The sequence below is a fragment of the Actinoallomurus sp. NPDC050550 genome (genome assembly GCF_040655075.1).
Lineage (GTDB): Bacteria > Actinomycetota > Actinomycetes > Streptosporangiales > Streptosporangiaceae > Actinoallomurus.
Genome location: NZ_JBFAJC010000042.1, coordinates 1 through 56963 on the forward strand (window position 1 = coordinate 1; position 56963 = coordinate 56963).

Consider the following 56963-nt stretch of genomic DNA (forward strand, 5'->3'; position numbering starts at 1 on the left):
TGCACTGGAGACGGTGTGGGAGAGTAGGACACCGCCGGACATTCACATAGATCAGGAAAGCCCGCCAGGCTAACGCCGGCGGGCTTTCCTGCGTTTAAGGGGCCAATTCAGCCGTAGTTTTGTGTCCGAGTGCACGCCGGCCCGAATCGAAACTGTGCAGCGCCGCGCCGGTCGCCGCCGCGACGGTGACCTCGAAGATCTGGTCCTCGGTGTGCCCGGCAGCGGTGAGCCGGTCGATATCGGTGCCGGTGATCTTGTATGAGGCGTCGCGGACGGTTGTGGCGTAGGACTGCCACGATTCGGGAAGCGGGCCGCCGCTCGCGGCGGCCGCGCGCAACGCCGGGTCGGTGGTGCCGGGCGCGTCCAGCACCGTATGACGGAGGTTCTCCACGGCATCTCCGTGGTCGATGGTCTCGCCGCCGGCGAGCAGGAAGCGCGGGAAGCGGTAACCGAACCGGTGCAGCGCGCGGGTGCCGCTCTGCACGGACGGCGTGCAGCAGGTGGTAGGGGCCGAGTCAGCCTCCCGAAATCAGGTCGGAACCTAACATCATTCGATATGCCAGGCTAGGTCCATGACGACCCTCACCGGAGGGCCCGCGACCCGAGCCCTCACCGGCGCAGGCATCACCACGCTCGCCCAGGTCGCCGCGCTGAGTGCCACCCTGCGGTATATCAGGGTGATCGTGTGTCGGTGAGCGTAATATTGGCTCAGCTTCCAGCTGATTTTTGGGCTGTCCAATATGTCGGAGTCCGGTATCCGGGATCACAAGCCGTGGCCGAGCATCCTGACATCGCCGATGGTGCCAACTGTCAGTTGTTTGCATATGAAGTACTTAGACACTTCGGGCTTGAGGTGCCTGCGTTTCGATCGAGCGAGTTGTGGGCTGACACGGAGGCGACGAAACGCGTCTCGGCCGCCCGGCCGCTGGATCTGATCCTCTTCAACGCCACAAGCGACGCCTGGGGCGCTCATGTCGGCATCTGGGCCGGTCGTGATCAGATTCTTCACCTCAGTTCTGAGATCGGGCATCCGGCCGTGTGGCGCATGAATGACTTTGCTGCACGGGACCGGTACCGAACCGTGATTGGCATCAAGCGCGTCATACGCCTGGTTCATCCGGCGTAGGTGCCCGGGTCGGCGAGTCCGGTGAGTCTGGCGTTCGGGGAGGATACTCGGGTGTTCTACGAAGAAAAGCCATCCAGGCCATCCAGTGGATGAACGCCTGCCTTGGAGTGCACGAGTGCGATCTGTGCCCGACGGGCGAGGGCCCGGAGGGCAACGGAGAGGTCCGTATCCCGGGCTCGTCCGGGATTGCTTACGCGGCCCCTCGCCTGATCGGCCATTACGTCGGCGCGCACGATTGTCAGCCACCCCCGGTCTTCATCGACGCAGTTCTGGCCGTGGATCTCGACGAGTGGGCCGCCGCCCGCTGGCCCGAGGTTCCCTTCCCATGGATCCCGGCCGACGCCGAGCACTTGGACGAGTAGTACTGGCCCCGAGGTCGGCGGGCCGGACCGGGCCGTGACGTCGTCTCGGCCCGGTCCGTCGCCACTCGTCGCGCCGCGATGCGCGGCCGCGTTCAGCTCTGTGTGCAGGGAGGTGGGTCGGCCGGCGGCTCGGCACCCTTGGGGATCGCGGGAAGCTCGGCGTGCTTCACCGTGTATCCCTTGCCGGAGTCGTACGTCGTGAACGGCGCGGGTGCCAGGCCCATGCGCAGGCAGCGGCCGTCGACGGCGCCCCAGGAGAAGCCGATCCGGTCGTACCGGTGGCCGCGCGGGTCGGCGTAGACGCTGAAGGCCATGCGCGTGCCGTCCGCCTCGCCGATGACGCCCTTGCTGGTCCCGGACACGACCGCGAAGGGGCCCGCGGTCATCAGGTAGTCGACCTTCACGGTGCCCCAGTAGTGCCGCACGACGCCGTTCGAGTCCGGAATGGGGTGATCGAACCGTACGGTGCCGTGAGCGGCTCCCATAATCATCTTCTTGCCGTCGAACCGGAACGCGTTGCCGTGCGCGTCGACGATGAACCGCCGGAGGGCGTTCTCCGGGTCGAGCGGGTATCTCACCCAGGCGTCACCGGTGACGTGACCTTCCTTGGGGGACGCAGGGGCGGCGTGCGCCGTGGCGCCCGTCAGCAGGACGATGCCGCCGATCCCGGCCGCCGCGACCCGGGCGTACAGATGTGCCATTTACGGCTCCTCGAGAGCGTACGGGCCGTGTTGCCCGTGTCTCGAAACTCGCAGAATGCGCGGTCTCCGGCCTCACCCGGACGATCGAGCTCGCTGGCCCGCCGGTGGAGGCCCGATTCCCCCGCCCGGGGGAGCCTGGACGACCAATGGGCGTGGCCGCACAATCGGGTCCGTGAACAGTAGGACGAAGTGGCACCTGTCCGATGTGGAGCTGGACGCGCTGGCCCGGCGGGCCCTCGGTGCGGGCGTGACGGCGTCGACCGAGCTGACGGACGGGTTCGCCAACGCGGTGTGGAGGCTCGCCCTCGACGATGGCCGCGAGGTGGTGCTCAAGCTGTCCCCGCCTCCGGAGCTGGAGCAGCTCAGCTACGAGCTCAACCTCCTGCGTATGGAGGCCGAGGCCTACGGGCTGGCCGTGGCGGCGGGCGTACCCGTGCCGACGCTGCTGAGCGCGGTGTTCGACGACCCGGTGCTCGGCGGGGACCATCTGCTGTTCGACACGCTCGACGGCGTCTCGTGGAACAACCGTCAAGCCGGTCGACCTCACCGCGACGCCGCGGATCCAGGCCATCATCGACCATGAACGCGCGTTCTGGGGGCGACCCGCTGGCGGAGTTCGTCACGCCGACCGTCTTCGGCGACCTACGGGAGGATGACTCGCTGCTGGTCGGCTATCGCGAGGTGACGCCGCTGGAGCTGACCCCGGCGGCCATCGTCCGGTTTGATCTCTACCGGGCGTACCTGTACCTGATCCTCCTGATCGAGAACGGACCCCGGCAGTATCCGGAGGAGGAGTACGCGCGCGTGCGCGACCTGGCCACCGTCTGGCTCACGCGGGTTCTCGACCGTCTCTCCGTCCGCCGCGGCTTCTAGGGCGCTTCGGGACCAGCGAAGTACTGCAATAATCTTGCTATTGCAAACTCTTTGCAAGAAGCTGAAGGCTCTGCCGCCGCCCAGACGTGGAGCCTCGCCATGCCCCATCTGCTGCCGGACAACGGACCGCAGCGCGCCATCGCCGCCACGAACTTCGTCAACACCATCGGCAGCGGCCTTTATCTGACCGCCGGGGTCCTGTACTTCACCCAGGCGGCCCACCTGCCGGCGGCCGAAGTGGGTCTCGGACTCGGCATCGCCGGTTTCGTCTCGCTCGCCACGGGGATCGCCGTCGGCCACCTCGCGGACACGCGCGGAGCGCGGGGCGTCTACGCGACCACCCTCGTCGTCCGAGGACTGGCAACGGCCTGCTTCCTGCTCGCGCACAGCTTCTGGCCGTTCGTCCTCGCGGTGTGCGCGGCCACCGGGGCGCACGCGGCCGAGGACGCCGCGCGCAGTCCGCTCATCCGGCGTCACGGAGGGGACCGGCCTCAGGAGTTCCGCGCCTATCTGCGGGCCGTGACCAACATCGGCGTTTCCGTCGGCGCCCTCCTGGCGGGCTGGGTCGTGCAGGTGGGCACGCACACGGCCTACGAGCTGCTGGTCATCGGCAACGCGGTGACCGTCGGCGCCTCCGCGGTGTTCCTGGTCTTCCTGCCGCCGGTCACGCCCGACCGCGCCGTCGATGGCCCTCGCCGGCTCGCCCTGCGGGACCGGCCGTACCTGCTGATCACAGCGCTGAACGGCATCATGGCGATCCAGTTCAAGGTGCTCACCGTCGCCCTTCCGCTCTGGATGATCCAGGCCACGAGCGCCCCACGCTGGCTCATCTCGGGCACCATGCTCACCAACACCGTCATCGTCATCGCGTTCCAGGTACGAGCCGGCCGCGGCGTCGACTCTCCGACGGCCGGAGGGGTCGCCTACCGGAGGTCGGGTGTCGCCTTCCTCATCGCCTGCTCGCTGTTCTCGCTGTCCGCGGGGGTACCGGCATGGGCTGCCGCGACCCTGCTCATGACCGCGGTGGTGATCCACACGGTGGGCGAGCTGTGGCACTCCGCCGCGGGATTCGAGGTCTCCTTCGCCCTCGCCCCGGAGCACGCGACCGGTCAGTACCTAGGTGTGTTCGGCTTGGGCACCGGCCTGGCCGAGGCCCTCGGGCCGACCCTGCTCATCTCCCTGTGCATCACCTGGGGGCGCCCGGGGTGGTACGTCGTGGGAGCACTGTTCGCCGTGACGGGCCTGGCGGCACCGCTCGCCGTCCGCTGGGCGGGGCGCCATGAGCACGCGCGGCACGGTGAAGCCGCGGCAGCGGTGCTAGCCGCCTGAGCCGGTCCCGTCGCGGTGGCCGATGACCCGGAACCAGATCTCGGTGCAGGTGGTGATGGCGCGGGCCAGGTCGGGAACCGGCTGAGACGCTGCCTGGTAGAGGGCACGTTCGGTCATCCAGCACAAGGTGTGCGCCAGGGCGGTGGCGTCGGCCGGGCCGTCGCCTTCGGGGACGCCGGCGCGGACGAGAACGCCGGTCATCACCTCCGTGAAGGTCGCCACCGTGGCGGTCCACAGATCGCCGATCTCCGGGATCACGGCGGCGTAGTCGACGGCCGTGCGCATCACCCGGCCGTGCCGGCGCCACATGTCCGCGGTCCGGTCGATGGCGTGCTCGATGGCCTGGTGCGGCGGAGTGGTCTCGTCGTCGGGGAAGACGGTGGCGTCCTGGGTGAGCGTGTCGAGCGTACGGGCGACCAGCGCCGTCAGCACCTCTTGCTTGGAACCGAAGTAGAAGTACAACGACCCCCGCGAGATCCCGGCGCCTTTGGCGATGGCCTCGACGGTCATCGGCTCGACGCCGTCCCGCTCCAGCAACTGCTCGGTCGTGCGCAGGATCGCCTGCTCGCGCAGGTCGCCCTTGCGCGGGGTGTCGCGCCGCCTCCGCGCCGTCCGCTCCGTCGCCATGAGGCCGAGGATACTGCGATCGGCAGATAATAGACGCTGTGTTGAGAAAAATCTGCGCTGTGTAGAATCGGAGCTGTGTCGGAAGGAGCCGATCTCATGACCAGGACTTTTCTCATCACCGGTGTCAGCAGCGGCCTGGGGCGGGCGTTCGCGCAAGGGGCGCTGGACGCCGGCCATACCGTCGTCGGCACGGTCCGCAGGCAGGACGACGCCGACGCCTTCGCCCGGTCGGCGCCGGGGCGTGCGCACGCGCGGCTGCTCGACGTCACCGACGACAAGGCGGTGTTCGCGCTGGTCGAGGAGGTGGAAGCCGGCATCGGGCCGATCGACGTCCTGATCGCCAACGCCGGCTACGGCCTCGAGGGGGTGTTCGAGGAGACGCCGCAGGCGGACCTGCGCGCCCAGTTCGAGGTCAACGTCTTCGGTGCGGCCGCGACCATCCAGGCCGTCCTGCCGTACATGCGGGCCCGCCGCGCCGGCCACATCTTCGCCGTCACCTCCATGGGCGGGCTGATGACCGTGCCGGGGCTGTCCGCCTACTGCGGCAGCAAGTACGCGCTCGAGGCGATCGTCGAGACGGTGGGCAAGGAGGTCGCAGGGCTCGGCATCCGGGTCACCGCAGTCGAGCCCGGGTCGTTCCGTACCGACTGGGCGGGACGGTCGATGGTGCGCGCCGAGCGGTCCATCGCCGACTACGACGAGGTGTTCACCCCGCTGCGCGAGGCGCGGCAGGCCGCCAGCGGCCGTCAGCTGGGCGACCCGGCCAAGGCCGCGGCCGCGATCCTGCGGGTTCTGGGCGCGCCTGACCCGCCCGCCCACCTGGTCCTCGGCTCCGACGCGCTGCGCCTGGTCGCCGCCGGCCGCGCGGCGGTCGACTCCGACATCCGCGCCTGGGAGGACCTCTCGCGCTCGACCGATTTTCCCGACGGCCACCAGATCCGCTGACGCCTGCCGGCCGAGGAGTTCGCGGAGTTCAACGCCCATCTGGCCGGCCCGATCGACGAGGTTCGGGAGTTCCACGCTCCCGGCTACGGGCCGCTGGCGGTCCGGATCGCCGAGGCCGCCGCGGGCCGGGAGTCCGCCGCCGAGGTGCTGGCGATGCTGTCGATCGCCGGCGCGGACACCTGGATCGGACTGGACCGGGCGTTTCGCACCTTCGCCGTGATGTACGGCGACGGTGGTCGTGCGTGCCGCCAACGCGGCACTGCATACCGAACCCGACGCCGTACCGGTCGCTCAGCTGTGGGAATGGCTGTCCGCCGACGCGCCTCGGCACGTACGGCTGGGAGCCTATGAGCGGCTGCGCGCATCGGGCACCTGGACCCGCGTGCACGTCGACCTGTACCTGATCGCCGCCCGTGACGCCGACCTCGGTGACCGGGCACACGCCGATCTGATCGCCTGGTCGCGAGGTGCCGCTGCGACCGCTTACCGCATGCCGCCGGAGAAGCTGCCGAAGCTCGAATCTCTGCTGGACACGGCCGAACCCGTGGTCGGAGCCGAGCAGGCCCACGACTGCGCCGGCATCTCGGCGGCGCGCAGCGGTTCCCGTTGGACGCGCCGGGATATGAGGCCTCAGGCACGCGGCGTTCGCCGATCGGGCCGCGACGGCGATCCTCGAGAACCGGTCCTCTGGATCACGGCGGCCCAGATCATCAGGGGCCGGAACAGCGCGAGCTAGATCATCCGGGGGCAGGCCATGACGGCGGGCAGACGCTCCGCCCCAAGCGTGCCGCCCGGCCGGGCGACGGCACGCCGGCCGGTGAGCGGTGCGTTAGGCCGACGACGGCACGCCGGCCGGTGAGCGGTGCGTCAGGCCGAGGTGGCCCGGACCGCCTCACGGATCAGGTCGGCCACGTCCGTCGGACGGGACACCGCGACCGCGTGCGAGGCGCCTTCGACCTCGACGATGGTCGCGCCTGCCCGCTTGGCGCCGAACCGCTCGACCTCGGGGTTGATCGCCTGGTCGGCGGCGGCGACGAGCGCCCAGGAGGGCTTGGTCTTCCAGGCCGCCATGGCCGCGGTCTCGGTGAACGCCCCGGCCGCGAGCGGTCGCTGCGCCACCGCGAGGACCTTGGTGACCTCGGCGGGGACGTCCGCGGCGAAGACCTCCGGGAAGGCCTCAGCGGCGATCGTGACCTCCACGGCAGGGTCGCCGCCCTCGACCGGGTAGGTCGCCTGCCGCAGGTTGTCGCCCAGCGGCGAGGCGGGGAAGCGTCCCTGCAGCTCGCCGAGGCTCTCTCCCTCGTCGAGCACGTACGCGGCGACGTAGACGAGGCCGATGACGTTGTCGGTCGCTCCGGCCACGGTGATGATCGCGCCGCCGTAGGAGTGGCCGACCAGCACGACGGGGCCGTCGATCTGGGCGGCCACGGAGGCGATGTACGCCGCGTCGGAGGCCAGGCCTCGCAGCGGGTTGGGCGGGGCCACGACGGGAACGCCGTGCTCCTGGAGCTCGGCGATGACGCCGGACCAGCTGGCGGCGTCGGCGAACGCGCCGTGCACGAGGACGACCGTGGGGGTGGTGTTCGCGGTCATGGGAAGGGCTCCTTGCAAGGGTTCTCGGCGCTGAATCGCGCGCCGTCCAGAGTTCGATGCCGCCTGGCCGGGCGGCAGGTGGTCAGGAGTGCAGCGCCTCGTGAAGGAACTCGCCGGCCTGCTGCGTGGCCGCGATCGCGGCGTGCGTCTCGCGCATCGCATTGACCATGACGAAGTCGTGGATGATCCCCTGGTAGCGGACGGCGGTGACGGGGACGTCGGCGGCGCGCAGCTTGGCGGCGTACGCCTCGCCCTCGTCGCGGAGCACGTCGGCCTCGGCCACGATGACCAGCGCCGGCGGCAGCCCGGCGAGCTCGTCCAGGCTCGCGCGCAGCGGCGACGCGGTGATCTCTGCGCGCTGGGCGGGGTCGGTCGTGTACTGGTCCCAGAACCACTTCATGCCGTCGCGGCTCAGGAAGTATCCGGTGGCGAACTGCTCGTAGGAGCCGGTGTCGAAGTTCGCGTCGGTGACGGGGTAGAACAGCAGCTGCGCGGCCAGCTTCGGGCCGCTGCGCCGCTTGGCCAGGATGGTGGTCGCCGCGGTCATGTTGCCGCCGACCGAGTCGCCGGCCACCGCGATGCGGGCCGGGTCGAGGCCGTGCTCGGTGCCCTGCTCGGAGATCCACTGCAGTGCGGTGTAGATCTCCTCGATCGCGGTGGGGTACTTCGCCTCGGGGGAGAGGCTGTAGTTCACGAAGACCGTCGCGGCCTGGGACCGTACGGTGAGCTCGCGGACGAGCCGGTCGTGGGTGTGGGCGTTGCCGAACACCCAGCCCGCGCCGTGGACGTACAGGACCACGGGCAGGGTGCCCTGGGCGCCGGCCGGGCGGAAGATCCGGATCGAGACCGTGCCCGACGGTCCGCCGGGGATGGTGAGGTCCTCGACGTCGGCGTCCGGCACGGGGACGTCGCCGTCCTGGACGGAGTCGACGGCCTTGCGCCCTTCGACCGGCCCGAGGTCGTACAGGAACGGCGGGTTCTTGGTCGCCTCGACGAACGCCTGTGCGGCCTCTTCAAGGACGGGCTTGATGGTGGACATGCTGACCTCTTCCATGCGCATGCGTGCCGCCGGTGGACGGCTCATGCCGCTCAGCGTCCCAACCCGCGCGTCCCGGACGCATCAGTAAGTTGACGGGCCTCTTCAGCGGACCGTCGGCGTCAGTGCCAGGCGGTAAGTCCGGCGTCAGCGCCGGGCGGCCAGGGCGTTCTCGAGGAAGAGGCCGCCCTGCCGGACGGCGGCCAGGGTCGGTGGGCTGTCCCGCAACGCGGTGAGCGAAGCGAAGTCGTGGACGGTGCCCAGGTACCGGACGGAGGTGACCGGCACGCCCGCCCGCAGCAGCCGGCGCGCGTACTGCTCGCCCTCGTCCCGTACGACGTCGGCCTCCGCCGAGACGATCAGGGCGGGCGGCAGCCCTCGGAGGTCCTCCGTCGTCGCCCGCAGCAGTGAGGCGGTGGGCTCGGCGAGTTCGTCCTCGTCGTCGGTGTACTGCTGCCAATACCACTCCAGCGCCGTACGTGTCAGCAGGTAACCGGACGCGAACTGCCGCTGCGACGCGGTGTCGCAGCGAGGATCGGTCATCGGGTAGTACAGCAGTTGCGCACGGATGCGCGGACCGCCGCGCTGCTTGATCATCATCGTGAGCGCCGCGGCCATGGTCGCGCCCGCGCAGTCCCCGGCGACCGCCAGTCTCCGGCCGTCGAGTCCCAGGTCGTCGGCGTGCTCGGCCACCCAGGTCAGCACCGCGTACGACTCCTCGATCGCGACCGGGTACCGGGCCTCGGGGGTCCGGGTGTACTCCGGGACCACGAACGCGGCACTGCTGCGGGCGGCGAGTTCACCGATGATCCGGGCATGGGTCCGCGCGTCGCCGAGCATCCACCGGCCTCCGTGGACGTAGACGACGGTCGGGAGCGGACCGGTCGGCCGGACCGGCCGGAACACCCAGAAGCCGGCAAGCCCGGACGGCCCCACGGGCGCCACGCGGAACTCGGCCTCGACCCCGAGGTCGTCGTGCGGGTGGCCCTGGGCCTCCAGGAGCGCCTGGCGTCCGTCGTCCGGGCCGAGCTGGTGCAGGTACGGCGGCGCCGCCGAGGCGTCGACGAGCCTCTGGACCAACGGATCGAGGACAACGGCGGGACCCTCGGGAGCGCCTCCGTCCCTGTGGGGCTCGGTTCTCACGCGCGCACCTCTCGTTCGTCCGGCGGTCACAGGTCGTCGAAGAAACCGCGGAGCTGGTGACGGCTGCTCACGCCCAGCTTCGGATACACGTTGTACAGGTGCGAGCTGACCGTGCGCGGAGACAGCATCAGCTGCTCGGCGATCTCCCGATTGCGCAGGCCCTGCGCTGCGAGCCGTACGATCTGCCGTTGCTGGGCGGTCAGTTCGGACAGCGGGTCGACCGTGGTGGGGGAGGCGGCGACGCCGCTTGCCCGCAGCTCACCCCGTGCCTCGTCGGCGAGACCGGCCGCGCCGAGCCGGGTGAACGACTCCAGCGCCGTCGCGAGGAGCGGGCGGGCGTCCAGGGGCCGTCGTCTCCTGCGCAGCCACTGCGCGTAGTGCAGCCGGGCCAGCGCGCGGGCCAGGGGCCACTCGTCGCCGGCCGGGTTCACGACGGCGAGCCGGAAGTGGTGTTCGGTCTCCTTCGGGTCGCCGACGAGGGCGGAGGCGTGGTGCAGCAGCAGCGTCATCCGGGTCGTCGGCCGGGGGCCGACGGCCTCCCGCACCGCGGCGACAACGGGCCCGACCTCCTCCTGCCGGCCCGTCCGCTGGGCCACCGCCGCCAGGTCGGCGATGGACCGAGGCGACAGGAAGTGGTGCAGGGGCGCGCCGTCCTCCTCGAACAGGAGGCGGAAGTGGCGGAACGCGTCGTCGAAGTCGCCCGCCGCCACGGCCGCGGTGCCCGCCGCCCGCAGCAGATACGCGTGGGTGGCACGGTTCTCCTCCAGACCGATGGCGGTCCACGCCGGATCCTCCGGCATCCCGCCGCCCGCCGGCTGCCCGCGCAGCGCGCGCAGGGTGACCCGCAGCGCCTCCACGTCGACCTCGACGTGCCGCCACTTGTGGACGGCTGCGAGGGTGCCCGCCTCGCCCAGCAGCTCGTCGGCCTCCGCCCAGCGCCCCGTGTCGATCAGCGCCGAGGTCATCGGCACGAGAGAGTGCGCGCTCACGCCCATCGAGCCGTACGCGCGGAGCACGTCGAACACCTGCCGGAAGGAGGTGACGCACAGGTCCGTCTCGTCGGCCAGCCAGGCGACCCCTGCCAGTCCGTGCAGGCGGGTGATCTCCGCCATGCCGGTCGACGGGTGCGGAGGGTTCCGCCGTTCGAGGTGCCGCAGCAGGGAGGGGGCGTGGGCGGCCGGGTCGGCCTGGGCCACGACCACGGCGCTTATCGACTCGGCGGCGTCGGCCCCGGTCAGTTCGGTGTAGGGCGTGGCGGCATCCCCGAACTCGACCCCGTCGAGAAGGTGGGCGAGCGGCCGCCTCATCTCCGGCAGCCCCGACTGATACGCGACCGCGCTGACCACGGCGGCGAGGGCGAGCGTCGTGCGGCCGTCCGTCGGCGGACGGTGCTCGAGCGGCCAGATCATCAGCTGGAACGCCTCGCGCTGGCGGGCGAACAGCGACAGGGCCGTCCCGGCCCCGCACGCCGCGACGCCGAGCAGGTCCGGGTCCCGCGTCAGCGTCGTCACCTTGTCGTACAGCTCGCGGGCCCATGACGGGTCGCCCGCGTTCTGGACGGCTCTGATCGCCTTGGCGTACCGCCGCGCCCGGTCCTCGGCCGCCGGGCTGCACTCGGCGGACCGTTCCAGCGCCCGTGCCGCCGCGAAGAAGCCGCCGCGTCGCTCGTCGAGATCCGCGGTCTCCTCCAAGGCCGCCGCGACGGACTCGTCCGGTCCGATGCGCGCGGCGGCCAGATGCCACGCCCGGCGTGCGGGATCGTGGTCGAGGGCGTTCGCGAGGTCGGCGTGCACCTGCTGCCGCAGGTGCACGGGGGCTCCGTGATAGGAACCCGCGCGAACGAGCGGATGCCGGAAGGCGACCCTGCCGCCCGCGATGGTGATGAGACCGGCGTTCTCCGCGGGCGCCCACATTCCCAGGTCGGACCCTGCCCCCGCCGCGGCCATGATGGTCCCCAGGTCCTCGTCGTCCGAGGACGCGGCCGCATAGACGATCAGCCGCTGGGTGGCGGCCGGCAGCGCCCGGAGCCGGGCCGCGAACATCTCCTGGATGCGCTGGGTCTGGGGCAGCCCGCCGCCGGGCAGCGCCTGGCCCTCACGTACGGCGCGGCACAGTTCGATGATGGCCAGGGGGTTCCCGGCGGCCTGTTCCAGGACGTCGACCCGCGCCCGGCCGGTCGGCGGCTCCGGCTGGGTGTCCAGCAGGCGTGCGGCCGCCGGGCGGGTCAGCGGCCCCAGGGTCAGTACGGGCAGGTCCGGGACGAGACCGTCCGGGGCCGTGCGCCCCCGTGCCGCGATCAGCACCGTCACGGCCTCGGTCGCCAAGCGGCGCATCACGAAGCCCAGGACGTCGAGGGAGTCGGCGTCGACGTGCTGGACGTCGTCGACGATCAGTAGGACGGGCAGGCGCCGGGAGACTCCGGTCAGGAGGTTCAGAACGCCGAGGCGGAGCAGCATCGGGTCGTGCGGCCGGGCGGCGGCGACCATCCCGAACGCCGTCTCGAGCGCCTCTCGCTGGTGCTCGGGGAGGTCGCCGATCTCGGACAGCAGGGGGACGAGCAACTGGTGTAGGGCGGCGAACGACTGCTCGGCCTCGGCCTCACACCCCCGCGAGGCCAGGACGAGGTCGCCGATCTCCCGCGCGTGGTCGACCGCGGCTGTGAGCAGCGCCGTTTTCCCGCTGCCCGCCTCCCCGAGCAGCAGCATCGTCCGCGGTCCGCTCCGCCCCGCGTCGATCGCGTCGAGGACCTGGCCGACCTCGGCCCGCCGTCCCACCAGAGACGTCGTCCTGCCGGGGCGGCGTTCGGCCCCCCGCCCCTCGTCCGCGCGGTCGACGGGCGCCCCTGGCCAGGAGGAATCCCGGCCAGGGGCGACGGTGCCGCCGATCGGTTCGTCCATGCTGTGCCCCCGGTCGTACCAGTGCCCCGCAACGTCGACCGTTGCGTTCGGCATGTCCCGGTATTGTGCCAGTTGCGGGGTTTTGGGGTATTTCTGCGGAACGCAGGTTGCATTCACCCGTTCCAGCACGCGGCTCTTGCGCCGGGCGGTCAGCGGGCCGGCGCGGCGGAGGCCCCGGGGGAGGCCTGCGGGCCGAACGCGGTCAGGAACCGGTTGCGGAAGGCGTCCATCCGCCAGACCGGGGAGTGCGGGCCGGGCCGGAGACCGTCCTGCCAGCCCCACCCGGAGATACGGTCCAGTACGGCCGGGTCGCGGGCGACGATCGTGATCGGCACGTCCCGGTCGGCGCCCGGCCCGGTGACGAGCGGAGTGGGCTGGTGGTCGCCGAGGAAGACGAGCACCAGGTTCTTGTCGCCGTAGGTCTCCACGTAGGAGATGAGGGTGTTCAGGGAGTACTCGATCGAGCCCCGGTACGCCGCGCGGATCCGGGACAGGCTGCGCCAGACGGCGTCCGGCCGGTCGCCGGCCGCGGCGATGGGGCCGAAGACCGACCCGTCGCCGACGCTCTTCCAGTCGACGAGCCGGGGCGTGGGAGCCCAGGGTGCGTGGCTCGAGACGAGCGGGAACTCCGCCATCACCGGGGCACGGTGCGGGGCCGCGAGCTCGGAGCGCTGGAGGACCGCGAGGGAGTACTGGTCCGGGGGAGTACCCCAGTTGAACGGCGGCCCGTGGTACCCCATGTTCCAGTGGTCGTAGATCCGCTCGTAGCCGTAGAACGACGAGCCCTCCGGCCAGGGGCGGGTGTTCCCCGGCTCCATGGCGACGGTCCGCCAGCCCGCGCGCCGGAAGGCCATGCTCAGGGTGAAACGGCTCCCTTTGACCAGGGTGTCGTGGCGCTGCTGGTTGTCGACCCACAGTCCGGACAGCAGCGTCGCGTGGGCCAGCCAGCTGCCGCCGCCCGCCGTCGGTGAGGTGAGGAAGGCGCTGCGCGCGCCGAACCCGGCCGCGGCCAGCCGGCGGGTCCCGGCGTCGAGGACCGCGTCGACCTGCGGTGCGTACGTCGGGTCCTCGACCGCGTCGCGGCCGTAACTTTCGACGAACGCCAGGATGACGTCCTTGCCGCGCAGCCCGGTCAGCAGGTTCCGGCCCGGGGTGCCGCGGAACGCGTCGGCGGCCTCCTCCCGGGCGAACGTCTTCCTGTCCCGCAGGCCGGCGAGCACCTGCTGCGAATGGTCGTACGCGTGCCCGGCGACCGGCACACCCGGCACGATCCGTACGCCGAGGACGGCGAAGGCCACCCAGGCGACCGTGAGCACCGCGACGGTGCGGGTCGCGGCGACCTTGTGGCGGACGAGCCCGCGGCTCAGGCGCAGTACCGACCTCGCCGCGAGCACGAGCAGGCCGGCGGCGAGCACCGCGATCGCCGCGACGGCGCCGATCGCGCCGGCCTGCCCGGCCGACGTCCGGACGAACTCCAGGCCGGCCGAGAACAGGGGCCAGTCGTACGCCGGGTTGAACGGCCGGGCGAGAACCACCGAGAAGCCCAGGTCGAGCAGCTTCACGATGGCGAGCAGGCCGACGGCGACTCCGAGGAGCGCCGCCACCACCCGCCGCGCCCGCGCCGGCAGGACGAGGACGAGGGCGGCGCCGACAAGCCCCTCGAGCGGGATACGGACGAACGCGGCCGGCGTCAGGTGACCGAAGTCATCCGGGATCAGGAGGGCCGACACCACGAACACGCAGGCCAGCGCGGTGGCCACCCGGCCGGCGACGGGATGCGCCGCCCGCCGGCGCGGGCGCCCGCCTTCTTCGCCGCCGCTCTCGTCGCGGTCGTTCCGGTCGCCGTCGTCCTCGGTCGCGTTCTGCGTCAGGGGCTCTTCCGGGTCATCGGCGTCCGGGCGGGCCGCGTCGTCACCGGCGTCCGCGCGGCCCGTGCCATCATCGGCGACGGCGCCGACAGGCTGGTTCTCCGAACCGTCCTCCGGTGTCGAGCCGTTATCCGGTGTCGGACGGTCGTCCGGCGGGTTCTCCGAACCGTCCTCCCGCGCCGAACTGTCCTCCCGCGCCGAACCGTCGGCCGGCGCCGAACCGTCGGCCGGCGCCGAACCGTCGGCCGGCGCCGAACCGTCGGCCGGTGTCGGACGGTCGTCCGGTGCGGGACGTCCGTCCGTGGCCACCCGTGCTTGAGCCGTCGGCCGGCGGAAACGCGTGAAGAACGACACTCCACAGCTCCTCAGTGGGGAGTCCGGTCAAATCGGGCATCGGCGCCGGCCCGTACCGGGCGTCGGACGGCGGCGCCGACTATATCCACGGACGGCTTCCGGCGGTGGTCCACGCGTCGATCCCCGCATCGCCCTTCCGACGCGGCAGCGGGCGTACGGTCCGCACCCGCGTGAGTCTCGGCCATGCCCTCACCAGGGCCGGCCACAGCAGCACGCCGGCACCGGGCAGGCTCGCGACGAAGGAGAGCACCCCGTACACCACCGCGATGGTGAGGCCCTGGGCGGCGCCCAGCCCCGCCGTGCCGAACGCCAGCGCCGCCATTCCTTCGCGCGGTCCCCATCCGGCGACGTTCACCGGCAGCCCCATCGCCAGCAGGGTCACGACCATCGGAGGGAGCAGCCGGGCGAACGACGCGGTCGATCCCGCCGTACGCGCGGCCACCAGGAAGAGAACCAGGTGCCCGGCGAACGCCAGCACCGACAGCAGGACGACGCCCGGCCAGGCGTCGCGGGCGAGCAGGCCGCGCCGCAGATCGCGAAGGGAGTCCGCGGACGCGCGTCGCCATCGCGAACCGCTCCGCGTCCGGCGACCCCCGGCGATGACCGCGACGACCGACACGACGAACACCGCCGCCGCGACCGCCGTCCCGGCGATGGTGAGGGCCTCGCGGAACCGCGGCGGAACGACCGTGGGCCGGGCGGCCAATACCACGCCGGCGACGGCGACGACCACCACCTGACCCGCGGCGCGCTCCAACACCACCGCACGGACCCCGCGGCCGACGTCGCCCTCCTGCCGGCCGTGCCGCACCGCGCGGTGCACGTCGCCGAGGACACCCGCAGGCAGCACCCCGTTCAGGAACAGCGCGCGATAGTAGTCCGCGACGCCGTTCCGCAGGGGCAGCCGGAGACCGAGCCGCCAGGCCACGAGGCACCAGCGCCAGGCGGTGAGCACCGTCGTGATCAGGCCGATCGCCAGTGCCGCGCACACCGCGCGGAGATCGATCACACTGAGCCCGTCCAGGATCGCCCGGGTTCCGAGACGCCACAGCAGCAGGCCGATGACACCGGCGGCGGCGAGCGTACGGAGCCAGGCCCAGGCGGCGCGCTTCACGATCGGCCCGCCGGAGGAAGCGCGAGAAGGTCGTCGTGGTCGATGACGACCTGGAGCGCACCGGCCGCGCACGCGGCGAGACGCCGGCGCAGGTACGCATCGGCCGGGCCGGCCAGCTCCGGCCGCTGCTCGACGGCGGCCGCGACCCAGCCTCGGAGCCACTGCGCGGTCAGCTCCGCCTGCGCCGGCCCGAGTCGCCAGGGGCTGGGCCGACGGTGGACCACCATGCCCGACCGTTCGAACGCGGCGGTGGCGGCGTCGGCCGCGTCCGGACCGAGCAGGCGCCGGGCGGCGGGCCGGGACGGCGTGCCGGAACGGGCCGGCAGGGACGGGCCGGATACCGCGTCGGCAGACGGCTCCCGTGGCGGATCGGCGGCCGTGTCGGAATGGGCCTGCTGGGGCGAATCGGGTGCCGCCCCGGGTAGGGCTCGCTGAAACGGATCGGGTCCCGCCCCGGGGAGCGCCTGCTGGGACGGATCGGGCGCTGAAAAGGTCTGCGGGGAACGGACGACGGGGTCGGTGCCGCCGCCGACCGTACGGCGCTGGTGGTCGTCGAAGGCGGCGGCGAGTTCCGCGTCGAGGGGGTCGGCGGGGAGGAATTCGACCCTCCCGGCGACGGTCAGCGTCAGCAGCGTGGGGCATCCGGCGCGTGCGCACGCCGCGGCGAGCCCGGCCACCTCCTCGGCGGTGAGCAGGTCCAGCAGCGCGGACGCCGTCACCAGCGACGTACCGGCGAGATCCGTCGCGCGGAGGCCGGTGGCGTCGCCCTTTTCGAGCGTGACCGTGACGGGCGCGCCGTTGGCGGTCGTCTTCGGCGGGCGCGTGGCGGCCTCGGCGAGGAGCGCCGGATCGCGGTCGTGCAGGATCCAGTGCTGGGGACCGGGTAGCCGCCCGGCCAGCCAGCGCCCCATGGAACCCGTGCCGCACCCGAGATCCCTGATGACCAGGGATGCGTCGGCCAGAGACGGGACGAGCAGGTCGACGAGTTCGGCGTTGCGGGCGGCCGCGTCCGCGTCCTCGCGCAGGTCCAGCCATTCGACGGCGTACCCGGTGACCGCGGCCTCGCTTACGCGCCGCGCCGAAAGACCGCCGCGGCCGGAGGGCGGCCTCGGCCGCCACTTCGCGTGGACCGGGGGCGGGCTCGGCCACCGGTCGCCGTACCTCCTCGATTCGAGCGCCATGCCCTCTTACACGATCATTCGCGGCGATCGGTTCAACGCCGTTCCGATTCTCCTGCGGTGTCGGCCCGGTGGCCGGACGCCGGGCCATCGCCGACTCCGCCCCGCGCTGACGGGCGGATCGCGTCGGAGTAGATTCCGCCGAACCGTTTCGGCCTCCGATGCGTGTTCCCCTTGGGGGTGTGCGGAATGCTCACAAAAGACATGATTGTCGACCGGATCGAAACCGAACGACCCGGTCCAGTCCGCGTCGCGCATCGAGCGACCGGCCGGCGGCGTCTCCCACCGGGCCCGCTGGTCGGGGCGATGGCGCAGCCGGTGCTGTTCGCCGTGTTGGCCGCGACGACGGGGCTCGGCCTGGTGGGCTGGCTGGCCGGCGTGGCGTATGCGGCGACGCTGGGGGTCGTCCTCGGCCGCGCCCTGCGCCGCCGCGGCCGGTGGTCGCTCGCCCCGGCCGACCACGTCACCCTGGTGCGGGCGCTGCTCGTCGGGTGCGTCACCGCGCTCGTCGTGGACACCGTGCGCACGCCGGCACCGATCGTCCCGCTGGTCGCCATCAGCGCGGTGGCGCTGGCCCTGGACGCCGTTGACGGGCAGGTGGCCCGGCGCACCGGGACGGCGTCCCCGCTGGGCGCTCGCTTCGACATGGAGATCGACGCCTTCCTGATCCTCGTGCTCAGCATCTTCGTCGCCACCTCGCTCGGCGCGTGGGTGCTGGCGATCGGCACCATGCGGTACGCCTTCGTGGCGGCCGGGCTGCCGCTGCGGTGGCTGCTCGCGCCGCTGTCGCCGCGCCGTTCCCGTAAGGTCGTCGCCGCCCTGCAGGGGATCGTGCTGACGGTCGTCGCCGCAGGCGTGCTCTCTCGCCCGGTCGAGATGGCCGCGACGGGGCTGGCCCTGGCGGCGCTGGTGTGGTCGTTCACCGCCGACATCCTCCGGCTCCACCGGATCCGCCGAGCGGCCTGAGCCGCGCCGCCTCCAGGCCATGCCGAGGAATTCGAATTATTTCACCCAGGTTACATCGGCCTAATGGTGTGGCGGACAACAAACCCCCTGGCCAGGGCATATGCCCTGTCGGTTCGACGGCCAGGCGTCGCTGTCGTTATCGAAACGTTATCTGTCAACTCTCTTGACTGTGGCGGGAAAGAGGTCCACCTTCTCTCTCTGAGAGCGCTCTCAGCAGGCAGCTCCGCCGGTGCCCGACGGTATCCGGCGGAGGTTCCGACCGTCCCCGCCACATCGCGGCGCCGTCCGCGCACCCGGTCGTGCGCCGCGTCTCCCTCGGCCAGAAAGGGAGCCCTCATGCAGTCCATCCCCCGCTCGGCGACACGCCGCCGTACGCCCGCGCACGTCCTCCTCATCGCCATGGCCGCGATCACGCTTCTCGCCGGTCAGCTCGCCTTCACCTCGTCATCGGCCAGGGCCGCCGCCTGCGGCGGATCCAACGTGGCGCTGAACCGGCCCGCGACCGCGTCCTCCACCGAGAACTCCGGCCTGCCCGCCGCGGCCGCCGTGGACGGCAACGCCGGTACGCGCTGGTCCAGCGCCTTCAGCGACCCGCAGTGGCTGCAGGTCGACCTCGGGTCGTCGCAGCAGATCTGCCAGGTGGTGCTCACCTGGGAGGCGGCGTACGCGACGTCCTTCCAGATCCAGGTGTCGGACAGCGGCACCGGCGGCTGGACGACCATCTACAGCACCACGACCGGCACCGGCGGCACGCAGACCCTCAACGTCAGCGGCACCGGGCGGTACATCCGGATGTACGGCACGGCCCGCGGCACCCAGTACGGCTACTCGCTCTGGGAGTTCGCGGTCTACAGCGGGACGACCACGACGCCACCGCCGGATTCGTTCTGGGGTGACACGAGCACCATCCCCGCCGCCAAGAACGTCCTGATGTTCAAGGTCCTCAACCGGACGAACGGCAAGTACCCCGACAGCCAGGTCTACTGGAGCTGGGGCGGCCAGACGCACTCCATCGCCGAGCAGCCGTACGTCGACATGCCCGCGAACTCCGCCGGCCGGATGTACTTCTACCTCGGCTCGCCGACCAGCCAGTACCGGGATTTCATCGAGTTCACCGTCGGGGCGTCCGTGTTCAACGGCAACACGACTCGCGTCGACGGGTTCGGCCTGAAGCTGGCGATGCGACTACACGCCAAGGACGGGTACGACGCGCAGGTCGGAGAGGACCAGGCCACCTTCGCCGAGGACCGTGCGGCGACGTTCCAGCGGTTCCAGAACGAGGTGCCGGCCGAGTTCAAGCACCTGGCCACGGTCCAGGCCCCGTACTACATCCCGGCACCGGGCAGTGACAGTGCCTTCCGAGCCGGCGGACAGTACGCGGACTACTTCACGAGCTACGCCCAGTCGGTCGGCGTGAACGAGAGCACCTCGAACATCACCGGCTGCGCGGGCTCCCTGGCGAACAATCCCGGCATGTGCGCGGCGCTGAACCGGCACGTCGCGCAGCTGCCCCAGTCGCAGTGGTCCGACCCGAGCCAGTACTACAAGGCGGCTCCGGCCAACTACTACGCCAAGTTCTGGCACGACCACGCGATCGACCACCTGGCCTACGGCTTCCCCTACGACGACTACGCCGGCCAGTCCTCGTTCATCTCCCACGGCGACCCGCAGTACCTGCTCGTCGCCGTCGGCTGGTGACCGGAACGCCCTCCGCTTGACCGACCGCGGGGTCGCACGGCCCGCCCCGTACGACCCCGGCAAGGAGCGCATCTCGAACGCCGCCGCCCCATGGCCGACGGTCGTCTGGAACCGCGCCTCGCCCGGGGAGCCCTCGGCCAACGGGGCGCAGGCGGGACGACGGCTACGCCGACTCGCGGACGACCAGTTCGGTGGGGAGCGTGACGACCGGCTCGATCTCCTCACCGGCCACCAGCCTCAGCACCTGACGGGCCATCCGGCGGCCGATCCCGTCGATCGGCTGCCGGACGGTCGTGAGCGGTGGTTCGGTGTCCCGGGCGAGGTCGATGTCGTCGAAACCGACGACCGCGACGTCGTCCGGGACACGCCGCCCCGCGCGGCGCAACGTCTGGAGCGCGCCGCTCGCCATCAGGTCCGACGCGGCGAACACCGCGTCGAGGTCCGGCTCGTCCGCGAGCAGTCGCCGCATCGCCTCGGCACCGGAACCGGTCGTGAAGTCGCCGACCTCGACGATGGGCCGCCGCCGCTCCTCCCGCAGAGCCGCTCGGTAGCCGGCCAGCCGGTCGATGCCGGCGACCATGTCCGGCGGGCCGGCGATCGTGGCGATCCGGCGGCGCCCCGTACGGAGGAGGTGGCGGACCGCGGCGACCGCGCCGCCGTGGTTGTCGACCCCGACGTACGGGACGGAGACGGGCCCCAGCGGCCGCTCGTTGCACACCACGGGGATCCCGATCCGGGTCAGCGCCGCAGGCAGCGGATCGGCGTCGTGCAGGGAGGCGAGCAGCACGCCGTCGACGTGGCGCGCGGCCGCCGACCGTTCGATGCGGGCGCGGCTCGCGGCCGATCCGGCCAGCATGAGCACGAGTTGCTTGTCGGCTGCCTCCAGCTCCTGACCGACCCCGTGGACGAGGCCGGCGAAGAAGCGGTCGGCGGAGAACACCCGGGTCGTCGGCTCGGGAACCACCAACGCGATCAGGTCGGTGCGCCGGGTCACCAGGGTCCGCGCCGCGAGATTCGGCACGTAGCCCAGCTCCTCGATGGCCCGCCGCACCGACTCCTCACTCGCCGTCCGTACGGGCAGGCCGTTGACCACCCGGGACACCGTCGCCCGCGACACGCCGGCCCGTGCCGCGACGCTCTCCAGCGTCGGCCGTTCGCCCTCTGGCCGCCCCATCCGGGATCCCTTCTCTCCGCCGCCGGGCGCACACCGGCGCGCGAGCCCTCGGTCATCGTCGTGACCGCCACCGACGACCGTCAACCCGCGTTCACAGAGCAGGGCCTGCCGGGAGCCACGGCAACGTCAGTCGTTGTTTTTCATGGATTTGTTTGCTTATTGCGCTGTGGTGTCAAGGGAGTTACCGTCCCTGTAACACGCCTCACCCCGCCATCCGACCCCGCCCCTCACGGCCCTCCATCCGGACCACCTCGCGTGCCGGGCGACCGCACCGGCCCGTGCGGCGAGGTCCGATGCCGGGCCCGCTCCGGCGTGCCGTCTCGCCGCCTCCGCCCCGTCACGTCGGTGAGACGAGCGGACCCCTTCAGGTCCGTGACCTCATGGGGCCTCACGAGAGTGAGCAGCCATGTCCCACAAGCCCGCCAGACGCAGGGCCCGTCTCCGCGTCCTCCTCAGCGCCGCGCTCGCCGCCGTCGGCATCGTCACGGTGTCGGCGAGTCCGGCCGGCGCGGCCGCGAAGGGCGGTGTCGGCGCGACACTGCCGTACGTCGAGGTCCAGGCCGAGAACTCCGCCACCAACGGCACGGTCATCGGCCCGAGCGCCGCCTACAACACGCTTCCCGCCGAGGCCTCCTACCGCAAGGCCGTGACCCTGCAGGGAAGCGGCAAGTACGTCGAGTTCACCACCCCGGTCGCCACCAACTCGATCGTCTTCCGCTACAGCATCCCGGACAGTTCGAACGGCTCGGTCTACACCGCGCCGCTGTCCTTCTACGTCAACGGGACGAAGCAGACGGACTTCACGCTGACCAACGCGTACAGCTGGTACTACGGCGGCTACCCGTTCACCAACACGCCGGGGAGTAACCCGCACCACTTCTACGACGAGGTGCACCGGCTGTTCTCGACGACGTACCCGGCGGGTACGAAGTTCCGGCTGCAGGTCGACGCGGGGAACACCGCCTCCTCGTACACGATCGACTTCGCCGACTTCGAGAACGTCGCGGGCGCCCTGTCCCAGCCGTCCGGCTCGGTCTCGGTGACCGACAAGGGCGCCGACCCGACCGGTAACGCGGACTCCACCGCCGCGTTCAATTCGGCGATCTCCGCGGCCGGGTCCGGCGGCACGGTCTGGATCCCCGACGGAACCTTCAAGATCCCGGGCCACCTGATCCTCGACAACGTCACGATCAAGGGTGCCGGAATGTGGCGCTCGACGGTCGTCGGCGCGGCGCCCGGCTTCTACGGCAATTACGCGCCGAACGGCAGCAGCAACGTCCATCTCGCGGACTTCGCCATCTTCGGCGATGTCCAGGAGCGCAACGACAGCGCCCAGGTGAACGGCATCGGCGGCGCGCTGAGCAACTCCACCGTCGACCGCGTCTGGATCGAGCACGAGAAGGTCGGCGCCTGGATGGACGGGCCGATGTCCAATCTCACCTTCAGCGGCATGCGGATCCGGGACACCACGGCGGACGGCATCAACTTCCACGACGGCGTCACCGGGTCGAAGGTGACGGGCAGTGACCTGCGCAACCTCGGTGACGACGGCCTGGCGACCTGGTCCGACACCAACGCCGACGCGAACGACTCCTTCGACCACGACACGGTGCAGTACCCGATCCTCGCCAACGGCATCGCCATCTACGGCGGCCACGACAACACCGTCGCCGACAACCGGGTCATCGACGCCGGCCTCACCCAGGGCGGCGGCATCCACGTCGCCCAGCGCTTCTCCTCGACGACACTCGGGCGCACCGACGTCCTCCGCAACACGATCATCCGATCCGGCAGCCTCGACCCGAACTGGAACTTCGGCGTCGGCGCGCTGTGGTTCGACGCGCGGGACGCGGCGATGAGCGGCCAGGTCAACGTCGACGACCTCCTCATCCAGCAGAGCCCGTTCGAGGCGATCCAGTTCGTCTCGGGCTCCAGCATCACGAACGTGTCCATCAACAACGCGACGATCCAGAACACCGGAACCTGGGTCGTCCAGGAGCAGGTCGGCGGCTCGGCCAAGATCACGAACAGCACCGCCACCGGGACGCAGGCGCCCGCGCCGATCTACAACTGCGGCGTCGGATTCACGCTGACCGACGGCGGCGGCAACTCCGGCGTCTTCGACTCGACGGCGTGCCAGAACATCACGAACCCGACCTTCCCGCCGTACCTGCCGGACAACGGTTCCCAGATCTCGATCAGCCCGACCTCGGTCGGCTTCGGTTCGGTGGCCACCGGCTCGTCCAGCACCGCGCAGAAGGTGACCGTCACCAACAGCGGCACCGCCGCGGCCCCGGTCGGCTCGATCAGCACGAGCGGCGACTTCAGCCAGACCAACGACTGCGGAAGTTCGATCGCCGCCGGTTCGTCCTGCACGGTCAGCGTCACGTTCACGCCGACGGCGACGGGGTCGCGCACGGGCAACCTCACCATTACGGCGTCCGGTGTCACCAATACCGTCCCGCTGTCCGGTACGGGCGTGGCACCCGGGCCGATCCTCAGTCCCGACCCGGCCGCCCTCTCCTTCGCCGGAACGATCGTCGGCAGTTCCGCGCCGACGCAGGCCGTGACGGTCACCAACACGGGCACCACCTCGGCCACGATCTCCGGCGTCGCCGCGAGCGGTGACTTCGGCCAGACCGACAACTGCTCGACGCTCGCGGTCGGCGCCTCCTGCACCGTGACCGTCAAGTTCACCCCGAGCGCGTCCGGCACGCGTACCGGCAACGTCACGATCACGAGCAACGCCAACGACAGCCCGACGACGGTCGCGCTCACCGGCAGCGGCATCGGCACCGACACCAACATCGCCCGCGGCAGGTCGGCCTCGGCGAGCAGCGAGGTGAACAGCAGCTTCACGGCGGCGAACGCCACCGACGGCGACGCCAACACCTACTGGGAGAGCGCGAACGGCTCCTTCCCGCAGTGGCTGCAGGTCGACCTGGGCGCCCAGTACACCATCGGCAAGGTGACCCTGAAGCTCCCGCCATCGAGCTCCTGGGGTACGCGTACGCAGACCCTCTCGGTGCTCACCAGCACGAACGGCTCCAGTTTCAGCACCGCCGTGGGCTCCGCGACGTACACCTTCACCTCGCCGACCAACGTGGTGAACATCCCGACCCCCGCCACGGACGCCCGCTACGTCCGCGTCAACTTCACCGCCAACTCGGGCTGGCCCGCAGGTCAGGCCTCCGAACTCGAGGTCTACCCCAGCGGCGGCAGTTCGCCCGGAGCCGCGAAGCTGAGCGCCGACCCGTCCTCGCTCACCTTCGGCGACCAGGCTCTCAACACGACCAGCGCGGCGAAGGCCGTGACGATCAGCAACACCGGCACAGGGGCGGCGTCGCTGTCCTCCGTCGTGACCTCCGGTGACTACGCCATGACCAACAACTGCGGCAGCTCCCTGTCCGCCGGCGCGTCCTGCACCGCCAACGTGAGCTTCCGGCCCACGGAGACCGGCACGCGGACCGGCACCCTCACCGTGCACAGCGATGCGACCAACAGTCCGACCACCGTCGCGCTCACTGGAACCGGCACGGGCTCCTCCTCCACCGACCTCGCGGCCGGCAAGCCGACCAGCGAGTCCAGCCACACCGACGTCTACCCGTCGAGCAACGTCACCGACAACGACCAGAACACCTACTGGGAGAGCGCCAACAACGCCTTCCCGCAGTGGGTCCAGGTCGACCTCGGCTCCGCCCAGAGCGCGAGCCGGATCGTCCTGCAACTGCCGGCGTCCTGGGGCGCACGCACCCAGACGCTGTCCATCCTCGGCAGCAGCGACGGCACGAACTTCACCACGATCAAGTCGTCGGCGAACTACACCTTCGACCCGGCGAGCAACAACACGGTCACCATCCCCATCACCGCGACGACCCAGCGCTACTGGCGGCTGAACCTCACGGCGAACACCGGATGGCCCGCCGGCCAGGTCGCCGGCTTCCAGGTCTGGAACAGCTGACCCTTCGGGGTGGCCCCTGGACGAGGGCCACCCCGAAACCCGTCAGTCCTGGATGAGGTCGAACTCTTCCCACGGCCCGATGGCCGTGCGGTTCGCGATCAGCGCGGACGCGCCCGCGTTCTCGGCCGTCACGTACTCGTTGTTCGCGTTCGCCCGCAGGCTGACGCTGCCGTCCGCGTTGTGGACGAAAGCGAACGTCTCCCAGGAGCCGATCGCCGTACGGTTGGCGATCAGCGGCGACGCTCCGCCGTTGTCCGCGGTGACGTACTGGTTGTTCGCGTGGGCCCGCAGGGCGATGGCACCGCCGCCCTGGTCGATCAGGTCGAACTGCTCCCAGGAGCCGATCGCCGTACGGTTGGCGATCAGCGGCGACGCGCCGGCGTTATCCGCCGTGACGTACTGGTTGTTGGCGTGGGCGCGCAGGCTGATCACTTGACCGGTCGGCGGGTGCTCGGCGACGCCGAGGACGTACGTCAGCTGGGCGCTGGTGAACTCAGGCTGCAGGGTGCTGGAGGTCGCGGACTGGACCTGGAAGCGGCCCGGTGCCGACACCGTGCCGCCGCAGCCCGCGTTCGGCGTGCCGACGTGGGTGGAGCTGTCGGCGTTGCCGGCCACGGTCCAGTCGCGGACGCCGTTGACGGCGTAGCCGTAGCCCATGTGGGCGCCGCGCAGCGTGTTACCGGTGACCGAGGCGCCGTAGTTGGTGCCGGTCCCGCAGCCCCACACCTGCGGGCCCATCGCGATGCCGACCTTGATGAAGGCGCTCTGCGCGTCGATCGTGTTGCCGGTGACGGTGGTGCCGGTGTAGTTGCCGTTCATGGGCGCGTAGTCGACGAGGTTGATCCCGCCGAGCAGGGTGCGCGTCTTGGCCGTGATCGTGTTGTTCTTCACCGAGGAGCCGGGCGCACCGAAGATGACGATGCCGCCGTCGGTGGCGTCCTGGACGGTGTTGCCCTGCACGGTGCTGTTACCGCAGGCCAGCGAGATGCCGTCGGCCCACGTGCCGCTCGGGGTGTCGGTGCCCGCGGGGCCGATGGTGTTGTTCAGGATCTTCGCGCCCTGACAGGTCGGCGTGCTGTTCGTGACGGCGCCCTCGATGAAGTGCAGCGTCGACCAGCTCCGCGTGTCGTGCGCGTAGACGTTCTGGACGGTCTGGCCGGTGCCCGAGGCGCCCATCTCCATCAGCGCGCCGCCGTCCAGCCGGCCGAGCGTGGGCCGTCCGCCGTCGATCTGGATGTTCTGCACCGTCACGCCGGACTGGTCGGTGCCGTTGATCGCCGTGGTGAGCGAGCCGGACAGTTTGAGGGTGGCCCGGCTGTCGTCGGTGGGCAGGCCCTGCGTCTCGATCCGCTGGTTCGGGGCCGTGAATCTTATCGAGTCGCTCAAGGTGAAGACCGCCCCGGGGCACAGGACGGCGGCCGAGCCGGACCCGGTGAGGGCGGCGTTGATGGCGGCGTCGGTGCCCGACGGGATGCAGGCCGCGGTGGCGTGGGCTCCGGTGGCCGTCATCGGCACCAGCAGTGCCGCGACGGCCGCGAGCATGGACAGGAACGGAACGGATCTTCCGCGAGCCGACATGCACGTGATCCTTCCTGGCGGGGAACGGGGGATCGGGACGGGCCGCGACGGGCCCCTTGGGGGATCGTGAAGGTGAAGACGGTGAGGCGGCCTTCGACGCGGGCATTCCCTGCCGTCCGTGGGCCCGAGGTGAGGCCACCCGATCGTCCCGGCGGAGATCCCTGACCGCCGCCAGATGGGTGGCCTCGCCTTGTCTCCTCCTAACGGGAAGGTCCGCGCACCGGCTTGGTGGCATGAAGGCTTGCGCGGACACGGGGACGCCGCATCAAGGGGGAGCGGCGTTTCAGCGCCGGCACGCCATGCCGGTTCGGCCACACCTGGCGGGGCGGAAGGCGGGGCAGAGGCGTGAGCGCCCACGACACTGAGAGCGCTCTCAGGCAGAGTGACGCCCATCACAGAAGCTGTCAAGGACGTCCGATCTTTGAGCTCTCTTGACAATAGCCCGCAAAGTCTGGATAACTTCATGAAAAATCCGAGCAGCGGCCGATCGGAGCCCGCGATGAGAAGACATCTGCTCAGAACCGTCGCCGCCATCGGAGCACTCATCGGAGGGCTGCTGGCCGGCGTGCCCGCGAACGCCGCGGCCCGGCCGTGGCAGAACACGGCGCTGGCCCCGGTCGACCGGGCGAACGCACTGCTGGCCCAGATGACCCTGGCCGAGAAGATCACCATGATGCATCAGGGCGCCTCCTGCGACTACGGCGCCTGCGTCGACGGCAACACCCGCCTCGGCATCCCGCAACTGCGGCTGCAGGACGGCCCCGCCGGTGTCGCCGACGGTGCCACCGGGTCAAGTGGACCGGCAAACTCACCCCGCCGACCACCGGCACGTACACCTTCGCCCTGACCAGCGACGACGGCAGTCGGCTGTACGTCAACGGGCAGAGAGTCATTGACAACTGGGCGGACCTGCCGCCGACCACCAAGACCGGCACGGTCTCGCTCACGGCGGGACAGCCGGTGGACATCGAGGTCGACTACTTCCAGGACGGCGGCGGCAGCCAGGTCAGCCTCGGCTGGCAGATCCCGAACCAGAACCTCCACGACGAGGCCGTCGCGACGGCGCGCGCCGCCCAGGTCGCCGTGGTCTTCGTCTCGAACGGCGAGGGCGAGGGAGCAGACCTCAACAACATGGACCTGGCCGGCGACCAGAACAAGCTCGTCACCGATGTCGCCGCCGCCAACCCGAACACCGTGGTCGTCGTGAACAGCGGCTCGGCGGTCACCATGCCCTGGGCGAACGCGGTCAAGGGCATCATCGAGAACTGGTATCCGGGCCAGACGGACGGCACGGCGATCGCCGCGCTGCTGTACGGCGACGTGAACTTCTCCGGCAAGCTCCCGGTCACCTTCCCCCAGAGCCTCGCCGACGTGCCCGCGAGCACCGCCGCACAGTGGCCGGGCCAGAACGGGACCGTGCAGTACTCCGAGGGCCTGAACGTCGGCTACCGCTGGTACGACGCGAAGAGCAAGACGCCGATGTTCCCGTTCGGGCACGGTCTGTCCTACACGACCTTCGACTACAAGAACCTGGCCGTCGGGACGCCCGACTCCTCCGGCAACGTCGCGGTCGGCTTCGACGTCACCAACACCGGTTCGCGGGCCGGGGCCGAGGTCGCCCAGGTCTACGTCGGCCAGCCCTCCTCGACCGGCGAGCCGCCCAAGAACCTGCGCGGCTTCAGCCGGGTCGCGCTCGACGCCGGCCAGACCAAGCACGTGACGGTCACGCTGGACGCCCGCAGCTTCCAGTACTGGAACGGCAGCGGGTGGACGACCGCCACCGGGACCCACCAGATCCTCGTCGGCGCGTCCTCCCGTGACATCCGGCTCACCGGCCAGGTCACCGTGGCCTCCTCGGCGAACCCGGTGATCACCCTGCGGGCGCACGCGAACAACCAGTACGTGACGGCGGAGAACGCCGGCGCCGCAGCGCTCATCGCGAACCGGACCGCGATCGGGCCATGGGAGCAGTTCGACGAGGTCGACCAGGGCAACGGCGCGATCGCGCTCCGCTCGCACGCGAACAACAAGTACGTCACCGCCGGGAGCTCGCCGCTGATCGCCGATGCGACGAGCGTCGGCACGGCGCAGACCTTCGACCTGATCCACAACTCCGACGGCAGCGTGAGCCTGCGGGCGCACGCGAACAACGACTACGTCTGCGCGGAGAACGCCGGCGCCGCCTCGCTGATCGCCAACCGCACGGCGATCGGGCCGTGGGAAGAGTTCGACCTCATCAACGACTGAGCGGAAGGAGCGTCATGCTCAAGGGCCGGCTCGCCCTGACGCCGACCCGCCCGACGAAGCCCAGATGACCGGGTGAGGCTGGGTAGCATGCGAGCATGCCGCCCACCCGCGAGCACGCCGAGCTCAAGCTGCAGCCGTTGCCGCACGCGCGGCGGTCGCTGGCCGAGCAGGTGATCTCCGAGGTGCGCCGGGCGGTGCACACCGGCGCGATGGTCCCCGGCCGGCTCTACTCCGTCTACCAGGTGGCCGAGCAGCTCAACGTCTCCCGGAGTCCGGTGCGCGAGGCGCTGCTGCGGCTCGCGGAGGCGGGCCTGGTGCAGGTCGAGCGCAACCGCGGTTTCCGCGTCGTGCTGCCGCACCCCCGGGAGATCGTCGAGATCTTCGGCGTACGGCTGGCGCTCGAGCTGCCCGCCGTCCACCGGGTCGCCGGCGGCGACCCGGCCGGGCTGACCGAGTCCCTGCGCGTGACCATGGAGGAGATGGCCGCGGCGGTGGAGGCCGGTGACGAGACGCTGTTCTTCCACCTGGACCAGGCCCTGCACGACCACATCCTGGTCGCGGCGGGCAACAGCCGGGCCCGGGCGATCGTCGGCGGCCTGCGCGACACCATGCGCATCCTCGGCACGTCGACGGACGATCGGTCCCGCACCCTCCGGCAGGTGCACGAGGAGCACGAGCCGATCGTGGCCGCCGTCGCCGCAGCGGACGCCGAAGCCGCCGTACGCGCGATGCGGGCACACCTGACCAACACCGGCCTGATCCTGGCCGGGCAGGCGGCCCGGGCCCAGGGCGAGCCGGTCGACGTGGACGCGCTGTGGGCCTCCATCGTCGACCAGCCCTGATCAGGGCTTTGTACCGGGCGCTTCGGGCCCGCGACCAGCGGGGGTCCGGCGATCCGCAGGGAGGTCGCATGTAACATGCTACTCATGGACCGGGCAGCCACTCTCGCGACCGAGCTGCGGCGACGCGGCCTCACCGACGTGCTCACCGACTCCACGTCGCGGTCGGCGTTCTCGTCCGACGCCTCCCTCTACCGGGTTCCCCCGCTGCTGGTCGCCCGGCCCCGATCGGCCGAGGACGTGGCCGCCGCGGTCGAGCTGTGCGCGCGCCACGAGATCCCGCTGACCGCTCGCGGCGCCGGCACGTCGGTCGCCGGCAACGCCGTCGGACCCGGGCTCGTGCTGGACTTCAGCCGCCACATGCGGAAGGTGCTGCACGTCGACCCCGAGGCCCGGACCGCGGTCGTTCAGCCCGGCGTCGTCCAGGCCGAGCTGCAGCGGGCGGTCGCCCCGCACGGGCTGAGGTTCGGCCCCGATCCCTCCACCCACACGCGCTGCACGATCGGCGGCATGATCGGCAACAACGCGTGCGGGTCCCGGACGCTCGGCTACGGCCGTACCTCCGACAACGTCGCGGCCCTCAAGGCCGTGACCGGCAACGGCACCGCGCTCGATCTGCCGGCCCGGCTGAGCGAGCCGGGAGCGGGCGCTCCCGCCGAGCTCACCGCGCTGCACGACCTGGCGAACGCCAACCTCGCCACGATCAGGACGGAGTTCGGCCGGTTCGGGCGGCAGGTGTCGGGCTACGCGCTGGAACACTTGCTGCCGGAGCGGCGGTTCGACGTCGCCCGCCTGCTCGTCGGCAGCGAGGGCACTCTCGCCGTGCTGACCGAGGCGACGGTGACGCTCGTGACCGACCCGGCGCACCGAGTCCTGGTCGTGCTCGGCTACGACGACATCGCCGCCGCCGGAGACGCCGCGCCCACCGTGCTGACGCACCTGCCGACGGCCTGCGAGGGCATCGACGCGCGCATCGTCGACGTGGTGCGCACGCGTCGGGGGCCGGGCGCCGTGCCGCCGCTGCCGGGCGGAGCCGCGTGGCTGTTCGTCGAGGTCGCGGGGGACGACGAGGCCGAGGTGCTCGAGCGGGCCGGGCGCGTGGCCGCCGGCCACGACGACGCCCTCGTCGTCACCGACCCGGCACGGGCCGCGGCGCTGTGGAGGATCCGGGAGGACGGCGCGGGCCTGTCCGGCCGCAGCCCCGCCGGGCTGCCCGCGCACGGCGGCTGGGAGGACGCGGCGGTGCCTCCGGAGATGCTGGGCCGCTACCTGCGCGACTTCGAGGCGCTGATGGGCGAGTTCGATGTGACCGGCCTGCCGTACGGGCACTTCGGCGACGGCTGCCTGCACATCCGGATCGACTGGCCGCTGGACCGGCCGCAGGGGCCGCAGCGGTTCCGCGGCTTCCTGGAGGCGGCGGCCGGTCTGGTCGCCGGGTACGGCGGTTCGCTGTCCGGCGAGCACGGCGACGGCCGCGCCCGCAGCGAGCTGCTGCCACTGATGTACTCCGAGGCGGCCATGGACCTGTTCGGCCGGGTGAAGGGCATCTTCGACCCAGGTGACGTGCTGAACCCCGGCGTGCTGGTGCGGCCCCGACCGGTCGACGCCGACCTGCGGGTCCCCGCCGCCCGCCCCGTACGGAAGAACCTCGCCCTGGCCTACCGCCACGACGGCGGCGACTTCGGTCAGTCGGTGCACCGCTGCACCGGCGTGGGCAAGTGCCGCGCGGACAACACCGCCTCCGGTGGGGTCATGTGCCCGTCCTACCTGGCCACCCGGGAGGAGAAGGACTCCACGCGCGGGCGGGCCCGGGTGCTGCAGGAGATGGTCAACGGCTCGCTGGTCGACGGCGGATGGCGCTCGCCCGAGGTCCATGAGGCCCTCGACCTGTGCCTGTCCTGCAAGGGCTGCGCCTCGGACTGCCCGACCGGCATCGACATGGCCGCGTACAAGTCCGAGGTGCTTCACCAGAGCTACCGGGGACGGCTCCGCCCGGCCTCCCACTACTCGCTCGGCCGGCTGCCGCTCTGGGCGCGGCTGGCCGGCCGGATGCCCCGCGTCGTCAACGGCGCGCTGCGGGTGCCGGGCCTGCGGCGGGCGGCGCTCGCGGTCGCCGGGGTGGACCGGCGGCGCAACCTGCCCGAGTTCGCGCCGCGGACGTTCCGCGAGTGGTTCGAGCGGACCCGCGGCGACCGCTCGGCGGAGGGCCGTCCGGTCATGCTGTTCGTCGACACTTTCACCGACCACTTCGCACCGGAGGTCGGCCGCGCGACCGTCGCCGTGCTGGAGGCCGCGGGCTACGCGCCGCGGATCAGTGAACGTCGCCAGTGCTGCGCCCTCACCTACATCTCCACGGGCCAGCTCGACGCGGCCAAGAAGATCCTGGGCCGTACGGTCGCCGAGCTGGCCGAGGCCGATATGCCGATCGTCGGGATGGAGCCGTCCTGTACGGGAGTGCTCCGTTCGGACGCGCTGGAGCTCCTCGACGAGTCGGTGGCGGCCCCGGTGGCGGAGCGGACCCGCACGCTGGCCGAGCTGCTGGCCGAGACGCCGGACTGGCGACCGCCCTCGTTCGACGGGACGACGGTGGTGGCCCAGCCGCACTGCCACCACCACGCCGTCATGGGCTGGGACCAGGACGCCCGGCTGCTGCGCGAGGCGGGCGCGGACGTGCAGCGGCTCGGCGGCTGCTGCGGGCTGGCCGGCAACTTCGGCGTCGAGAAGGGCCACTACGAGGTGTCCGTGGCGGTGGCCGAACACCAGCTGCTGCCCGCGCTCCGCGACGCGGACAAGGAGACGGTCGTCCTCGCCGACGGCTTCTCCTGCCGCACGCAGATCGCTGACCTGTCGCCCCGGCAGGGGGTCCACCTGGCCCAGCTCCTCGCCGAACGGCTTGGCGAGTAGTCACTCGACCCCGTACGGCGTCTCCGCGGAAGCGTGATCGCGGAAGCACGAGAACTTCTTCGGCCACTGAGACCATGGTCCTGCGCCGGCGCGTGCCCGAGCCGGCCGGAGAGGAGACGTGCCGATGAATCGTGAGCTGCCCTCCCGCGCATCGGTGGTCATCATCGGAGGCGGCGCCATCGGCGTCGCCTCCGCCTACGAACTCGCCGCGGCCGGGGTGACCGACGTCGTCCTCATCGACAAGGGCCCGCTGGGCTCCGGCTCGACCTCCAAGGCCGCCGGGGGAGTGCGCGCGCAGTTCTCCGACCGGGTCAACATCGAGCTCGCCGCACGCAGCCTCGAGACGTTCGACGCCTTCGCCGAGCGGTTCGGGCAGGAGATCGACCTGCACAAGTCCGGCTACCTGTTCCTGCTCGACTCGCCGGACGCCGTCGCGGAGTTCGAGAAGAACGTCGCGGTCCAGAACGACCTCGGCGTCCCCAGCCGGATCATCACGCCGTCCGAGGCCGCGGAGCTGTCGCCGCTGATCGACACCGACGGGCTGCTCGCCGCCGCCTACTCGCCCACCGACGGGCACTGCACGCCCGAATCCGTGGTGCTCGGCTACGCGAGCGCGGCCCGCCGCCACGGCGCGCGCCTCCTGCCGAACTGCGCCGCGACCGGTATCGAGACCGCGGATCGCCGCATCGTCGCGGTCCAGACCGAGGGCGGCCGTATCGAGACCGACGCCGTGATCTGCGCGGCGGGCGCCTGGTCGCGCGCCATCGGCGAATGGGCGGGCGTCGATCTGCCGGTCACGCCGCTGCGCCGGCAGGTCCTGGTCACCGAGCCGATTCACGACCTGCCGCCGACGGCGTTCACCATCGACTTCGCCACCTCCTTCTACTTCCATCCCGAAGGCCGCGGCCTGCTCCTCGGCATGTCCGACCCCGAAGAGACCCCGGGATTCAAACTCGACCGGTCCGACGCCTGGCTGCCACGCCTCGGCGAGGCCATGGGCCGCCGCGCCCCCGCTCTGCTGGACGTCGGCTTCGGTACCGGGTGGGCGGGCCTGTACGAGGTGACGCCCGACCACAACGCGCTCATCGGCACCGCCCTCGACCGGTTCGTCTACGCCACCGGCTTCTCCGGCCACGGCTTCCTGATGAGCCCGGCCGTCGGCGAGGTCGTCCGCGACCTCTACCTTGGCAGGGAGCCGTTCGTCGACGTCACCGGCTTCGACGCGCGCCGCTTCGCCCGTACCGGGGCCAGGCCCGAGCTCAACATCGTCTGACGAGAGGAAGAACCCTGATGGTGACCACGCTGCCCGGCGCCGAGGAACTGGCTGCGCTGGCGCGAGACACCGCCAAGCGCTGTGGTGTGGACGTGGACGCGCTCGGCGCCGAGGTCGCGACCACCTCGCCGGTCAACGGCGAACGGCTGGCCGCCGCGACCTGGGTCGACGCGGCCGCCGTAGACGCCGCGGTCGCGCGGGCCGGGGAGGCGTTCCTCGCCTGGCGCCGCGTGCCCGCCCCCGTACGGGGCGCGCTGGTGAAGCGTTTCGGTGAACTGCTCACCGAGCACAAGGAGGACCTCGCCACCCTGATCAGCCTGGAGGTCGGGAAGATCACCTCCGAGGCGCTCGGCGAGGTCCAGGAGATGATCGACATCTGCGACTACGCGCTGGGCCTGTCCCGCCAGCTGTACGGCCGCACGATCAGTTCCGAACGGCTGGGCCACCGCCTCATGGAGACCTGGCACCCGCTCGGAGTCGTCGGCGTGATCAGCGCCTTCAACTTCCCGGCGGCGGTGTGGGCGTGGAACACCGCGATCGCGCTGGTGTGCGGCGACCCGGTCGTGTGGAAGCCGTCGGAGCTCGCGCCGCTCACCGCCCTGGCGAGCGCGGCCCTGCTCGACCGCGCCGCGGCCGAACAGGGCGCGCCCGCGCACCTGAGCCAGGTCGTCATCGGCGGCCCGGAGGCCGGCGAGGCGCTCGTGGACCACCCGGGCGTCGCCCTGGTCAGCGCCACCGGCTCGACCCGGATGGGCCGCGCGGTCGGCCCACGCGTCGCGGCCCGCTTCGGGCGGTCCCTGCTGGAACTCGGCGGGAACAACGCGGCCATCGTGTGCCCGTCGGCCGACCTGGACCTGACCGTACGCGGCATCGTGTTCTCGGCCGCGGGGACGGCGGGCCAGCGCTGCACGACGATGCGCCGCGTCATCGCCCACACCGACGTCATCGACACGCTCGTCGACCGCCTCGCCGAGGCGTACGGCCGGCTGCCCATCGGCAACCCCCTCAAACCGGGCACGCTGGTCGGGCCGCTCATCAACGAGCGCGCGTACGAGGCCATGCGGGGTGCGCTGGACGCCGTCGTCGCCCAGGGCGGGACGCTCGTGGCCGGCGGCGGGCGCAGGCTCGCGGACCAGGCACCGGGCGCCTACTACGCGGAGCCGGCGCTGGTCCGGATGCCGGAGCAGACCACGATCGTGGCCCAGGAGACGTTCGCGCCGATCCTGTACGTCATGCCGTACGAGCGTCTCGAGGAGGCCATCGCGCTCAACAACGCGGTGCCGCAGGGGCTGTCGTCCAGCATCTTCACCCGCGACCAGGCCGAGGCGGAGCTGTTCGTCTCGCCCGAGGGCTCCGACTGCGGCATCGTCAACGTCAACATCGGCACGTCCGGCGCCGAGATCGGCGGAGCCTTCGGCGGCGAGAAGGAGACCGGCGGCGGCCGAGAGTCGGGTTCGGACGCCTGGCGGGGCTACATGCGCCGCGCCACCAACACGATCAACTACTCCGGCGAACTGCCCCTCGCCCAAGGCGTCGAGTTCGACGCGTGATCGGGTGCGCCCGGCCCGCCGTGGCGGGCCGGGCGCGACATCCGCGGTGTGCGCAGGCCGTCAGGCCGGGCAGGGCCTCGGCTGGACGGAGCGGGCATGGAATCCGAGGTCGCCGATGGACTGGCCGCGGGCGATCTCGCGATGCTCCCCCTGGAACTCCGGGTGCCTGTAGAGGCACCAGGGGAAAGGACTCTGGTTCTGCGCGCTGCGTACCGGCGGGGCCAGGAACGGCTCCTCGTGATGGAGCAGGATCAGCTCACCATGGCCCTCTGGTCCAGTGAAGGCGCACAGCACCCCGAAGACGCGTGGGCACGGCAGCGGCGGGTCGGCGTGCGCCGCCGAGGCCGGTACCGTCACCCCGGCCGCGACGACGGCCCCGGCCATCGTCATTGAAACGCGACGGACGATCCTGTTCATGGTCCTCCTTGGTGCGGGGTGTATTTCGACACTGCGATTTATAGCAGAGAGTGAGCGTCGATAAGCGAACAGTAGTTACTGCTGGTCGAGTGACGCGATGGTCACTCGCATGACACTGGCTCCCAGGCGCCAATACGGGTTTGCCACGATGTGCGCGATGCGACTCACATGCTTATTTAGTGGTGGCTCAAACGCGGCCAGGGTTCCTTGATCCGTTGATTGCGCACACAACCGCCGATAAGAGGACAGGGGAAAGATGGCAGAGCAACGCAGCCACGCGAACAACGGCCGGAGACGGATCCGGCTGGGCGTCGTCTCCATGGCGTCTGTCGCCGCGCTGGCGGCGACGGCACCGGCCTACGCGTCGACCGGCCGGCCGAACACGTCGAGTCCGGGAAATCACGCTTCGGCGACCGACATCGGGGCGAATGCGAAGCGGCACGTCACGACGCTGTGGCTTCACGACACCTCAGCGCGTGTCTGGAAGACCTGGTCCCGGTACCACGGAAAAGGCGGCGGCTACCAGGGTCAGTTCGGCGCGTACCGCATATCCAAGTACGTCTCGGTCTGGGCAGAGATCCACTGGAATTCCGGCAAGACTCAGGACGTAAGAGTGAAGGTCGGCTCGAAGCACACCTACCGGGGTGCGAAATCGGTCTACCTCCGGCTGTGCGGCGATTACGAATGCAGCGCATGGTGGTAGAGGACACCGTCAATGCGCAGCCGTGACGCTCTCGCGTTCGAGGAAGCGGGCGGCGACGACGGTGCGGCGGCCTCGGCGGTTCGCGTCCAGGGGACGGCCCATCTGGGTGAAGAGCTGCTCGGCCGCCGTGCGGCCCATGTCGTACGACCTCTGGACGACGACCGAGATCCGGGGGCGTACGAGCGTGGTCCACTCCAGGTCGTCGAAGCCGAGCAGGGAGATGTCGTCGGGGATCGCGACGCTCCGCTCGGACAGGAGCTCGAACGCGCTCTTGGTCATGTAGCCGTCGGCGGTGAACAGCGCGGTCGGCGGGTGTTCGAGGTCGAGGATCGCCTCGACTGCGTGCAGGCGGAGCTTGGGCTCGTCGTGCGGGACCAGGGCGATGAGGTCGCGGTCCGCGTGGAGTCCCGCCGCGGACAGCGCCCGGAGGTAGCCCCGTACGCGCTCCAGCGACGGCCGGGCGGGACCTGTGACGCTCGCGCGGACCTTGCCGATCCGGAGGGTTGGGGCCTCCGCCGGCTGCACCGAGCCGAGGAAGGCGATGCGGCGGTGGCCGAGGCAGATGAGGTGGTCGATCGCGGCGGTGGTGGCCGCCTCGTTGTCGGCGACGACGCTGTCGATTCCGCTGTCGCTGAGCTGACGGTCGAGCGAGACGACGGGGACGCCGGCCTGGGTGGCGGCGTCGATGTGGGCGTGTTCGCGCATCGAGGCCGGGGTGATGACGATGCCGTCGACCAAGGTCACGGCCGCCCACGCCCGGCGAGCGCCGTCAGGTCGGGGAGCTGACCAGCACGTCAAGTACTCTTGGCCGGTGTTCTCGCCCCATGGCCCGTCTCTGCGTGAACTGGCGATCCAGGCGCTGTCCTCGGTCGAAAGCGGCTACGACCTGCTCGCCCCGAAGTTCGACCACACGCCTTTCCGCACCCCCGAGAGCATTCTCGACGCGACCGCCGACGCGCTGCGCCCGCTCGCGCCGTTCGGCCGGGGACTGGACGTGTGCTGCGGCACCGGCGCGGGCATGCGGGTCCTCGAACCCCTGTGCCAGGGACGGATCACGGGCGTCGACTTCAGCGCCGGCATGCTCGCGCAGGCGCGCAGTGCCCACCCGGACGCCGAGTGGATACGAGCCGACGTACGGACCCTGCCCTTCGCCGATACCTTCGACCTGGCGGTCAGCTTCGGAGCGCTCGGGCACTTCCTGCCCGCCGAACGACCCGCGCTGTTCGCCGGGGTGTACGGCGCGCTGCGGCCCGGCGGGCTCTTCGCCTTCCCGATCGGCGCGCCGCCGCCCCTCACCTCGGGCTGGTACTGGGCGTTGCTCGGATTCGACCTGGCCATGCGGGCCCGCAACGCCGTGTGGCGTCCCCCGTTCGTCATGTACTACCGCACCTGCCCGCCGCACGCGGTCCGCAACGACCTGACGGCGGCCGGGTTCGCCGTGACGACGGTCCCCCTGACGGCCATCGGCCGGCGCGAGGACGGTAGCCCGCGGTACCGGCTTGTCCTCGCGCGCAAACCCGGCACGCCCTGACCGATACGCACGCCGGAGAAGCTTAGGACCGCAACGCGGCACGAGGAGGCGCGATCTGCGGCGGCGTGGGCGCGGTCCGCGCTGGGTGGACTCATTCCGTGAGACTCGACAGGTGGCTCTCCTTGAGCAGGGCCTTGTGGATCTTTCCGACGGGGGTCAGCGGCACGTCGGCGGTGACGACGAACTGCCGCGGCACCTTGTAGTCGGCCAGCCGCTCCCGGCAGTAGGAGGTCAGTTCCTCCGCCGTGGGCGGCTCCGCTCCCGGCCGCGGCACGACGTAGAAGCGGCCGACCTCGCCGAGCACCCCGTCGGGCACGCCGATCCCGGCGGCCATCGCGACGTTCGGGTGCGTGGTCAGGACGTTCTCGATCTCCACCGGGTAGACGTTGAAGCCGCCCTGGATGTACATCTCCTTCTTGCGGCCGCGCAGCACCAGGTGCCCGTCCGGCTCCATGGCGACCATGTCCCCGGTGGCCAGCCAGCCGTCCGGCAGGAAGACCTCGGAGGTCTCCGCGGGCATGTCCCAGTAGCCGGCGGTCACGCAGTCGCCGCGGACCTGGAGTTCGCCGGTCTCGCCCGGCGGGAGGACCACCTCACCCGGCCCGACGATCCGGGCCTCGAAGTCACCGATCATCACGCCCAGCGCGCGGGCGGCCGTCTCGGGATCGTCGTCCGGCCGCGAGATCACGCACGCTCCGGAGGACTCCGAGAGCCCGTACAGCCCGTACAGCCGTGCTCCCGGGAAGCCCCGGCGGATCGCGTCGGCCAGCGCCGGCTCCACGTTGGACCCGCCGGCCAGGCAGACGCGCACCGACGAGACGTCGTGGTCGGCGAAGTCCTCCCGTCCGAGCATCAGCACGTACATCGTCGGCACCGCGCCCAGGAACGTCACCCGGTGGCGCTCGATGGCGCGCAGCGCCGCCTGCGGGCCGAAGGCGGGCAGCAGCGCCACCGACCCGCCGCTGACCAGCGCGGCCATAAGCGTGCAGGTGATGCCGGCGACGTGGTTGAACGGCAGGTGCCCGAGCAGTACGTCGCCGTCGCTCATCCCGCAGTGGCCCGCCTGCGCCGCCGCCGAGGCCAGGATGCCGCGATGGGTGATCACCGCGCCCTTGGGGCGCCCGGTCGTCCCCGAGGTGTAAAGGATCATCAGCGGGTCCTCGGGGACCACCGTCGGGCACACCGCCGCCAGCAGGGCCGCGTCGGCCGGTGTCGCGGTGAGCTCATCGAACGAGGCGCTGCCCGCGAAGCCGCCGAAGAACACGTAGTCGCCGACGTGGGGCAGCCGCTGCCGGAAGCCCTCGAAGAACGCCGCGAAGTCGAAGTCGGGCGTGCGGTCGAGGCAGATGACCATCCGGGCGCCGCTCTGGCCGAGCATGTACGACAGCTCCCGCTCCCGGTAGCGCACGTTGAGCGGGACGACGATCGCGCCGATCCGCGCCGCGCCGAAGAACCCGGCCAGCCACTCCGGCGTGTTCAGGCCGAGCAGTCCGATCCGGTCGCCGCGCCGGATCCCGCGCGCCAGCAGCCCGCACGCGACCCGGTCGGTCAGCTCGTCGAACTCGGCGAACGTGATGGCGTCGTCGCCGTCGTACAGGAACGTCTTGCTCCGTACCGCCGCGTCCCCGAGTACGGCCCCGACCGTCATCGCCCGCATGGTGCTCCTCCTCGACCGATCTCACTCAACGATCACTGATCGGGCACGGTCTGCCAACGCCTCACGGCTGTGTCACCTTAGTGCCGAATGCCGGTCGTCATCGATCTTCGTCGGTCGTCCGTCACTGGAAGCGGCTTCCGCCGGCCGCCTCGTCGAAGATGAGCCACGTCCGCGTCGACCGTACGCCCGGGACCGCGTGGATCCGGGCGAGCACCACGTCGCGCAGGGTGACGTTGTCGGGCGTGCGTACCAGCATCACGAGGTCGACGTCGCCGCCGACGAACGCCACGTGCTCGATGTACGGCACGTCGCGCAGACGGGCGGCCACCTCGCGCCACGAGTGCTGCTCGATGTTGAGGAGAACGTACGCCGAGGTACCCAGCCCGGCGCGTACGGGGTCGATCCGGGCGGTGAACCCGGCGATGACGCCCTCGGCGATCATTCGTTCGACGCGCGTGTAGGCGTTGGAGCGGGAGATGCTCACCCGCTCGGCCAGGGCGCGCATGGACATGCGGCCATCGGCCTCCAGTTCGCGCAGGATCGCCCGGTCGATGTCGTCGAGCGCCGCCGATCGTCCGCCGGGACCGGAGCCCGCCGTCGCCTCGAACGACAGATGGTCCATGAGCCGCCCCCCTCTGAGCAATATGTTCCTGATTCGGCCTGACATCTGTACTTTCGGTCATGTTTCAACCGATATTCCTACCACTGGGCGAGCAAGGAGGGCAGTGCCGTATGACCGAGCGACATCACGACAGCGGCCCGGAGGCGCTGCTTCCCTCGGCGCAGCCGGTCCGTTTCCTGACCGACACCGGAGCGGCGGTACGGAGCCGTCCCCGCTATCCGCTGCCGAACCCGGAGACGCTGCGGCGGGCGTACCACGCCATGGTCGTCGGACGCCGGTTCGACGCCCAGGCCACGGCGCTGACGAAGCAGGGACGCCTCGCCGTCTACCCGTCGAGCCATGGCCAGGAGGCGTGTCAGATCGGCGCCGTCCTCGCCCTGGAGGACGGCGACTGGCTGTTCCCCACCTATCGGGAGTCCGTCGCGCTCGTGACGCGCGGCATCGAGCCCACCGAGGTGCTCTCACTGCTGCGCGGCGACGCGCACTGCGGCTACGACCCGCACCGGCACCACGTGGCCCCGCAGTGCACGCCGCTCGCGACCCAGACCGTCCACGCGGCCGGCCTGGCGTACGCCGAGCGGCGCAAGGGCAGCGGCCGGATCGCGCTCGCCTGCGTCGGCGACGGCGCGACCAGCGAGGGCGACTTCCACGAGGCGCTCAACTTCGCGGCCGTGTTCAAGGCGCCGGTCGTCTTCCTGGTGCAGAACAACCAGTACGCCATCTCCGTCCCGCTCGACCGGCAGACCGCCGCGCCCTCCCTGGCCCACAAGGGCGTCGGCTACGGGGTGCGCTCGGAGCGGGTCGACGGGAACGACCCCGTCGCGGTGCTGGCGGTGCTGTCCGCCGCCGCCGAGCACGCGCGGTCCGGCCAGGGACCTTTCCTGGTCGAGGCGCTCACCTACCGCATCGAGTCGCACACCAACGCCGACGACGCGACGCGCTACCGTTCCGACGCCGAGACCGAGGAGTGGCGCCGGCGCGACCCGATCGCCCGTCTGGAGGCGTACCTGCGCCGCCGCGGCCACCTCGGCGACGACGACGTCGCGGAGGCGGCGACGGCCGCCGAGGAGTTCGCCGGCCGGCTGCGCACCGCGATGAACGCCGACCCGAAGCTCGATGCGCTCGAGCTGTTCGACCACGTCTACGGCGTCGCCACCCCGCAACTGGACGAGCAGCGGGAGACGCTCCGCTCCGAACTCGAGGCCGAGGAGGCGCTGACGTGACCGCTCCGTCCACCACCATGGCACAGGCGCTCAACGCCGCCCTGCGCGACGCCCTCGCGGGCGACGAACGGGTCGTGGTCTTCGGCGAGGACGTCGGCCCGCTCGGCGGCGTCTTCCGCATCACCGACGGCCTCACCGCCGAGTTCGGCGACGAGCGCTGCTTCGACACGCCGCTCGCCGAGGCAGGCATCGTCGGGTTCGCCGTCGGCATGGCGATGGGCGGCTTCCGGCCCGTCGTCGAGTTGCAGTTCGACGCCTTCGCCTACCCGGCGTTCGAGCAGATCGCCTCGCACGTCGCCAAGATGCGCAACCGCACCCGCGGGCGGGTCGAACTGCCGATGGTGATCAGGATCCCGTACGCCGGGGGCATCGGCGGCGTGGAGCACCACTGCGACTCGAGCGAGGCCTACTACGCGCACACGCCGGGGCTGAAGGTCGTCACGCCCGCGACGGTGGACGACGCGTACTCCCTGCTGCGGGAGGCCATCGACGACCCGGACCCCGTCGTGTTCCTGGAGCCCAAGAAGCTGTACTGGGCGAAGGCACAGGTCACCCTGCCGGCGCGCACCGAGCCGTTCGGCCGGGCCGCGGTCCGGCGCACCGGCGGCGACGCGACCCTCGTCGCCTACGGCCCGACCGTACCCGTCGCCATGGAGGCGGCCGAGGCCGCCGCCGAGGAGGGGTGGGACCTGGAGGTCGTCGACCTGCGGACGATCGTGCCGTTCGACGACGAGACCGTCACCGCGTCAGTGCGCAGGACGGGCCGGTGCGTGATCGTGGGCGAGGCCGCGGGCTTCGCCGGAGTCGGCGCGGAGATCGCGGCGCGCGTCCAGGAGCGGTGCTTCCACAGCCTGCACGCCCCGGTGCTGCGGGTGACCGGGTTCGACATCCCGTACCCGCCGCCGATGCTCGAACACCATCACCTGCCGAACGTCGACCGGATCCTCGACGCGCTCGACCGGCTGCAGCGCGACGACCGGCCCGACACCCGTTTCCTCCCGCTGGGCGGTGCGGCGTGAGCGAGGTCGTCTTCCGGCTCCCCGACCTCGGCGAGGGCCTGACCGAGGCCGAGATCACCGAGTGGCGTGTCTCCCCGGGGGACACCGTCACCGTCGACCAGAACGTCCTCGAGGTCGAGACGGCCAAGGCCGCGGTCGACGTCCCCATCCCGATCGCGGGCATCGTGGCGCGACTGTACGGCGAGGCCGGATCCGTCATCGGTGTCGGCGAGCCCCTCATCGCGGTGACCGTCGCGGACCGGCCCGCCGCCCCGGATACGGCGCCGTCGCCGGCGGGCCCGTCCGCCCGCGACGAGCGTTACCGCGAGGAGGAACGCGCCGGATCGGGCAACGTCCTCGTCGGGTACGGGACGGGCACGGCACGCCGATCGCGCCGTCGCCGAGCCGGACGCACCGGACCCGCGTCACCGCGTCGCGTGACCGGCCCGGTGTCCGCGCCGGCCAGTTCGATTCCCGTACCTGCGGCGGCCGGTTCCCCCGCACCGTCCGATCCGTCGTCGGTCCCCGCGATGGCGGGGCGGGCCGGGGCCCCGCGCGTCATCTCGCCGGTGGTCCGCCAGCTGGCGCGAACGCACGCCATCGACATCGCGGCCCTCACCCCCAGCGGTCCCGGTGGCGTCGTGCTCCGCCGGGACGTCGACGACGCCATCGTCGCGGCCATGTCCGGAACCGCTCCGACGGCCACCGCTCGGTCCACATCGGCCCCTGGCCTGGCCGTCGCACCTGAGACGGCGGATCGGGAGACCTCCGGCCGGGTGAGCCGGGAGGCCACCACCTGGGCGGATCAGGAAGCGGCCCTGGCGGATCGGGAGGCTCCCGTCCGGGTGCCCCTGCGGGGCGTGCGGCGGACCGTCGCCGAGAAGCTCTCCCGTAGCCGACGCGAGATCCCGGACGCGAGCACCTGGGTCGACGTCGACGCCACGCCCCTGGTGGAGCTCAAGGCCGACCTCGACCGGGCCCTCCCGGACGCCCGCATCGGCCTGCTGGCGCTGTTCGCCCGGATCTGCGTCGCCGGACTGCGAAGGTTCCCCGAGCTGAACGCCTACGTCGACACCGAACGCCAGGAGATCGTCCAGGTGCCGCAGGTGCATCTCGGGTTCGCGGCGCAGACCGACCGGGGCCTCGTCGTACCGGTCGTCCCCGACGCGCACCGGCTCACCCTCGCCGAGCTGGCCGCCCGGCTCCGGGAGCGCACCGAGGACGCCCGCGCCGGTCGGCTCGCCCCCCAGGACCTCACCGGAGGGACGTTCACGCTCAACAACTACGGCGTGTTCGGCGTGGACGGTTCCAACCCGATCATCAACCACCCCGAGGCCGCCATGCTCGGCGTCGGGCGGATCATCGATCGCCCGTGGGCGTACGAAGGGGAGATCCGGCTGCGGAAGGTGACGCAGCTGTCGTTCACGTTCGACCACCGGGTCTGCGACGGAGGTGTGGCAGGGGGATTCCTGCGCTTCGTCGCCGACTGCGTGGAACGCCCGGCACTCCTGGCGGCTCACCTTTAGGCGCACCACCGAAGGTGCCTGCCTTGTCGGGTCGGTAGCGTGTGGTCGTGGCGGAGCATGAGTACAGCGCTGCGGACATCACCGTGGTGGAGTTGGACGAGGCGATACGCAAGCGTCCGGGCATGTACTTCGGTGTGGGGCTGCGGGATCCTCGGCTGCCGGTCTCGTTGATGTGTGCGGTGGGTGGGCACGTTCTTCATCCGCCGGCCAGGACGGCCGAGGCGCACTCGCTGCAGGGCCTGATCGAGATATCCGGTGACCGCGGTTTCACGGTGATGTTGGATCTGCCGCCTTCCCGGGACGAACCGGACTTGCCGGCTCCCGACTACTTCGATTTCTTGAACGGAGCTGGGTGGTGGCTCCTGGCCGCGGTGATGGCCCTATGCGAAAAAGTCGTGGTGGAGGTGTGGCGAGACGATCACGCCTTCCGTCAGGAACTCGCCGGCATCCGGCCGCTCTCCGTTCCGGAGAGGATCGATCCACCGCCAGGGAGCGGAACACGTGTCGCCTTCGCTCTCGACCCGGAGTACGTCGGGCACGAAATGGCCTTCCCCGCCGACCTCGAACACCTTGACCTGCACGGCCCGGACTGCGCCGTACCGGAAGGTCCCGGCCGGGTCATCGTCCGGGATCTGCGTGCCGCGAGTCCCGGCCGGGAGGTCGTCTACCGATAACGAGGGCCCGGTCCGACGACGATCCGCTGGTGATTGCTGCTGTCTGATGTCAGCGATCACCAGGGATCTTCGCGGTTAAAACAGGCGGGACCGTACGGTGTTGATCTCGGCTTCGCGCAGGCCGGCCTCGGTCAGGTAAGCGGCGGCATTCAGGGAGTCGAGGACGGTCAGTAGGGCCTCCCGTCTGAGACGTCACGGAGGGCCAGTGCCTGTGCGTCGGTGAGACCTGCGCGTGCGCCCGCGCGGCGGCGTGCCCGGACCTCCTGACCCGTGCGCGGCCGGTACTTCGGGTCCTGTCCACAGCCACAAATGTCGAATCCCTCGTAGCGCAGGCCGGCTGCGAGGACGGCGGCCACAGCGGCCCACCGACGGTCGTCGGCCCTTCGCGGTGCGGCGAAGTCGTGCCCCGCGTAGGTCATCGGCGTGCGGCAGCGTGGGCACAGGTGCTCCCGGCCGTCCCAGGGGTACTTGTGACTCTGCCGACAGGGCACGCAGACGTAGTGGACCTTGTAGACGACCATCGCGTACCTGCACACGGATCCAGGGTAACCGGGCATGATCGTCCTGCAACGGAATTCTTCCGCCGGTGACCGGCGGTGGGCCGGTCACCGGGCGCGGCGACTATCCGTCGGACTGCTCGCTGCGTTGCCGTACCCTTCTCGGCCAGGGGCGTTCCTTCGCTTCGTCGCCGACTGCGTGGAACGCCCGGCACTCCTGGCGGCCCACTTCTAGCGCCGTGTCGGCAACTGCTCGCGTAGCACCGTGGCCAGGGCGGTGGGTTCGCGGCCGAGCAGGGTGGCCAGCGTCGGGTCGACGGCGGCGAATTCGCCGGCGCGGGCGGCGGTGAAGACGCCGAGCAACTGGTTCGCCCTTTCGGCGGGGACGCCGCGGTCGATCAGGTGCTCCCGGAACTCGTCGTCGGGTCCGGTGGTCCTGGTGATGACGCGGCCCGTGACGTCGGAGGCGATGCCGGCGATGTCGGCGAAGGTGAGCGCCTGTGCCGCGGTGAGCGGCGGGGTGGGGCCGTCGAAGCGGCCTTCGTCGGCCAGGATGGCGGCGGCCGCGTCGGCGAGGTCGGCGTGCGCGGTCCAGCTGACCGGTCCGTCCGCTGGAAGCGTGATCTGCCCGGACTCCACGGCGTTGCCGAGGTACTGGACCGCGGTGGCGGCATAGAAGCCATTGCGCAGCGACGTGAATGGCACGCCGGACGCGCGCAGTGCCTCCTCGGTGGCGGCGTGGTCGCGGCACGGCTGGAAGTGTGACGCCGAGCCGGCGCCCTGATGGCTGGTGTAGAGGATGCGGCGGGCCCCCGCCTCGACGGCCCCGTCGATCGCGGCACGGTGGTCTCGCACGGCCGCTTCGCCCATCTTGTCGACGGAGACGATGAGCACTTGGGAAGCGCCCTCGAAGGCGTGGGCGAGGCCGGCCGTGTCGGTGAAGTCGCCTTGCCGCACCCGTACCCCTCGGTCGGCGAACCCCTGTGCCTTCCGCGGGTCGCGGACGCTGACGCCGACCCGGTGCGCCGGCATGCGCGTCAACAGGCTCTCGACGATCTGACGCCCGAGCTGCCCGGTGGCTCCGGTCACGATGATCACGGTGCACTCCAACGATGTGTTTCCAATGGAATCAAAATCAGCGTAACACTGATAATAACGACGGAACCAGTCGCGACGTATCCTTGATACATGTCACCAGGTTCACCCGGCCGCGAGTCCGACAGCGCGGCCACCGGACGGGAGCAGACCCGCCGGCGGGTCATCGAGGTCGCCATCGATCTGCTGACGCGCGAAGGTCGCGACGCGGTCACCACCCGCGCGGTCGCCGTCGCGGCGGGCCTGCAGGCACCGGCCATCTACCGGCTGTTCGGCGACAAGGAGGGGCTGCTCGACGCGGTTGCCGAGCACGGCTTCGCCGCGTTCCTCGCGGCGAAGCACGTCGACCCCGACCCGCCGGACCCCATCGAGGACCTGAGCGCCGGCTGGGACCTGGCGGTCGAGTTCGGCCTGGCCAATCCCGCGCTGTACACACTGATGTACGGCGAGCCCACGAGATCCGCGTCCGCCGCCCACAAGGCCGGCATGGAGATCCTCATGGGCCGGATCCGGCGCCTCGCCGCCGGCGGCCGGCTCCGGGTCGACGAGGAGCTCGCGGCCATGATCATCCATGCCACGGCGCGCGGCGCGGTGCTCACCTGGCTGTCCCTGCCGGAGGACCGGCGCGACCCGGCCCTGCTGACCACTCTTCGAGAGTCCATGCTCGCCGCCGTGACCAACCGGCAGCCGGCCGTACAGGAAGAGGGCCCGGCCGGCGCCGCCCGGGCCTTGCGCGCCGCGCTGCCCGAGCAGACGGCCCTCAGCGACGCGGAGCGGCGTCTGCTGAGTGAGTGGCTGGACCGCCTCGCCGCCGGCGACCGCCGGTGACCGTTGCCCAACCGGTCACCGGCGGGCGATCGGTGGCTATCGGCCGGCCGACTCGCCCCGTTCCCGCACCTTGTCGGCCAGGCGGTCCAGGCTCTGATGCATGGCCTGTTCGACCTTCGGGCCGGGTGGCGCGTGGTCGGGGTCGAAGAACGACAGGTGGACGACCACCTCGCTGTGCTCGGGTTCGATGCCGGTGACCTGGAGCCAGCCGGCGTACTCGCCGGTGTCCCGGGTGCCCCACTCCACCCGGAGCTGATCCCGCTCGGCCCGCAGCAGGGCGCGTTCCCGGTCGGCGCCGTGGCTGACCGTCACGTCCGGCAGGTCGGCGGACTCCAGGTGGACGTCCTGAGGCAGCCACTCGTCCATCGTCCCGGGATCGGACGCCTCGTCGAACACCAGCTCCGCCGGCGCGGTGATGCGCCGGGACGCCTCGTACTCGCTCATCGTCCTATTCCTTCCGGTCAGGGCGGCGGTGGCGTGTGCTTGCCCGCTGTTCGGTCGGCTACCCACAGCGGCCGGGCCGACACCCGGATCGATCCGTAGAAGCCCGGCGAGGCGGAGACCGGTCGTCCTATCGTGGCGCTGTCAGGGGAACCACGACCGATATCTTTCGAAACATGTCGGCAGGCGGTTCCAGCCCCCACGTCGGAACGCGCGGTGTCCGCGCGCCGATAACCTGTGCGCCTGTGCACGGGCGACCTGGAATCAAGGTTCGCCGAAAGATTGCGCTAATCTTCGAAACGTACGGTCGACGATGTGGGGGAGTGCGGTGGGACGTCCAGCCGGAACGGGATCGGAGCCGACGGCCGGTCGGCGCTCCCGGCCCACCTTGGCCGACATCGCCATGGAGGCGGGCGTCTCCACGGCCACGGTGTCCAAGGTGCTCAACGGCCGGACCGACGTCGCCGCGGCCACGAGGGAACGCGTCGCCGGGCTGCTGAAGGCCCACAGCTACCTCGCGCCCGGCGTACGGCGGGCGCGCCGGTCCGGGCTGGTCGACGTCGTCATCGGCGGCCTGGACAGTCCCTGGGCGGTGGAGATCCTGCGCGGGGTGGAGGCCGAGTGCGCCGAACGCGGCACCGGCACGGTCGTCTCGCTCGTGCGCGGGGAGGACGCCCGGCCGCCGAGCTGGGCCTCGCTCAGCGTCCAGCACCACAGCGACGGGGTGATCCTCGTGACGTCCCGGATCACCGCGCAGCAGCGCGCGCAGATCGAGCGGGCGGGCGTCGCCCTCGTCGTCATCGACCCGGTCGACCTGCCCGATCCGGATCTGGCGAGCGTCGGCGCGACGAACTGGTCGGGCGGCCTGTCGGCGACCGAGCACCTGATCTCCCTCGGGCACCGGCGGATCGCCGCGATCGGCGGCCCGCAGGAGATGCTGTGCACGCAGGCCCGGATCGACGGCTACCGCGCCGCCCTCGAACGCGCGGGCATGGAGCTCGATCGCGCGTTGATCAGATACGGCGACTTCAGCTACGAGGGCGGGTTCCAGGCGGCGTGTGAGCTCCTCGAGCCGCGGGACCGGCCGACCGCGATCTTCGCGGGCAGTGACCAGCAGGCGATGGGCGTCTACGAGGCGGCGCGCCAGGCGGGTCTCAGCGTCCCGGCGGACCTCAGCGTCGTCGGGTTCGACGACCTGCCGCTGTGCCAGTGGCTGTCGCCGCCCCTGACCACCGTCCGCCAGCCGCTGGAGGAGATGGGGCGGATCGCCGCCAGGACGCTGTTCCAGCTGCTCGACGGCGAGGCGCTGGTGAGCCCGCGCGTCGAGCTCGCCACCGAGCTGCGCGTCCGGCTGTCCACCGCTCCGCCGTCCGCCTGACCGGCGATGCGCACCTTCCACAACCCGATCCTGGCGGGTTTCCACCCCGACCCCTCGACCTGCCGGGTCGGCGCCGACTACTACCTGGTGACGTCCTCATTCGAGTGGTTCCCCGGGCTGCCGATCCACCACAGCCGGGACCTGGTGCACTGGCGGCCGCTCGGCCACGTCCTGGACCGGCCCGAGCAGCTGCCGCTCGACGGCGTCCGGCCATCGGGAGGCCTGTTCGCGCCGACGATCCGGCACGCCGACGGCACCTTCTACGTCGTGTGCACGCTGGTCGACGGTACCGGGCCGTCCGGGAACTTCGTGGTGACGGCCACGGACCCGGCCGGGCCGTGGTCCGAGCCGCACTGGCTGGGCGAACCCGAGAGCTTCGACCCGTCTCTGCTGTTCGACGATGACGGGCGGGCCTGGTTCCACGCGACCCGGCCGGTCGACGCGGCGGGGCACACCGAGATCTGGCTGCGGGAGTTCGACCCGGCCGCACTCACACTGACGGGGCCGGAGCATGTCCTGTGGAACGGCGCGCTGAACGGCGTGGTCTGGACCGAGGCGCCGCACCTGTACCGGGTCGGGGACTTCTACCACCTCCTGGTCGCCGAGGGCGGCACCGAGCTGAACCACGCCGTCACCGTGGCCCGGTCCCGCGACGTCACCGGCCCGTACGAGGGAAATCCGCGCAACCCGCTCCTGACCCATCGCCACCTGGGGGCCGCGCACCCCATCGTCGCGACCGGGCACGCCGACCTGGTGGCGACCGGCGCGGGGGAGTGGTGGGCGGTGTTGCTCGGGGTTCGTCCCTCCGGCGGATTCCTGGGCAACCTCGGCCGGGAGACCTTCCTCGCCGCGGTGGCGTGGGAGGACGACTGGCCGGTCATCGCCCCCGGTGTCGGCCGGGTCGAGTCCGTCGGCGCCGCTCCGAACCTGCCGGAACACCGCTGGCCCGCCGAGGCCGCCTGCGACCACTTCGACGACCTCGAGCTCGGTCCACAGTGGAACCAGCTCCGTACGCCGCGCGAGCGGTTCTGGGACCTGACGGCGCGGCCCGGTCACCTGCGGCTGCGGTTGCGGCCGGAAACGGTCACGGAGCGCGCCTGCCCGAGTCTGATCGCCCGCCGGCAGAGCCACGCGCACTTCGTCGCGCACACCGCGGTCGACTTCGCTCCCTGGGGCTCGAACGAGTGCGCGGGCATGGTCCTCCTGCAGAACGACGACTTCCAGATCCGGTGCGTGGTCACGCTCCGCGATGGGCGTCGCGTGCTCCGGCTGATCCGCAGGGCCACGGGAGCCGACGAGGTTCTGGCCGAAGACGGCCTGCCCGACGGGCGCGTCCGGCTGGCGGTCGAGGCCCACGACCAGTCGTATGAGTTCCGGTACGCCACCCCGGCGTCGGCGTGGCGGCCGCTCGGCGGTCCGGTCGACGGCAGCGTACTCAGCACCGAGGTCGCCGGCGGCTTCGTCGGGGCCTACCTCGGGATGTACGCCAGTAGCACGGGACGTCCCAGCACCAACGTCGCCGACTTCGACTGGTTCGAGTACCGCGGCCTCGGCTGAGGCGCGCCCGCCTCAGTCGACGGGGGAGGGCTCCACCGGGACCGTGGTGGACTCGCGGACGACCAGCCGACACGGCCGGACGTGCGGTCCAGGGGAGGGCTCGCCGTTGATCGCCGCGAGCAGCAGGTCGGCGGCGCCGCGCCCGAGGCCCTCGAGGTTCATGTCGACGCTGGTCAGCGGAGGCTGGCTGCCGAGGACCATGACGTCCCAGTTGTCGAATCCGACCACCGCGACGTCCTCGGGCACTCTTCGGCCCGCCGCCCGCAGTGCGTCGGTGACGCCCCGGGCGACCTGGTCGCTGCCGCAGAAGACCGCGTCGAACTCGCCGGCCGTCGCGAGGAGCATGCCGACGGCCCGCCGCCCCCAGGCCTCGCTCCACTCGCCGAACAGCGGCGGAGCGGCCAGTTCCAGACCCGATTCGGCCAGCTGCTCGATCGCCGCGGCGGACCGTACGACGGCGGAGTGGTGGTGCTCCGGCCCCGTGACGTGCGCGATCCGGCGACGGCCGACGGCGAGCAGGTGGTCGATGGCCTTCCGGGCGCCGCCGGCCTCGTCGGCCACGACCGAGCAGTCCTCCGGATCGGTCGAGCTGACGAACGCGTATACCACCGGGACCGGCAGGCCCGATCCGATCGGGGGCCGCGGCCGGGCGTGGCGGCCCGTCACGATGATCCCGTCGACCCGGCGGCTGAGCAGCGTGTTCAGGTAGTACTGCTCGCGGATCGGATCGTCGCGTCCGTCGCACAGGAACACCGACATGCGGCCCGCGCCGAGCGCGTCCTCCACCCCGATCATGAGCGGAATGCTGAACCGGCCGATGGTGTCCGTCGTGATCATCCCGACGGTGTAGGTGCGGCCGGAGCTCAGGGTGCGCGCCGCGGCGTTGGCCTGGAAGCCGAGCTGCTCGGCGGCCGCCTGCACCCGCTGCCGGGTCTCGGCCCGCAGGGAGCCGCGCCCGTTGAGCGCCTTGGAAGCGGTGCCGACCGAGACGCCCGCCAGCGCGGCCACATCGCTGATGGTCGCCGGCCGCGCCGACTTTCCCATGTTTCCTCCGTTTTCCTGCTGCACGGACATCCGAATGTACCGTACTCCGTCCTGTGTGGCGTGGAGCTGCGTAACACGGGAGAAATACGGCCTTGACGGCGGTTCACCGGCGACCTAGCCTCCGAGGCAACCGGTTTCCGAATTTTCTTCCGGTCGGGCCGGACGGCGCTCCCGCTCCGCACGGCCGACCGCACCTCGGGGGTTCGATCGGCGTGGGCCACGGCCGGCGCCGGGTTCCGTTGGACACGTAGGAGGCACGATGGCCCTCTCCCGCCCCCGGGCACGGCTCCGGCAGGCACCCGCCCTCACCGCGCTGGCCACCGCGGCGGCGCTCCTCACGGCGTGTCAGAGCGGGGGAGCCGCCTCCTCCGCCAGCGACACCAGCGCCAAGGACGACGGCACGACCATCACCATGTGGACCCGTTCCCCAACGGCGATCTTCAGCCAGACGCTGATCGACGCGTACAACCGCGGCCACCGCAACAAGGTGAAGCTGACGGTGATCCCGGCCGACTCCTACCAGCAGAAGGTCGGTACGGCCGCGGGCGCCCGGCAACTGCCGGACGTGCTCGCCTCCGACGTGGTCTACGCGCCGAACTACGCCTCGAAGGGCGTCTACCTCGACCTGACCGCCCGGGTGAACAAGCTGCCGTTCAAGGCGTCCCTCGCCCCCGCCCACATGAAGACCGCCACCTACAACAACAAGATCTACGGCGTCCCGCACGACATCGACCTGTCCGCCGTCTTCTACAACAAGGCGCTGTTCACCAAGGCGGGCCTGAACCCGGACAAGCCACCGACGACGCTGGACGAGCTCTACGCCGACGCTAAGAAGATCAACGGCGTGGGCGGCGGCGCGCACGGCTACTTCTTCGGCGGCGCCTGCCCCGGCTGCATGCTCTTCACCACCTGGCCGATGATCTGGGCCTCCGGCGGGACCGTGCTCAACGAGAAGGGCACGGCGTCGACCATCGCCAACGACACGGCGGGGAAGGTCTACGCGCTCTACCGCCGGATGTACCAGGAGGGCCTCGTCCCGGCCTCGGCCAAGAACGAGAACGGCCCGACGTGGACCCAGCCGTTCGCCAGCGGCAAGATCGGTATCGAGCCGATGGGCGCGACCGTGCTGCAGACCCTGAAGGAAGGACCCGACCTCAAGGTGGGCGTCGCCCCGATCCCGGGCCTGACGGGCGGCACCTCGTCCTTCGTCGGCGGTGACGTGCTCGGCGTGAGCTCCAACAGTAAGCACGCCGCGCAGGCATGGGACTTCATCTCCTGGACCCTGTCGAAGGACGCCCAGGTCGACGTCGTCGCGAAGAACAAGAACATCACCGTACGCACCGATCTGGCCGACAACACCTACGCGCAGCAGGACCCTCGGCTCGCGACGTTCAACAAGCTGGCCGCTCAGGGCCAGACGCCCATCTCGGTCGACTTCGGCAAGACCTACAACGACCCGAACGGCCCGTGGACGTCCACGGTGACCGACGCGGTCTTCGGCTCCGGCGATCCGGCCGCCATCCTGCAGCGTCACAACGGCGCCATCACCGAGTCCCTGTCCGGCAACGGCTGAGCGACCCCGAACTCCGCCCCGGGCATCGCGCCCGTCGTCTCCGTGATCAACGAGGAGCACCCGATGGTCTCCCTCTCACCCACCCGCGCGCCCTCCCGCGACGCGCCGTCGCCCCCGCCGCGCGCCCGTCGCGAGGTCTCCCCGCTGCGGCGCGGCCACCGGCGCCTGGCGATGGTCTACGCGACCCCGCTCGCCGTCATCGTCGCCGTCCTGTTCGTCGTCCCGCTCGGCCTGATGGTCTGGATGTCCTTCAACCACTGGCCGCTGCTGGGCGCGTCCGCGCCGAACGGGGTCGCGAACTACCGGGCCCTCAGCGACCCGCTCTTCCTGCACGCCCTCTGGTTCACCGTGAAGTACACGGTCGTGACGACGGTCGTCCTCGGCCTCGTCGCCTTCGGCCTGGCGCTGCTCATCCAGGAGGGCCCGCGGGGCGTGGGACTGTTCCGTACGGTGTTCTTCCTGCCGAGCGCCGTCGGCCTCGCCTCGGCGAGCCTGCTCTTCTACGGCATGTTCAACACCGACTCGTCGCCGTTGAACGCGGCCATGCGGCTGCTGGCGGGCGGCGACGTCGACTGGCTGGGCAGCAGCGGCAACGCGCTGTTCTCGACGATCGGCATGATCACCTGGCGGTTCGCCGGCTTCTACATGCTGATCCTCATGACCGGCCTGCACGGGATCGACCCGGTGCTGTACGAGGCCGCCCGTACGGACGGGGCCGGCTGGTGGCAGATCATGCGGCGGGTGACGATACCGCTGCTGCGGCCGACGATCGCGCTGATGATGGTGCTCTCCGTCACCGGGTCCCTGCTGGCCTTCGACCAGTTCTTCATCCTGACCGGCGGGCGGCACGGCACGGCGACCATCGTCATCGACGTGTACCGGGAGGCGTTCTTGTCCCAGGACCTCGGACGGGCGGCCGCCGTCTCGGTCGCCATCCTCGTCGGCCTGATCCTCATCAACGGCGCGCAGCTCCGTCTCCTGCGACGCCACTCCTAGGAGCCGATCAATGTCACGACCGCGTCACCGCGCCGCCCGGTCCGCGGGCTTCTACTCCACGTCCACCGTGCTCGCGGTGCTGTTCCTGTTCCCGATGGTCTGGACGCTGTTCTCCTCCGTGCACGGCCGCCAGGCGAGCGGCCGCGGCAACGGGTGGGGGATCGACGACTACAAGCGCCTGTTCCACTACGGCAGCGGGCTGCCGGCGTACCTGCTCAACACCACGGTGGTCGCGCTCATCACGGTGTGCGTCACCGTCGTGGCCACCACGCTGGGCGGCTACGCCGTGGCGCGGTTCGACTTCCCCGGCAAGAACGTCCTCTTCCTGGTCACCCTCGCGATCCTCATGGTCCCGTACGCGACCATCCTCGTGCCGCTGTACGTGTTCCTCGGCTGGATCGGCCTGCAGAACTCCCTGATCGGCCTGGGACTTGTCCTGGCTATGTTCCAGCTGCCGTTCGGGCTGTTCATGATGCGCAACTCGTTCGAGGCGCTGCCGGTGGAGCTGGAGGAGGCCGCGCTGATCGACGGTTGCACGCCGACGGGCGTGCTCCGCCGGGTGCTGCTGCGCGGGGTGGCGCCGGGCATGGTGACCGTCGCGCTGTTCGCGTTCCTCGCCGCCTGGAACGAGTTCGTCGCGCCACTGATCTTCCTGACGGACGGCGCCAAGTTCACCCTTCCCGTGGCGCTGTTCAACCTGGAGGCCGGCAACTTCGGGTCGGTCGACTTCGGGGCGCTGCAGTCGGGCGTGGTGACCGCGGCGGTCCCGTGCGTCGCGGTGTTCCTTCTCCTGCAGCGCTACTACGTGCGCGGGTTCACTTCCGGTGCCCTCAAGGGCTGATGATGAGAGAGAGCATGACCGATTCACACCTCGGCCCGGTCTCCCCGACGACGGAAGCCCTCGGCGCGCTACGGCCGCTTTCCCTGGACGCCGTACGGCTCGACGCCGACGGCCTGCTCGGCGCGTGGCAGCGGCGCAACGCCGAAGCGACGATCCCCCACTGCGTCGACGAGCTGTCGGCGACCGGCACGCTGGAGAACCTGCGGCGCGTCACGGGGCAGAGTGATCGGGAGTTCGCGGGCATGTGGTTCCGCGACTCCGACATCTACAAGACCCTCGAGGCGGCCGCCTGGCAGCTGGTCCACGGGGACGACCCCGGGTTGCGGGACCTCCTCGATTCAACGGCGTCGCTGCTGGCCAAGGCCCAGCAGGACGACGGCTACCTCAACTCCTACTTCACCACGGTGCATCCGGAGAAGCGGTGGCAGGAGCTGGACTGGAGCCACGAGCTGTACTGCGCCGGCCACCTGATCCAGGCCGCGGTCGCCGCCGCGCGCGCCGACGCGTCCGCCGAGCTGATGACGGTCGCGCGGCGGTTCGCCGACCTGATCGTGGAGCGGTTCGGCCCGGGCGGGACCGACGGGGTGGACGGGCACCCCGAGATCGAGACCGCGCTGGTCGAGCTGTACCGCGCGACCGGGCACCGGCCGTACCTCGACACGGCGCGCAGGTTCCTGGACCTTCGCGGGCAGGGTCTGCTGGGGGAGGGGAGGTTCGGCGCGGCGTACTTCCAGGACCACGTTCCGGTCCGCGAGGCCGAGGAGGTGGCCGGCCACGCCGTCCGGCAGCTGTACCTGCTGGCGGGCATGGTCGACGTCGCCGTCGAGACGCACGACACCGAGCTGCTCGACGCGGCGAAACGGATGTGGGACAGCGCGCTCCACACCAAGACCTACCTCACGGGCGCGCACGGATCCCGGCATCGCGACGAGGCGTACGGCGACCCGTACGAGCTGCCGCCCGACCGCGCGTACGCCGAGACGTGCGCGTCGATCGCGAGCTTCCACTGGGCCTGGCGCATGCTGCTGGCCACCGGCGAGCACCGCTACGCCGACGAGATGGAGCGGGTCCTGCACAACGCCATCGGGGCGGCCATCGCGGCGGACGGCCGGAGCTTCTTCTACTCCAACCCGCTCCACCTGCGGACCGGCCACGACGGGTCGGACGAGGACGCGCCCTCGGAGCGGCTGAGCTGGTACACCTGCCCCTGCTGCCCGCCCAACCTCGCCCGGCTGATGGCCTCCCTTCACGGCTACCTCGCGACCGCCGACGACGACGGCCTGCGGGTCCACCTGTACGGCGAGGGCATCCTGCGGTCGCCGGTCCCCGGCGGCGAGGCCGAGGTGACGACGCGGACCGCCTACCCGTGGGACGGGCGGATCGAGCTGACCGTGACGGCGACGACCGACCGGCCGTGGACGCTCGCGCTGCGGATCCCGAGATGGTGTGGCCGCTTCACCGTCGAGGTGGACGGCACGACGGTCGCGGGCGACGCCGAGGACGGCTACCTCCGCCTGACGCGGAGCTGGAACACCCCCACGGTGATCGTCCTGGACCTGCACATGCCCGCCCGTCTGGTCTCCGCCCACCCGAGGGTCGACGCGGTGCGCGGCTGCGTCGCCCTGACGCGCGGACCGCTGGTCTACTGCCTCGAGCAGGCCGATCTCCCCGACGGGACCGTGCTGGAGGACGTACGGCTGGACGCGTCCGCTCCGGTGCGCCCGGTCGAGCGCGCGGACCTGCCGGAGGTCCCCGTGGCCCTGGCCGCCGACGGGACCGTGGACCGGTCGCCCTCACCCGAGCCGTACCGCGACCACGCGGCCGCCGACGACGCTGCCGAGCGGCTGTCGTTGACCGCCGTGCCCTACTTCCTGTGGGCGAACCGGACACCAGGCTCCATGCGGGTCTGGATCCCGCTGGGCTGACCAGGCCTTGACCGCCTGGGGACTCGTTGAGACACTCCGCTCCGGAAAACCTTTTCCTACCCCTGGGAGAACGCCGATGGGTGAGCAGAGTCGCAGACGGG

General features: G+C 71.3%; 50 protein-coding genes (1 of these 50 running past the window's edge). 30 read left to right on the forward strand and 20 right to left on the reverse strand.

All coding sequences use genetic code 11. The annotated features are described in order from the left end of the window. Positions 1-94 precede the first annotated feature (94 nt). Complete coding sequence (locus AB0I04_RS39365; RefSeq protein ID WP_360896953.1) at positions 95-484, reverse strand: hypothetical protein; 390 nt, start codon at positions 482-484, stop codon at positions 95-97. 88 nt (positions 485-572) lie between these two features. Here AB0I04_RS39365 and AB0I04_RS39370 point away from each other — a divergent pair, with 88 nt between their 5' ends. Further along, positions 573-695, forward strand: a complete 123-nt coding sequence (locus AB0I04_RS39370) for a hypothetical protein (RefSeq protein WP_360896955.1) — start codon at positions 573-575, stop codon at positions 693-695. Between the two features lie 77 nt (positions 696-772). Then, the gene (locus tag AB0I04_RS39375; RefSeq protein ID WP_360896958.1) at positions 773-1126 is read left to right on the forward strand and encodes an NlpC/P60 family protein; all 354 of its coding nucleotides are present in this window, start codon (positions 773-775) and stop codon (positions 1124-1126) included. A 454-nt stretch (positions 1127-1580) separates the two neighbouring features. Here the strand turns inward: AB0I04_RS39375 and AB0I04_RS39380 are convergent, their stop codons facing one another. Next, entirely contained in the window at positions 1581-2189 is a 609-nt protein-coding gene (locus tag AB0I04_RS39380) for a hypothetical protein (protein ID WP_360896961.1), read from the reverse strand. Positions 2190-2361: 172 nt separating this feature from the next. Here AB0I04_RS39380 and AB0I04_RS39385 point away from each other — a divergent pair, with 172 nt between their 5' ends. From AB0I04_RS39385 to AB0I04_RS39395, 3 genes are all read left to right on the forward strand, one after another. Continuing rightward, the gene (locus AB0I04_RS39385) at positions 2362-2772 is read left to right on the forward strand and encodes a phosphotransferase (RefSeq protein ID WP_360896964.1); all 411 of its coding nucleotides are present in this window, start codon (positions 2362-2364) and stop codon (positions 2770-2772) included. After that, positions 2769-3062 carry a hypothetical protein gene (locus AB0I04_RS39390; protein WP_360896967.1) on the forward strand — a complete coding sequence of 98 codons (294 nt, stop codon included), beginning with the start codon at positions 2769-2771 and terminating at the stop codon, positions 3060-3062. The genes AB0I04_RS39385 and AB0I04_RS39390 overlap by 4 nt, the downstream gene beginning before the upstream one ends. Positions 3063-3161: 99 nt before the next feature. Continuing rightward, positions 3162-4391 carry an MFS transporter gene (locus tag AB0I04_RS39395; RefSeq protein WP_360896970.1) on the forward strand — a complete coding sequence of 410 codons (1230 nt, stop codon included), beginning with the start codon at positions 3162-3164 and terminating at the stop codon, positions 4389-4391. Here the strand turns inward: AB0I04_RS39395 and AB0I04_RS39400 are convergent. Further along, the gene (locus AB0I04_RS39400) at positions 4380-5018 is read right to left on the reverse strand and encodes a TetR/AcrR family transcriptional regulator (protein ID WP_360896973.1); all 639 of its coding nucleotides are present in this window, start codon (positions 5016-5018) and stop codon (positions 4380-4382) included. The two genes, AB0I04_RS39395 and AB0I04_RS39400, sit on opposite strands and share 12 nt — an antisense overlap. A 96-nt stretch (positions 5019-5114) precedes the next feature. Here AB0I04_RS39400 and AB0I04_RS39405 point away from each other — a divergent pair, with 96 nt between their 5' ends. Both AB0I04_RS39405 and AB0I04_RS39410 read left to right on the forward strand, forming a co-directional pair. Beyond that, a complete protein-coding gene (locus AB0I04_RS39405; protein WP_360896976.1) occupies positions 5115-5963 on the forward strand; it encodes an oxidoreductase in 849 nt (282 codons plus the stop codon). A gap of 238 nt (positions 5964-6201) precedes the next feature. Further along, on the forward strand, positions 6202-6699 hold the full coding sequence (locus AB0I04_RS39410; RefSeq protein ID WP_360896979.1) for a hypothetical protein: 498 nt from the start codon (positions 6202-6204) through the stop codon (positions 6697-6699). A gap of 131 nt (positions 6700-6830) precedes the next feature. Here AB0I04_RS39410 and AB0I04_RS39415 read toward each other — a convergent pair whose 3' ends face one another. The 7 genes from AB0I04_RS39415 to AB0I04_RS39445 form a co-directional block, all read right to left on the reverse strand. Further along, complete coding sequence (locus AB0I04_RS39415) at positions 6831-7556, reverse strand: alpha/beta hydrolase (RefSeq protein ID WP_360896982.1); 726 nt, start codon at positions 7554-7556, stop codon at positions 6831-6833. Between the two features lie 82 nt (positions 7557-7638). Beyond that, positions 7639-8595 carry an alpha/beta hydrolase gene (locus AB0I04_RS39420; protein WP_360897169.1) on the reverse strand — a complete coding sequence of 319 codons (957 nt, stop codon included), beginning with the start codon at positions 8593-8595 and terminating at the stop codon, positions 7639-7641. Positions 8596-8739: 144 nt separating this feature from the next. Then, complete coding sequence (locus tag AB0I04_RS39425; RefSeq protein WP_360896985.1) at positions 8740-9735, reverse strand: alpha/beta hydrolase; 996 nt, start codon at positions 9733-9735, stop codon at positions 8740-8742. Between the two features lie 26 nt (positions 9736-9761). Then, on the reverse strand, positions 9762-12686 hold the full coding sequence (locus tag AB0I04_RS39430) for an AAA family ATPase (RefSeq protein WP_360896988.1): 2925 nt from the start codon (positions 12684-12686) through the stop codon (positions 9762-9764). A gap of 95 nt (positions 12687-12781) precedes the next feature. After that, on the reverse strand, positions 12782-14854 hold the full coding sequence (locus tag AB0I04_RS39435; RefSeq protein ID WP_360896991.1) for a sulfatase: 2073 nt from the start codon (positions 14852-14854) through the stop codon (positions 12782-12784). A 79-nt stretch (positions 14855-14933) separates the two neighbouring features. Beyond that, positions 14934-15968, reverse strand: a complete 1035-nt coding sequence (locus tag AB0I04_RS39440) for a lysylphosphatidylglycerol synthase transmembrane domain-containing protein (protein WP_360896994.1) — start codon at positions 15966-15968, stop codon at positions 14934-14936. Then, the gene (locus tag AB0I04_RS39445; RefSeq protein ID WP_360896997.1) at positions 15965-17149 is read right to left on the reverse strand and encodes a class I SAM-dependent methyltransferase; all 1185 of its coding nucleotides are present in this window, start codon (positions 17147-17149) and stop codon (positions 15965-15967) included. The genes AB0I04_RS39440 and AB0I04_RS39445 overlap by 4 nt, the downstream gene beginning before the upstream one ends. A gap of 186 nt (positions 17150-17335) precedes the next feature. On the opposite strand from AB0I04_RS39445, the gene AB0I04_RS39450 reads away from it, so the two are divergent. Beyond that, positions 17336-18112 carry a CDP-alcohol phosphatidyltransferase family protein gene (locus AB0I04_RS39450; protein WP_360897000.1) on the forward strand — a complete coding sequence of 259 codons (777 nt, stop codon included), beginning with the start codon at positions 17336-17338 and terminating at the stop codon, positions 18110-18112. A 336-nt stretch (positions 18113-18448) separates the two neighbouring features. Then, positions 18449-19810 (forward strand): beta-1,3-glucanase family protein, encoded by a 1362-nt coding sequence (locus AB0I04_RS39455; protein ID WP_360897003.1) that lies wholly within the window; start codon positions 18449-18451, stop codon positions 19808-19810. A gap of 163 nt (positions 19811-19973) precedes the next feature. On the opposite strand, the gene AB0I04_RS39460 is transcribed toward AB0I04_RS39455, so the two are convergent. Continuing rightward, positions 19974-20984, reverse strand: coding sequence for a LacI family DNA-binding transcriptional regulator (locus tag AB0I04_RS39460; RefSeq protein ID WP_360897006.1), 1011 nt, complete (start codon positions 20982-20984; stop codon positions 19974-19976). A gap of 406 nt (positions 20985-21390) precedes the next feature. Between AB0I04_RS39460 and AB0I04_RS39465 the strand changes: the two genes are divergently transcribed. Next, positions 21391-24945, forward strand: a complete 3555-nt coding sequence (locus tag AB0I04_RS39465) for a choice-of-anchor D domain-containing protein (protein ID WP_360897009.1) — start codon at positions 21391-21393, stop codon at positions 24943-24945. Positions 24946-24987: 42 nt separating this feature from the next. Here AB0I04_RS39465 and AB0I04_RS39470 read toward each other — a convergent pair whose 3' ends face one another. After that, positions 24988-26523, reverse strand: a complete 1536-nt coding sequence (locus AB0I04_RS39470; RefSeq protein ID WP_360897012.1) for a hypothetical protein — start codon at positions 26521-26523, stop codon at positions 24988-24990. A gap of 499 nt (positions 26524-27022) precedes the next feature. On the opposite strand from AB0I04_RS39470, the gene AB0I04_RS39475 reads away from it, so the two are divergent. From AB0I04_RS39475 to AB0I04_RS39500, 6 genes are all read left to right on the forward strand, one after another. Further along, positions 27023-27370, forward strand: a complete 348-nt coding sequence (locus AB0I04_RS39475; protein ID WP_360897185.1) for a hypothetical protein — start codon at positions 27023-27025, stop codon at positions 27368-27370. Then, positions 27367-28770, forward strand: a complete 1404-nt coding sequence (locus AB0I04_RS39480; protein ID WP_360897171.1) for a glycoside hydrolase family 3 C-terminal domain-containing protein — start codon at positions 27367-27369, stop codon at positions 28768-28770. Before AB0I04_RS39475 ends, AB0I04_RS39480 begins: the two co-directional genes overlap by 4 nt. Before the next feature lie 95 nt (positions 28771-28865). After that, entirely contained in the window at positions 28866-29612 is a 747-nt protein-coding gene (locus tag AB0I04_RS39485) for a GntR family transcriptional regulator (RefSeq protein ID WP_360897015.1), read from the forward strand. Positions 29613-29696: 84 nt separating this feature from the next. After that, positions 29697-32513, forward strand: a complete 2817-nt coding sequence (locus tag AB0I04_RS39490) for an FAD-linked oxidase C-terminal domain-containing protein (protein WP_360897018.1) — start codon at positions 29697-29699, stop codon at positions 32511-32513. A 124-nt stretch (positions 32514-32637) separates the two neighbouring features. Beyond that, entirely contained in the window at positions 32638-33786 is a 1149-nt protein-coding gene (locus AB0I04_RS39495; RefSeq protein ID WP_360897021.1) for an FAD-binding oxidoreductase, read from the forward strand. A 17-nt stretch (positions 33787-33803) separates the two neighbouring features. Next, positions 33804-35336, forward strand: coding sequence for an aldehyde dehydrogenase family protein (locus AB0I04_RS39500; RefSeq protein ID WP_360897024.1), 1533 nt, complete (start codon positions 33804-33806; stop codon positions 35334-35336). Between the two features lie 60 nt (positions 35337-35396). Here AB0I04_RS39500 and AB0I04_RS39505 read toward each other — a convergent pair whose 3' ends face one another. Beyond that, the gene (locus AB0I04_RS39505) at positions 35397-35753 is read right to left on the reverse strand and encodes a peptidase inhibitor family I36 protein (protein ID WP_360897027.1); all 357 of its coding nucleotides are present in this window, start codon (positions 35751-35753) and stop codon (positions 35397-35399) included. Positions 35754-36009: 256 nt separating this feature from the next. Between AB0I04_RS39505 and AB0I04_RS39510 the strand changes: the two genes are divergently transcribed. Continuing rightward, the gene (locus AB0I04_RS39510; protein ID WP_360897030.1) at positions 36010-36456 is read left to right on the forward strand and encodes a hypothetical protein; all 447 of its coding nucleotides are present in this window, start codon (positions 36010-36012) and stop codon (positions 36454-36456) included. A 9-nt stretch (positions 36457-36465) separates the two neighbouring features. Here the strand turns inward: AB0I04_RS39510 and AB0I04_RS39515 are convergent, their stop codons facing one another. Further along, on the reverse strand, positions 36466-37200 hold the full coding sequence (locus AB0I04_RS39515) for a substrate-binding domain-containing protein (RefSeq protein ID WP_360897033.1): 735 nt from the start codon (positions 37198-37200) through the stop codon (positions 36466-36468). Positions 37201-37267: 67 nt separating this feature from the next. Here AB0I04_RS39515 and AB0I04_RS39520 point away from each other — a divergent pair, with 67 nt between their 5' ends. Next, positions 37268-37987: a methyltransferase domain-containing protein gene (locus tag AB0I04_RS39520; RefSeq protein ID WP_360897036.1), complete on the forward strand. Its 720-nt coding sequence runs from the start codon at positions 37268-37270 to the stop codon at positions 37985-37987. Between the two features lie 91 nt (positions 37988-38078). On the opposite strand, the gene AB0I04_RS39525 is transcribed toward AB0I04_RS39520, so the two are convergent. Both AB0I04_RS39525 and AB0I04_RS39530 read right to left on the reverse strand, forming a co-directional pair. Continuing rightward, the gene (locus tag AB0I04_RS39525) at positions 38079-39644 is read right to left on the reverse strand and encodes an AMP-binding protein (protein WP_360897039.1); all 1566 of its coding nucleotides are present in this window, start codon (positions 39642-39644) and stop codon (positions 38079-38081) included. 121 nt (positions 39645-39765) lie between these two features. Beyond that, complete coding sequence (locus AB0I04_RS39530) at positions 39766-40266, reverse strand: Lrp/AsnC family transcriptional regulator (RefSeq protein ID WP_360897042.1); 501 nt, start codon at positions 40264-40266, stop codon at positions 39766-39768. Between the two features lie 110 nt (positions 40267-40376). On the opposite strand from AB0I04_RS39530, the gene pdhA reads away from it, so the two are divergent. From pdhA to AB0I04_RS39550, 4 genes are read left to right on the forward strand one after another with little or no spacing between them, the layout of a single operon-like run. Next, on the forward strand, positions 40377-41489 hold the full coding sequence (pdhA, locus tag AB0I04_RS39535) for a pyruvate dehydrogenase (acetyl-transferring) E1 component subunit alpha (protein WP_360897045.1): 1113 nt from the start codon (positions 40377-40379) through the stop codon (positions 41487-41489). Between the two features lie 17 nt (positions 41490-41506). After that, positions 41507-42508 (forward strand): alpha-ketoacid dehydrogenase subunit beta, encoded by a 1002-nt coding sequence (locus AB0I04_RS39540; protein WP_360897173.1) that lies wholly within the window; start codon positions 41507-41509, stop codon positions 42506-42508. Next, entirely contained in the window at positions 42505-44013 is a 1509-nt protein-coding gene (locus AB0I04_RS39545; RefSeq protein ID WP_360897048.1) for a dihydrolipoamide acetyltransferase family protein, read from the forward strand. The genes AB0I04_RS39540 and AB0I04_RS39545 overlap by 4 nt, the downstream gene beginning before the upstream one ends. A gap of 47 nt (positions 44014-44060) precedes the next feature. Continuing rightward, complete coding sequence (locus AB0I04_RS39550) at positions 44061-44687, forward strand: hypothetical protein (RefSeq protein ID WP_360897051.1); 627 nt, start codon at positions 44061-44063, stop codon at positions 44685-44687. 167 nt (positions 44688-44854) lie between these two features. Here the strand turns inward: AB0I04_RS39550 and AB0I04_RS39555 are convergent, their stop codons facing one another. Both AB0I04_RS39555 and AB0I04_RS39560 read right to left on the reverse strand, forming a co-directional pair. After that, positions 44855-45223, reverse strand: a complete 369-nt coding sequence (locus AB0I04_RS39555; RefSeq protein WP_360897054.1) for a hypothetical protein — start codon at positions 45221-45223, stop codon at positions 44855-44857. A gap of 192 nt (positions 45224-45415) precedes the next feature. After that, positions 45416-46282, reverse strand: a complete 867-nt coding sequence (locus tag AB0I04_RS39560) for an NmrA family NAD(P)-binding protein (protein ID WP_360897057.1) — start codon at positions 46280-46282, stop codon at positions 45416-45418. Between the two features lie 90 nt (positions 46283-46372). Between AB0I04_RS39560 and AB0I04_RS39565 the strand changes: the two genes are divergently transcribed. Further along, positions 46373-47107 carry a helix-turn-helix domain-containing protein gene (locus AB0I04_RS39565; RefSeq protein WP_360897060.1) on the forward strand — a complete coding sequence of 245 codons (735 nt, stop codon included), beginning with the start codon at positions 46373-46375 and terminating at the stop codon, positions 47105-47107. 36 nt (positions 47108-47143) lie between these two features. Here the strand turns inward: AB0I04_RS39565 and AB0I04_RS39570 are convergent, their stop codons facing one another. Next, positions 47144-47551, reverse strand: a complete 408-nt coding sequence (locus AB0I04_RS39570; RefSeq protein ID WP_360897063.1) for an SRPBCC family protein — start codon at positions 47549-47551, stop codon at positions 47144-47146. 325 nt (positions 47552-47876) lie between these two features. Here AB0I04_RS39570 and AB0I04_RS39575 point away from each other — a divergent pair, with 325 nt between their 5' ends. Beyond that, a complete protein-coding gene (locus AB0I04_RS39575; RefSeq protein ID WP_360897066.1) occupies positions 47877-48926 on the forward strand; it encodes a LacI family DNA-binding transcriptional regulator in 1050 nt (349 codons plus the stop codon). Between the two features lie 6 nt (positions 48927-48932). After that, entirely contained in the window at positions 48933-50483 is a 1551-nt protein-coding gene (locus AB0I04_RS39580) for a glycoside hydrolase family 43 protein (RefSeq protein WP_360897069.1), read from the forward strand. 12 nt (positions 50484-50495) lie between these two features. Here AB0I04_RS39580 and AB0I04_RS39585 read toward each other — a convergent pair whose 3' ends face one another. Beyond that, the gene (locus AB0I04_RS39585) at positions 50496-51527 is read right to left on the reverse strand and encodes a LacI family DNA-binding transcriptional regulator (protein ID WP_360897072.1); all 1032 of its coding nucleotides are present in this window, start codon (positions 51525-51527) and stop codon (positions 50496-50498) included. Between the two features lie 259 nt (positions 51528-51786). Here AB0I04_RS39585 and AB0I04_RS39590 point away from each other — a divergent pair, with 259 nt between their 5' ends. The 5 genes from AB0I04_RS39590 to AB0I04_RS39610 all read left to right on the forward strand — a co-directional run. Further along, the gene (locus AB0I04_RS39590) at positions 51787-53100 is read left to right on the forward strand and encodes a sugar ABC transporter substrate-binding protein (RefSeq protein WP_360897075.1); all 1314 of its coding nucleotides are present in this window, start codon (positions 51787-51789) and stop codon (positions 53098-53100) included. A 63-nt stretch (positions 53101-53163) separates the two neighbouring features. Continuing rightward, positions 53164-54096: a sugar ABC transporter permease gene (locus tag AB0I04_RS39595; RefSeq protein ID WP_360897078.1), complete on the forward strand. Its 933-nt coding sequence runs from the start codon at positions 53164-53166 to the stop codon at positions 54094-54096. A 10-nt stretch (positions 54097-54106) separates the two neighbouring features. Next, the gene (locus AB0I04_RS39600) at positions 54107-54937 is read left to right on the forward strand and encodes a carbohydrate ABC transporter permease (RefSeq protein WP_360897081.1); all 831 of its coding nucleotides are present in this window, start codon (positions 54107-54109) and stop codon (positions 54935-54937) included. Between the two features lie 14 nt (positions 54938-54951). After that, on the forward strand, positions 54952-56862 hold the full coding sequence (locus AB0I04_RS39605; protein ID WP_360897084.1) for a beta-L-arabinofuranosidase domain-containing protein: 1911 nt from the start codon (positions 54952-54954) through the stop codon (positions 56860-56862). A 76-nt stretch (positions 56863-56938) separates the two neighbouring features. Beyond that, on the forward strand, positions 56939-56963 hold the 5' portion of the coding sequence (locus tag AB0I04_RS39610; RefSeq protein ID WP_360897087.1) for a glycoside hydrolase 43 family protein. Its footprint extends 1679 nt past the window's final position; the window shows 25 of its 1704 coding nt (coding positions 1-25); its start codon is at positions 56939-56941; its stop codon lies beyond the right edge, outside the window.

Excerpts from the sequence above, each read along its gene's own strand:
- AB0I04_RS39530 (WP_360897042.1), bottom strand. The coding sequence starts at position 40,266 with ATGGACCATCTGTCGTTCGAGGCGACGGCGGGCTCCGGTCCCGGCGGA.
- AB0I04_RS39525 (WP_360897039.1), bottom strand. The coding sequence starts at position 39,644 with ATGCGGGCGATGACGGTCGGGGCCGTACTCGGGGACGCGGCGGTACGG.
- AB0I04_RS39505 (WP_360897027.1), bottom strand. The coding sequence starts at position 35,753 with ATGAACAGGATCGTCCGTCGCGTTTCAATGACGATGGCCGGGGCCGTC.
- AB0I04_RS39445 (WP_360896997.1), bottom strand. The coding sequence starts at position 17,149 with ATGGCGCTCGAATCGAGGAGGTACGGCGACCGGTGGCCGAGCCCGCCC.
- AB0I04_RS39455 (WP_360897003.1), top strand. The coding sequence starts at position 18,449 with ATGCAGTCCATCCCCCGCTCGGCGACACGCCGCCGTACGCCCGCGCAC.
- AB0I04_RS39485 (WP_360897015.1), top strand. The coding sequence starts at position 28,866 with ATGCCGCCCACCCGCGAGCACGCCGAGCTCAAGCTGCAGCCGTTGCCG.
- AB0I04_RS39465 (WP_360897009.1), top strand. The coding sequence starts at position 21,391 with ATGTCCCACAAGCCCGCCAGACGCAGGGCCCGTCTCCGCGTCCTCCTC.
- AB0I04_RS39500 (WP_360897024.1), top strand. The coding sequence starts at position 33,804 with ATGGTGACCACGCTGCCCGGCGCCGAGGAACTGGCTGCGCTGGCGCGA.
- AB0I04_RS39420 (WP_360897169.1), bottom strand. The coding sequence starts at position 8,595 with ATGTCCACCATCAAGCCCGTCCTTGAAGAGGCCGCACAGGCGTTCGTC.
- AB0I04_RS39390 (WP_360896967.1), top strand. The coding sequence starts at position 2,769 with ATGAACGCGCGTTCTGGGGGCGACCCGCTGGCGGAGTTCGTCACGCCG.
- AB0I04_RS39570 (WP_360897063.1), bottom strand. The coding sequence starts at position 47,551 with ATGAGCGAGTACGAGGCGTCCCGGCGCATCACCGCGCCGGCGGAGCTG.
- AB0I04_RS39540 (WP_360897173.1), top strand. The coding sequence starts at position 41,507 with ATGGCACAGGCGCTCAACGCCGCCCTGCGCGACGCCCTCGCGGGCGAC.
- AB0I04_RS39600 (WP_360897081.1), top strand. The coding sequence starts at position 54,107 with ATGTCACGACCGCGTCACCGCGCCGCCCGGTCCGCGGGCTTCTACTCC.
- AB0I04_RS39510 (WP_360897030.1), top strand. The coding sequence starts at position 36,010 with ATGGCAGAGCAACGCAGCCACGCGAACAACGGCCGGAGACGGATCCGG.
- AB0I04_RS39585 (WP_360897072.1), bottom strand. The coding sequence starts at position 51,527 with ATGGGAAAGTCGGCGCGGCCGGCGACCATCAGCGATGTGGCCGCGCTG.
- AB0I04_RS39460 (WP_360897006.1), bottom strand. The coding sequence starts at position 20,984 with ATGGGGCGGCCAGAGGGCGAACGGCCGACGCTGGAGAGCGTCGCGGCA.
- AB0I04_RS39495 (WP_360897021.1), top strand. The coding sequence starts at position 32,638 with ATGAATCGTGAGCTGCCCTCCCGCGCATCGGTGGTCATCATCGGAGGC.
- pdhA (WP_360897045.1), top strand. The coding sequence starts at position 40,377 with ATGACCGAGCGACATCACGACAGCGGCCCGGAGGCGCTGCTTCCCTCG.
- AB0I04_RS39490 (WP_360897018.1), top strand. The coding sequence starts at position 29,697 with ATGGACCGGGCAGCCACTCTCGCGACCGAGCTGCGGCGACGCGGCCTC.
- AB0I04_RS39565 (WP_360897060.1), top strand. The coding sequence starts at position 46,373 with ATGTCACCAGGTTCACCCGGCCGCGAGTCCGACAGCGCGGCCACCGGA.
- AB0I04_RS39595 (WP_360897078.1), top strand. The coding sequence starts at position 53,164 with ATGGTCTCCCTCTCACCCACCCGCGCGCCCTCCCGCGACGCGCCGTCG.
- AB0I04_RS39380 (WP_360896961.1), bottom strand. The coding sequence starts at position 2,189 with ATGGCACATCTGTACGCCCGGGTCGCGGCGGCCGGGATCGGCGGCATC.
- AB0I04_RS39395 (WP_360896970.1), top strand. The coding sequence starts at position 3,162 with ATGCCCCATCTGCTGCCGGACAACGGACCGCAGCGCGCCATCGCCGCC.
- AB0I04_RS39605 (WP_360897084.1), top strand. The coding sequence starts at position 54,952 with ATGACCGATTCACACCTCGGCCCGGTCTCCCCGACGACGGAAGCCCTC.
- AB0I04_RS39450 (WP_360897000.1), top strand. The coding sequence starts at position 17,336 with ATGCTCACAAAAGACATGATTGTCGACCGGATCGAAACCGAACGACCC.
- AB0I04_RS39580 (WP_360897069.1), top strand. The coding sequence starts at position 48,933 with ATGCGCACCTTCCACAACCCGATCCTGGCGGGTTTCCACCCCGACCCC.
- AB0I04_RS39400 (WP_360896973.1), bottom strand. The coding sequence starts at position 5,018 with ATGGCGACGGAGCGGACGGCGCGGAGGCGGCGCGACACCCCGCGCAAG.
- AB0I04_RS39590 (WP_360897075.1), top strand. The coding sequence starts at position 51,787 with ATGGCCCTCTCCCGCCCCCGGGCACGGCTCCGGCAGGCACCCGCCCTC.
- AB0I04_RS39470 (WP_360897012.1), bottom strand. The coding sequence starts at position 26,523 with ATGTCGGCTCGCGGAAGATCCGTTCCGTTCCTGTCCATGCTCGCGGCC.
- AB0I04_RS39430 (WP_360896988.1), bottom strand. The coding sequence starts at position 12,686 with ATGCCGAACGCAACGGTCGACGTTGCGGGGCACTGGTACGACCGGGGG.
- AB0I04_RS39370 (WP_360896955.1), top strand. The coding sequence starts at position 573 with ATGACGACCCTCACCGGAGGGCCCGCGACCCGAGCCCTCACCGGCGCA.
- AB0I04_RS39415 (WP_360896982.1), bottom strand. The coding sequence starts at position 7,556 with ATGACCGCGAACACCACCCCCACGGTCGTCCTCGTGCACGGCGCGTTC.
- AB0I04_RS39475 (WP_360897185.1), top strand. The coding sequence starts at position 27,023 with ATGAGAAGACATCTGCTCAGAACCGTCGCCGCCATCGGAGCACTCATC.
- AB0I04_RS39405 (WP_360896976.1), top strand. The coding sequence starts at position 5,115 with ATGACCAGGACTTTTCTCATCACCGGTGTCAGCAGCGGCCTGGGGCGG.